Annotated in this window: 52 protein-coding genes and 2 tRNA genes (2 of these 54 only partly in view); 24 read left to right on the top strand and 30 right to left on the bottom strand. The window is 70.4% G+C overall.

Translation table 11 applies throughout. The annotated features are described in order from the left end of the window. Positions 1-366: the 5' portion of an aconitate hydratase AcnA gene (acnA, locus tag IH68_RS0126685; protein ID WP_030939771.1), read on the bottom strand. 2,352 nt of this gene lie to the left of the window's left edge; 366 of the gene's 2,718 nt are visible here — the first part of the coding sequence; the start codon lies at positions 364-366; its stop codon lies off the left edge, out of view. Positions 367-813: 447 nt separating this feature from the next. On the opposite strand from acnA, the gene IH68_RS0126680 reads away from it, so the two are divergent. Then, positions 814-2,343: a helix-turn-helix domain-containing protein gene (locus IH68_RS0126680; RefSeq protein ID WP_030939768.1), complete on the top strand. Its 1,530-nt coding sequence runs from the start codon at positions 814-816 to the stop codon at positions 2,341-2,343. Between the two features lie 9 nt (positions 2,344-2,352). On the opposite strand, the gene IH68_RS0126675 is transcribed toward IH68_RS0126680, so the two are convergent. Then, positions 2,353-3,075 carry a hypothetical protein gene (locus IH68_RS0126675; RefSeq protein ID WP_030939766.1) on the bottom strand — a complete coding sequence of 241 codons (723 nt, stop codon included), beginning with the start codon at positions 3,073-3,075 and terminating at the stop codon, positions 2,353-2,355. Positions 3,076-3,225: 150 nt separating this feature from the next. Between IH68_RS0126675 and boxC the strand changes: the two genes are divergently transcribed. Genes boxC through IH68_RS0126660 form a run of 3 tightly spaced genes read left to right on the top strand, consistent with a single transcriptional unit; the run spans position 3,226 to position 7,814 of the window. After that, positions 3,226-4,854, top strand: a complete 1,629-nt coding sequence (boxC, locus tag IH68_RS0126670) for a 2,3-epoxybenzoyl-CoA dihydrolase (RefSeq protein ID WP_030939764.1) — start codon at positions 3,226-3,228, stop codon at positions 4,852-4,854. A 4-nt stretch (positions 4,855-4,858) separates the two neighbouring features. Then, positions 4,859-6,280: a benzoyl-CoA 2,3-epoxidase subunit BoxB gene (gene boxB, locus IH68_RS0126665; protein ID WP_030939762.1), complete on the top strand. Its 1,422-nt coding sequence runs from the start codon at positions 4,859-4,861 to the stop codon at positions 6,278-6,280. Between the two features lie 10 nt (positions 6,281-6,290). Then, the gene (locus tag IH68_RS0126660; RefSeq protein WP_030939759.1) at positions 6,291-7,814 is read left to right on the top strand and encodes a benzoate-CoA ligase family protein; all 1,524 of its coding nucleotides are present in this window, start codon (positions 6,291-6,293) and stop codon (positions 7,812-7,814) included. A 120-nt stretch (positions 7,815-7,934) separates the two neighbouring features. Here IH68_RS0126660 and IH68_RS0126655 read toward each other — a convergent pair whose 3' ends face one another. Continuing rightward, positions 7,935-8,780 (bottom strand): PaaX family transcriptional regulator C-terminal domain-containing protein, encoded by an 846-nt coding sequence (locus IH68_RS0126655; RefSeq protein WP_030939758.1) that lies wholly within the window; start codon positions 8,778-8,780, stop codon positions 7,935-7,937. 94 nt (positions 8,781-8,874) lie between these two features. Continuing rightward, entirely contained in the window at positions 8,875-9,339 is a 465-nt protein-coding gene (locus IH68_RS0126650) for a DUF6299 family protein (RefSeq protein ID WP_030939756.1), read from the bottom strand. A 224-nt stretch (positions 9,340-9,563) separates the two neighbouring features. On the opposite strand from IH68_RS0126650, the gene IH68_RS0126645 reads away from it, so the two are divergent. Continuing rightward, positions 9,564-9,758, top strand: a complete 195-nt coding sequence (locus IH68_RS0126645; RefSeq protein ID WP_030939754.1) for a DUF5999 family protein — start codon at positions 9,564-9,566, stop codon at positions 9,756-9,758. A 7-nt stretch (positions 9,759-9,765) separates the two neighbouring features. Here the strand turns inward: IH68_RS0126645 and IH68_RS0126640 are convergent, their stop codons facing one another. Continuing rightward, positions 9,766-10,164 carry a RidA family protein gene (locus tag IH68_RS0126640; RefSeq protein WP_030939750.1) on the bottom strand — a complete coding sequence of 133 codons (399 nt, stop codon included), beginning with the start codon at positions 10,162-10,164 and terminating at the stop codon, positions 9,766-9,768. Then, positions 10,161-11,309 (bottom strand): acyl-CoA dehydrogenase family protein, encoded by a 1,149-nt coding sequence (locus IH68_RS0126635; RefSeq protein ID WP_030939748.1) that lies wholly within the window; start codon positions 11,307-11,309, stop codon positions 10,161-10,163. Before IH68_RS0126635 ends, IH68_RS0126640 begins: the two co-directional genes overlap by 4 nt. Before the next feature lie 125 nt (positions 11,310-11,434). Between IH68_RS0126635 and IH68_RS0126630 the strand changes: the two genes are divergently transcribed. Further along, positions 11,435-13,099 carry an AMP-binding protein gene (locus IH68_RS0126630; RefSeq protein ID WP_030939746.1) on the top strand — a complete coding sequence of 555 codons (1,665 nt, stop codon included), beginning with the start codon at positions 11,435-11,437 and terminating at the stop codon, positions 13,097-13,099. Positions 13,100-13,114: 15 nt separating this feature from the next. Further along, positions 13,115-13,927, top strand: coding sequence for a PaaX family transcriptional regulator C-terminal domain-containing protein (locus IH68_RS0126625; RefSeq protein ID WP_030939744.1), 813 nt, complete (start codon positions 13,115-13,117; stop codon positions 13,925-13,927). Between the two features lie 35 nt (positions 13,928-13,962). Here the strand turns inward: IH68_RS0126625 and IH68_RS0126620 are convergent, their stop codons facing one another. Beyond that, the gene (locus IH68_RS0126620; RefSeq protein ID WP_234341600.1) at positions 13,963-16,341 is read right to left on the bottom strand and encodes a bifunctional salicylyl-CoA 5-hydroxylase/oxidoreductase; all 2,379 of its coding nucleotides are present in this window, start codon (positions 16,339-16,341) and stop codon (positions 13,963-13,965) included. Further along, positions 16,338-17,165, bottom strand: a complete 828-nt coding sequence (locus IH68_RS0126615; protein WP_030939740.1) for an enoyl-CoA hydratase family protein — start codon at positions 17,163-17,165, stop codon at positions 16,338-16,340. The genes IH68_RS0126620 and IH68_RS0126615 overlap by 4 nt, the downstream gene beginning before the upstream one ends. Before the next feature lie 323 nt (positions 17,166-17,488). Between IH68_RS0126615 and IH68_RS0126610 the strand changes: the two genes are divergently transcribed. Then, on the top strand, positions 17,489-17,944 hold the full coding sequence (locus tag IH68_RS0126610; RefSeq protein ID WP_030939737.1) for an ATP-binding protein: 456 nt from the start codon (positions 17,489-17,491) through the stop codon (positions 17,942-17,944). Between the two features lie 15 nt (positions 17,945-17,959). Here the strand turns inward: IH68_RS0126610 and argF are convergent, their stop codons facing one another. Together argF and IH68_RS0126600 are read right to left on the bottom strand one after the other, a co-directional pair. After that, a complete protein-coding gene (gene argF, locus IH68_RS0126605; protein WP_030939736.1) occupies positions 17,960-18,967 on the bottom strand; it encodes an ornithine carbamoyltransferase in 1,008 nt (335 codons plus the stop codon). Between the two features lie 72 nt (positions 18,968-19,039). Further along, positions 19,040-20,263, bottom strand: a complete 1,224-nt coding sequence (locus IH68_RS0126600) for an arginine deiminase (protein ID WP_030939734.1) — start codon at positions 20,261-20,263, stop codon at positions 19,040-19,042. A 131-nt stretch (positions 20,264-20,394) separates the two neighbouring features. Between IH68_RS0126600 and IH68_RS0126595 the strand changes: the two genes are divergently transcribed. From IH68_RS0126595 to IH68_RS0126585, 3 genes are read left to right on the top strand one after another with little or no spacing between them, the layout of a single operon-like run. Further along, positions 20,395-21,531: an SPFH domain-containing protein gene (locus tag IH68_RS0126595; RefSeq protein WP_030939731.1), complete on the top strand. Its 1,137-nt coding sequence runs from the start codon at positions 20,395-20,397 to the stop codon at positions 21,529-21,531. Then, entirely contained in the window at positions 21,528-21,866 is a 339-nt protein-coding gene (locus IH68_RS0126590) for a hypothetical protein (protein ID WP_030939729.1), read from the top strand. Before IH68_RS0126595 ends, IH68_RS0126590 begins: the two co-directional genes overlap by 4 nt. After that, on the top strand, positions 21,863-22,765 hold the full coding sequence (locus IH68_RS0126585; RefSeq protein WP_030939728.1) for an NAD(+)/NADH kinase: 903 nt from the start codon (positions 21,863-21,865) through the stop codon (positions 22,763-22,765). The genes IH68_RS0126590 and IH68_RS0126585 overlap by 4 nt, the downstream gene beginning before the upstream one ends. Here IH68_RS0126585 and IH68_RS0126580 read toward each other — a convergent pair. From IH68_RS0126580 to IH68_RS0126560, 5 genes are all read right to left on the bottom strand, one after another. Beyond that, positions 22,745-23,239, bottom strand: a complete 495-nt coding sequence (locus IH68_RS0126580) for a hypothetical protein (RefSeq protein ID WP_030939726.1) — start codon at positions 23,237-23,239, stop codon at positions 22,745-22,747. The two genes, IH68_RS0126585 and IH68_RS0126580, sit on opposite strands and share 21 nt — an antisense overlap. Positions 23,240-23,242: 3 nt before the next feature. Continuing rightward, the gene (locus IH68_RS0126575; RefSeq protein WP_030939724.1) at positions 23,243-23,491 is read right to left on the bottom strand and encodes a hypothetical protein; all 249 of its coding nucleotides are present in this window, start codon (positions 23,489-23,491) and stop codon (positions 23,243-23,245) included. Positions 23,492-23,597: 106 nt separating this feature from the next. Beyond that, positions 23,598-26,156 (bottom strand): polynucleotide kinase-phosphatase, encoded by a 2,559-nt coding sequence (locus IH68_RS0126570; RefSeq protein ID WP_030939722.1) that lies wholly within the window; start codon positions 26,154-26,156, stop codon positions 23,598-23,600. After that, positions 26,153-27,625 (bottom strand): 3' terminal RNA ribose 2'-O-methyltransferase Hen1, encoded by a 1,473-nt coding sequence (locus IH68_RS0126565; RefSeq protein WP_030939720.1) that lies wholly within the window; start codon positions 27,623-27,625, stop codon positions 26,153-26,155. The genes IH68_RS0126570 and IH68_RS0126565 overlap by 4 nt, the downstream gene beginning before the upstream one ends. 355 nt (positions 27,626-27,980) lie before the next feature. Further along, positions 27,981-28,241, bottom strand: a complete 261-nt coding sequence (locus tag IH68_RS0126560; RefSeq protein WP_030939717.1) for a hypothetical protein — start codon at positions 28,239-28,241, stop codon at positions 27,981-27,983. Between the two features lie 465 nt (positions 28,242-28,706). Between IH68_RS0126560 and IH68_RS56495 the strand changes: the two genes are divergently transcribed. The 3 genes from IH68_RS56495 (at position 28,707) to IH68_RS0126540 (ending at position 32,701) form a co-directional block, all read left to right on the top strand. Further along, positions 28,707-28,847 (top strand): hypothetical protein, encoded by a 141-nt coding sequence (locus tag IH68_RS56495; protein ID WP_159403726.1) that lies wholly within the window; start codon positions 28,707-28,709, stop codon positions 28,845-28,847. 17 nt (positions 28,848-28,864) lie between these two features. Beyond that, positions 28,865-29,152 carry a hypothetical protein gene (locus IH68_RS0126545; RefSeq protein WP_030939715.1) on the top strand — a complete coding sequence of 96 codons (288 nt, stop codon included), beginning with the start codon at positions 28,865-28,867 and terminating at the stop codon, positions 29,150-29,152. A 237-nt stretch (positions 29,153-29,389) separates the two neighbouring features. Next, positions 29,390-32,701, top strand: coding sequence for an AfsR/SARP family transcriptional regulator (locus tag IH68_RS0126540; protein ID WP_267883742.1), 3,312 nt, complete (start codon positions 29,390-29,392; stop codon positions 32,699-32,701). Here the strand turns inward: IH68_RS0126540 and IH68_RS0126535 are convergent. From IH68_RS0126535 to IH68_RS50170, 3 genes are read right to left on the bottom strand one after another with little or no spacing between them, the layout of a single operon-like run. After that, on the bottom strand, positions 32,688-35,384 hold the full coding sequence (locus tag IH68_RS0126535) for a M56 family metallopeptidase (RefSeq protein ID WP_030939711.1): 2,697 nt from the start codon (positions 35,382-35,384) through the stop codon (positions 32,688-32,690). The genes IH68_RS0126540 and IH68_RS0126535 overlap by 14 nt on opposite strands. Beyond that, the gene (locus tag IH68_RS51875) at positions 35,381-35,899 is read right to left on the bottom strand and encodes a hypothetical protein (RefSeq protein WP_063763548.1); all 519 of its coding nucleotides are present in this window, start codon (positions 35,897-35,899) and stop codon (positions 35,381-35,383) included. The genes IH68_RS0126535 and IH68_RS51875 overlap by 4 nt, the downstream gene beginning before the upstream one ends. A gap of 15 nt (positions 35,900-35,914) precedes the next feature. Continuing rightward, positions 35,915-38,032 carry a serine/threonine-protein kinase gene (locus IH68_RS50170; protein ID WP_051833745.1) on the bottom strand — a complete coding sequence of 706 codons (2,118 nt, stop codon included), beginning with the start codon at positions 38,030-38,032 and terminating at the stop codon, positions 35,915-35,917. 438 nt (positions 38,033-38,470) lie between these two features. Between IH68_RS50170 and IH68_RS56490 the strand changes: the two genes are divergently transcribed. Next, on the top strand, positions 38,471-38,641 hold the full coding sequence (locus IH68_RS56490) for a hypothetical protein (RefSeq protein WP_159403725.1): 171 nt from the start codon (positions 38,471-38,473) through the stop codon (positions 38,639-38,641). Between the two features lie 81 nt (positions 38,642-38,722). Here IH68_RS56490 and IH68_RS0126515 read toward each other — a convergent pair whose 3' ends face one another. After that, positions 38,723-40,984, bottom strand: coding sequence for an NACHT domain-containing protein (locus IH68_RS0126515; protein WP_234341595.1), 2,262 nt, complete (start codon positions 40,982-40,984; stop codon positions 38,723-38,725). A 173-nt stretch (positions 40,985-41,157) separates the two neighbouring features. Between IH68_RS0126515 and IH68_RS0126510 the strand changes: the two genes are divergently transcribed. From IH68_RS0126510 to IH68_RS0126500, 3 genes are all read left to right on the top strand, one after another. Beyond that, entirely contained in the window at positions 41,158-42,246 is a 1,089-nt protein-coding gene (locus IH68_RS0126510) for a BTAD domain-containing putative transcriptional regulator (RefSeq protein ID WP_030939702.1), read from the top strand. Then, positions 42,243-42,902: a DUF6585 family protein gene (locus tag IH68_RS0126505; protein WP_030939700.1), complete on the top strand. Its 660-nt coding sequence runs from the start codon at positions 42,243-42,245 to the stop codon at positions 42,900-42,902. The genes IH68_RS0126510 and IH68_RS0126505 overlap by 4 nt, the downstream gene beginning before the upstream one ends. A 125-nt stretch (positions 42,903-43,027) precedes the next feature. After that, the gene (locus IH68_RS0126500; protein WP_030939698.1) at positions 43,028-43,255 is read left to right on the top strand and encodes a hypothetical protein; all 228 of its coding nucleotides are present in this window, start codon (positions 43,028-43,030) and stop codon (positions 43,253-43,255) included. Positions 43,256-43,450: 195 nt separating this feature from the next. Here IH68_RS0126500 and IH68_RS51870 read toward each other — a convergent pair whose 3' ends face one another. From IH68_RS51870 to IH68_RS51865, 3 genes are all read right to left on the bottom strand, one after another. Further along, on the bottom strand, positions 43,451-44,464 hold the full coding sequence (locus tag IH68_RS51870) for a hypothetical protein (RefSeq protein ID WP_030939695.1): 1,014 nt from the start codon (positions 44,462-44,464) through the stop codon (positions 43,451-43,453). Between the two features lie 287 nt (positions 44,465-44,751). After that, the gene (locus IH68_RS56485) at positions 44,752-44,898 is read right to left on the bottom strand and encodes a hypothetical protein (RefSeq protein ID WP_159403724.1); all 147 of its coding nucleotides are present in this window, start codon (positions 44,896-44,898) and stop codon (positions 44,752-44,754) included. Then, entirely contained in the window at positions 44,895-45,086 is a 192-nt protein-coding gene (locus tag IH68_RS51865) for a hypothetical protein (RefSeq protein WP_030939693.1), read from the bottom strand. The genes IH68_RS56485 and IH68_RS51865 overlap by 4 nt, the downstream gene beginning before the upstream one ends. Before the next feature lie 79 nt (positions 45,087-45,165). On the opposite strand from IH68_RS51865, the gene IH68_RS56480 reads away from it, so the two are divergent. Next, the gene (locus tag IH68_RS56480; RefSeq protein WP_159403723.1) at positions 45,166-45,318 is read left to right on the top strand and encodes a hypothetical protein; all 153 of its coding nucleotides are present in this window, start codon (positions 45,166-45,168) and stop codon (positions 45,316-45,318) included. 5 nt (positions 45,319-45,323) lie between these two features. On the opposite strand, the gene IH68_RS0126475 is transcribed toward IH68_RS56480, so the two are convergent. Both IH68_RS0126475 and IH68_RS0126470 read right to left on the bottom strand, forming a co-directional pair. Continuing rightward, positions 45,324-45,396: transfer RNA gene (locus IH68_RS0126475), tRNA-Pro, on the bottom strand. A gap of 247 nt (positions 45,397-45,643) precedes the next feature. Continuing rightward, positions 45,644-45,717 (bottom strand) — tRNA-Thr (locus IH68_RS0126470). Positions 45,718-45,771: 54 nt separating this feature from the next. Here IH68_RS0126470 and IH68_RS0126465 point away from each other — a divergent pair. Continuing rightward, positions 45,772-46,695 carry an LLM class F420-dependent oxidoreductase gene (locus tag IH68_RS0126465; RefSeq protein WP_030939691.1) on the top strand — a complete coding sequence of 308 codons (924 nt, stop codon included), beginning with the start codon at positions 45,772-45,774 and terminating at the stop codon, positions 46,693-46,695. Positions 46,696-47,183: 488 nt separating this feature from the next. On the opposite strand, the gene IH68_RS0126460 is transcribed toward IH68_RS0126465, so the two are convergent. Next, entirely contained in the window at positions 47,184-48,761 is a 1,578-nt protein-coding gene (locus tag IH68_RS0126460; RefSeq protein ID WP_267883741.1) for a recombinase family protein, read from the bottom strand. A 219-nt stretch (positions 48,762-48,980) separates the two neighbouring features. Here IH68_RS0126460 and IH68_RS57280 point away from each other — a divergent pair, with 219 nt between their 5' ends. Further along, on the top strand, positions 48,981-49,145 hold the full coding sequence (locus IH68_RS57280) for a hypothetical protein (protein ID WP_199931929.1): 165 nt from the start codon (positions 48,981-48,983) through the stop codon (positions 49,143-49,145). Between the two features lie 10 nt (positions 49,146-49,155). Here IH68_RS57280 and IH68_RS0126450 read toward each other — a convergent pair whose 3' ends face one another. From IH68_RS0126450 to IH68_RS0126435, 4 genes are all read right to left on the bottom strand, one after another. Next, positions 49,156-49,626 (bottom strand): DUF6099 family protein, encoded by a 471-nt coding sequence (locus IH68_RS0126450; RefSeq protein WP_030939686.1) that lies wholly within the window; start codon positions 49,624-49,626, stop codon positions 49,156-49,158. Positions 49,627-49,823: 197 nt separating this feature from the next. Continuing rightward, complete coding sequence (locus tag IH68_RS0126445; protein WP_030939683.1) at positions 49,824-50,150, bottom strand: nucleotide pyrophosphohydrolase; 327 nt, start codon at positions 50,148-50,150, stop codon at positions 49,824-49,826. Further along, positions 50,147-51,346, bottom strand: coding sequence for an AAA family ATPase (locus IH68_RS0126440; RefSeq protein ID WP_030939681.1), 1,200 nt, complete (start codon positions 51,344-51,346; stop codon positions 50,147-50,149). The genes IH68_RS0126445 and IH68_RS0126440 overlap by 4 nt, the downstream gene beginning before the upstream one ends. Positions 51,347-51,421: 75 nt before the next feature. Further along, positions 51,422-51,811 (bottom strand): cell division protein SepF, encoded by a 390-nt coding sequence (locus IH68_RS0126435; RefSeq protein ID WP_030939678.1) that lies wholly within the window; start codon positions 51,809-51,811, stop codon positions 51,422-51,424. Positions 51,812-52,046: 235 nt separating this feature from the next. Between IH68_RS0126435 and IH68_RS0126430 the strand changes: the two genes are divergently transcribed. Next, a complete protein-coding gene (locus IH68_RS0126430) occupies positions 52,047-53,810 on the top strand; it encodes a hypothetical protein (protein ID WP_420719009.1) in 1,764 nt (587 codons plus the stop codon). Positions 53,811-53,816: 6 nt separating this feature from the next. Here the strand turns inward: IH68_RS0126430 and IH68_RS0126425 are convergent, their stop codons facing one another. Continuing rightward, positions 53,817-54,332: a YceI family protein gene (locus tag IH68_RS0126425; RefSeq protein WP_030939676.1), complete on the bottom strand. Its 516-nt coding sequence runs from the start codon at positions 54,330-54,332 to the stop codon at positions 53,817-53,819. 135 nt (positions 54,333-54,467) lie between these two features. Here IH68_RS0126425 and IH68_RS0126420 point away from each other — a divergent pair, with 135 nt between their 5' ends. Both IH68_RS0126420 and IH68_RS0126415 read left to right on the top strand, forming a co-directional pair. Then, entirely contained in the window at positions 54,468-55,007 is a 540-nt protein-coding gene (locus IH68_RS0126420) for a MarR family winged helix-turn-helix transcriptional regulator (RefSeq protein WP_051833744.1), read from the top strand. A 67-nt stretch (positions 55,008-55,074) separates the two neighbouring features. Then, positions 55,075-56,389: the beginning of an FAD-binding and (Fe-S)-binding domain-containing protein gene (locus tag IH68_RS0126415; protein ID WP_030939668.1), read on the top strand. Its footprint extends 1,805 nt past the window's final position; 1,315 of the gene's 3,120 nt are visible here — the first part of the coding sequence; the start codon lies at positions 55,075-55,077; its stop codon lies off the right edge, out of view.

Genomic DNA, 56,389 nt, shown 5'->3' with positions numbered 1-56,389 from the left:
GATGACCAGCTCGGCCGGGGAGAGCGGGTTGACCTTCGCCGGGTCGCCGCCGAGCTCCTTGACGGCCTCACGCATGGTGGCGAGGTCGACGACACAGGGAACGCCGGTGAAGTCCTGCATGATCACGCGGGCGGGCGTGAACTGGATCTCCTGGCTGGGCTGCGCCTGGGAGTCCCAGCCGCCGAGGGCGCGGATGTGGTCGGCGGTGATGTTCGCGCCGTCCTCCGTGCGGAGCAGGTTCTCCAGCAGGACCTTGAGGCTGTACGGCAGTCGGGCCGAGCCCTCCACCTTGTCCAGCCGGAAGATCTCGTACGACTCGTCGCCCACCTGCAGCGTGCTGCGGGCGTCGAAGCTGTTCGCCGACACGACAGTCTCCTTCATTGATGTGCGCGTACTCACCACGATCCTGCCGCCACGGCATCTCGGCCGATCCGCTAAGGTAAGGCTAAGTTAGGTAGGCCTTACCGAGGATGGCGGCTGTGGTGCTCCTCGGCAGATATCTCGATGTCGAGATAACTCTAGTACATGGGGCCGGAATGGTCATGCCCGGCCTCGTCACAACCGCGCCCCGACGACTCCGCCCGCCCCGCTCGCACGACCGGGCCCGCTAGGCGATTATCTGGCGAAAAGGGATATTTGGCGCGAGCGCCCATCACTGCGTCAAGCCTGGGTACTCGACCCGCCACGGGGAAGCCCGTCCGGCCGAAGGGAGGCATTCGCCCACCGACCTCCCATGAGGCGACGTTGACGGTCCGTCACCCGAATGGACCCCCTTCACATGCCTCATCTCATATCTGAGATAACCTCAACCCCATGGCAGACGACTACCTCGTACGCATCGGCAAGCTCATCCGTGACGCCCGGCAACATCGGGGCTGGACACAGGCCCAGCTCGCGGAGGCGCTCGGCACCAGCCAGAGTGCCGTCAACCGCATCGAGCGCGGCAATCAGAACATCAGCCTTGAGATGATCGCCCGAATCGGTGAAGCCCTGGAGAGCGAGATCGTCTCGTTGGGCTATGCGGGGCCGATGCATCTGCGGGTGGTCGGCGGCCGTCGGCTGTCCGGCGCCATCGACGTCAAGACGAGCAAGAACGCGTGTGTCGCGCTGCTGTGCGCCTCCCTGCTCAACAAGGGCCGCACGGTGCTGCGCCGGGTGGCGCGGATCGAGGAGGTCTACCGGCTCCTCGAAGTGCTCAACTCCATCGGTGTGCGTACCCGCTGGATCAACGACGGTGTGGACCTGGAGATCGTGCCGCCCGCCGAGCTGGACATGGCGGCCATCGACGCCGACGCCGCCGTACGGACGCGGTCCATCATCATGTTCTTCGGTCCGCTGCTGCACCGCATGGACCACTTCAAGCTGCCGTACGCGGGCGGTTGCGACCTGGGCACGCGGACCATCGAACCGCACATGATCGCGCTGCGCCGGTTCGGTCTCGACATCACCGCCACCGAGGGGCAGTACCACGCCCTGGTGGACCGGACGGCGCGGCCCGACCGGCCGATCGTACTGACCGAGCGCGGGGACACCGTCACCGAGAACGCGCTGCTGGCCGCCGCCCGCCACGACGGTGTCAGCGTCATCCGCAACGCGTCCTCCAACTACATGGTCCAGGACCTGTGCTTCTTCCTGGAGGCGCTGGGCGTCAAGGTCGAGGGCATCGGTACGACGACCCTCACCGTGCACGGCGTGCCGCAGATCGACGTCGACGTCGACTACTTCCCCTCCGAGGACCCGGTCGAGGCGATGAGCCTGCTGGCGGCCGCGGTGGTGACGGAGTCGGAACTGACCGTGCGGCGCGTGCCGATCGAGTTCCTGGAGATCGAACTGGCGGTCCTGGAGGAGATGGGGCTCGACCACGACCGCACGCCCGAGTACTTCGCGGACAACGGCCGTACCCGGCTGGTGGACCTCACCGTGCGGCCCTCCAAGCTGGAGGCGCCGATCGACAAGATCCACCCGATGCCGTTCCCCGGCCTGAACATCGACAACGTCCCGTTCTTCGCCGCCATCGCCGCCGTGGCGCAGGGCAAGACCCTGATCCACGACTGGGTCTACGACAACCGCGCGATCTATCTGACGGACCTGAACCGCCTGGGCGGCCGCCTCCAACTCCTCGACCCGCACCGGGTACTGGTCGAGGGCCCGACCCGCTGGCGCGCCGCCGAGATGATGTGCCCGCCCGCACTGCGGCCCGCGGTGGTCGTCCTGCTGGCGATGATGGCGGCCGACGGCACGTCCGTGCTGCGCAACGTGTACGTCATCAACCGGGGTTACGAGGATCTGGCGGAGCGGCTGAACTCGGTGGGGGCGCAGATCGAGATCTTCCGGGACATCTGAGCCACCGCCTCACCCGTGGTACAGGACCCGCACGACGAGCGTGTCGGCCGGCAGGGCGTCGAGGTAGTCGTTGAAGTGGCGGCGCCGCTCGGCGTTCGCGACGTCCAGCCAGTGGCCGTCCAGGGTCAGCAGGGCGTTCGAGGGCAGGGCCTTGTCGGCGGCTGACCGTACGTACGCTTCGACGTCACCGGTCAGGCGGGCGACCGGGTTGCCGCCGATCAGCTCCTCAAGATCGGGGTTGTTGCCGAGCGCCACGATGACCGGCTGGGTGCGGTAGTCCTCCAGGAGCTGTGCCCGCGGGTAGCCCTCGGGGTCGGCGAAGTGCCTGGCCCAGAAATGGCTCGACGGCAGGGCGGGCGGATAGGCGGCGGAGAAGTCCTGCCACGCTTCGAACGCCCGCCGCGCCTGAGCAGCCGCCTGCGCACGCGGCGTTTCGAGATCCAGCAGCGCGCGTGGCCCGCCGTCGCACAGTGACGGCGGGACATTGCGCGGCGCTCCGGACAGGGCTTTGGCGCCCCGGATGAGGCGCGGGTCGTCCTCATGGCCGGGGACGACCAGGAACTCGCAGCCCCGGCCGTCGATCTGCCAGTAGTCCCACCAGGTCTCGACGTCCGGATCGCCCACTCCGGCGTCACGGTTGTAGTCGTAGGGCGCCATGGCCGCGCCGATGGCCTCGACGACGTCCCCCGGATCGCACGGGGGAACGCACACCGTCACTCGCTCTTTCGCCATGGCCCTTTCCTCGGTCTCTTCCCGACACTCACGATCACATCATCGTCGTTTCGGCCCCCTCTTTTTGTTCTACAGAACCTTGACGCACTGATGTTCTTCTGTAGACCATCGAGCTATCGGTACCCGCACCGGCGCGAGGAGGCGCTCGGCATGGTGGTGGTGTCCTTCGACCGGAGTCCCAAGACGTACCGGCACTGGAAACTGTGGACCGACGGGCCGGTCGCCTGGCTCGAACTGGACGTCGACGAGCAGGGCGGTCTGGTTCCGGGGTACGAGCTGAAGCTCAACTCCTACGACCTGGGCGTCGACATCGAGCTGTACGACGCGCTGCAGCGGCTGCGGTTCGAGCACCCCGAGGTGCGGGCGGTGGTGGTGACCAGCGCCAAGGAGAAGGTCTTCTGCGCCGGGGCGAACATCCGGATGCTCGCGGCCTCCCCGCACGCGTGGAAGGTGAACTTCTGCAAGTTCACGAACGAGACCCGCAATGGCATGGAGGATGCCTCCGAGTACTCGGGGCTCACCTTCATCGCCGCGGTCAACGGCCCTTGCGCGGGCGGCGGTTACGAGCTCGCGCTCGCGTGCGACCGGATCCTGCTGATCGACGACAACTCCTCGACGGTGGCGCTTCCCGAGGTGCCGCTCCTCGGGGTGCTGCCCGGCACGGGCGGGCTGACCCGGCTGACCGACAAGCGCCGGGTGCGCAAGGACCTGGCCGACGTCTTCGCCACCCGCAGTGACGGTGTGCGGGGCAAGACGGCGGTGGACTGGCGGCTGGTGGACGAGGTCGTGCCGCGGCGGGAGTTCCGTGCGGTCGTCGAGCAGCGGGCGAGGGAGGCGGCTGCCCGCAATCCCCGTCCGGCGGATGTTCAGGGGATCCGACTCGACCCGCTGGAAAGGGAGTTCAATGAGCAAGGGGTCTTCTATCGGTATGTGCGGGCCGAGTTCGACCGTCCCGCCGGGGTCGTCCACCTCACCGTACGAGGACCCGAAGACGACAGCGGGGACGGCTGGCTGCTCACCCTCACCCGCGAACTCGACGACGTGATCCTGCACCTGAGGACGAATGAGCCCGAGCCGGGCACCTGGGTACTGCGCACCGAGGGCGACCCCGCGCTCGTACTCGCGCATGAACAGCGGCTGTTGAGCACGAGGGACCACTGGCTGGCGAACGAGATCCTGCACTACTACAAGCGCACCCTGAAGCGGCTGGACGTCACCAGCCGCAGTCTCGTCGCGCTGATCGAGCCGGGCAGCTGCTTTGCGGGTCTGCTGCTGGAGCTCGCCCTGGCCTGCGATCTGCAGTACATGCTGGACGGACCGCCGATCGAGGACCCGGACAGCGGGAAGAGGGCGCAACTCGCCCTGTCCGAGGCCAACTTCGGGGTCTTCCCCATGGGCAACGGGCTGTCCCGGCTCCAGTCCCGGTTCTACGGCCGGGACGACCACCTCGACTGGCTGCGCCGGGAGGCCGGGCAGCCGCTGAGCGCCGCCCAGGCACGCGAACTGGGACTCGTCACCGACGCGCCCGACGACATCGACTGGGAGGACGAGGTCCGGCTCGTCCTGGAGCAGCGGGCGGCGCTGAGCCCGGACGCGCTGACCGGGATGGAGGCCAACCACCGGTTCGTCGGACCGGAAACCATGGAGACCAAGATCTTCGGTCGGCTCAGCGCATGGCAGAACTGGATCTTCGTACGCCCCAACGCCTCGGGTCCGGAAGGTGCGTTGCGCCGCTACGGCACCGGGCAGCGGGCGGTCTACGACCGGAAGCGAGTGTGACCCGATGCCCACGGACATCGACTACGACTCCAAGATCCCCAACAATGTCGGCCTCGCCGACGACCGCCGGCTGCAGCGCGCCCTGGAGGGCTGGCAGCCCAAGTTCCTCGGCTGGTGGGGCGAGATGGGCCCGGCGCTGGAGAACCACGGCGTCTATCTGCGGACGGCCGTGTCGGTCGGACGGGACGGCTGGGCGCACTTCGACCATGTCAACGTGCCCGACTACCGGTGGGGCATCTTCCTGGCGGAGCCCACCCCCGACCGGCGCGTGGCCTTCGGGGAGCACAAGGGCGAGCCGGTGTGGCAGCAGGTGCCCGGCGAGTACCGCGCCGATCTGCAGCGGCTGATCGTCGTCCAGGGCGACACCGAGCCCGCCTCGGTGGAGCAGCAGCGCCTGCTGGGGCTGAGCGCGCCGAGCCTGTACGACCTGCGCAACCTCTTCCAGGTCAACGTGGAGGAGGGGCGGCATCTGTGGGCGATGGTGTACCTCCTGCACGCCTACTTCGGGCGGGAGGGCCGTGACGAGGCGGAGGCGCTGCTGCACCGCAACTCCGGCAGCCCCGACTCGCCGCGCATTCTCGGCGCGTTCAACGAGGAGACCGCCGACTGGCTCGCCTTCTACATGTTCACGTACTTCACCGACCGGGACGGCAAGTACCAGCTCGGCTCGCTGAAGGAGAGCGCCTTCGATCCGCTGTCGCGGACCTGCACCTTCATGCTGAAGGAGGAGGCCCACCACATGATGGTCGGGACGACCGGCGTCGACCGGGTGGTCACCAGGAGCGCCCAACTCGCCCGCGAACACGACACGTCGGACATCGCCGCCTGCGGCGGCATCCCGCTCGACGTCGTCCAGAAGTACATCAACTTCCACTACACGGTGTCCCTGGACCTGTTCGGCAGCGAGACCTCCACCAACGCGGCGAACTACTACACCGCGGGGCTCAAGGGCCGCTGGCAGGAGGAGCGGCGCAAGGACGACCACCGGCTCACCGACGACGGCGTCCGGTTGGACAAGCCGGACGGCGACGCTTCCTGGGCGGTCGACGAGGTCCCGGCCCTGCTCGCCCTCAATCTCGACCTGCGCGACGAGTACATCGCCGACTGCAGGACCGGCGTCAACCGCTGGAACCGCATCCTCGACGAGCACGGCATCGACTTCCGGCTGCAGCTCCCGCACCCCGGCTTCAACCGCCACGTCGGCCTCGCCGCCGGACACCACATCACGCCCGACGGCACCATCGTCGACGAGAAGACCTGGGAGGCGAGCCGCGACCACTGGCTGCCGACCACCGAGGACCTGGCGTTCGTACGGTCGTTGATGCAGCCCGTGTACGAGCGCGGGAAGATCGCGAGCTGGGTGGCGCCGCCGGTGAACGGCATCAACGGCAAACCGTTCGACTACGAGTACGTACGACTGGTGTGAGGCGGCCCTGATGCCCGAGCTGTTCAACGCGGCGGACTGGCTGGTCGACCGGCAGGTGAGGGACGGGAACGGCGGCCGCACGGCCGTCGTCACGCCCACCCGGAGCCTGACCTACGAAGAGCTGTCCGGCGAGGTCCGGCGGGTGGCCGCCGGGCTGCGTGCCCTCGGGGTACGGCCCGAGGAGCGTGTCCTGTTCTGCATGGCGGACGACATCGAACTGTTCACCGGCATCCTCGCCGCCTTCCGCATCGGCGCGGTGGCCGTGCCCGCCTCGACCATGCTCACCGGCGGCGAACTGGGCAGGCTGATGGCGGACTGCCGTAGCCGAGTGGTGCTGGGGTCGGCGGAGTTCGCCGCCGTGGTGCGGTCGGCGGTGCAGGAGGCCCCGGAGGTCGAACGACTCGTACTGGGCGACGACTGGCAGCAGTTGCAGACCTCCGGCGCGGACGGCACGACGTACGCCACCTGGCCGGACTCCCCCGCCCTGTGGCTCTACACGTCCGGCACCACGGGCACGCCCAAGGCGGCGATGCACCGGCACGCCGACATCGCGTTCGTGGCGGAGAACTACGGGCGGCAGGTGCTGGGCATCGGCCCCGAGGACCGGTGTCTGTCGGTCGCCAAGCTGTTCTTCGCGTACGGCCTCGGCAACTCGATGTTCTTCCCGCTGGCCGCCGGCGGGACGGCCCTGCTGGAGCCTGCGCGGCCCTCGCCCGCGCTGTTCGCCAAGCGGGCGGCGGCCGACCGGGCCACCGTCCTGTTCGGCGTGCCCGGCTTCCTCGGCGCGCTGCTCGCGAGCCCCGACATTCCCGACGACGCCTTCGCGACCGTACGCGTGGGTGTCTCGGCCGGTGAGGCACTTCCGGCACGGATCCACCGGGGAATGCGGGAGCGGTTCGGCGTGGAGGTCCTGGACGGGATCGGGTCGACCGAACTGCTGCACATCTTCATCTCCAACCGGCAGGGGCGGGTCCACCCCGGTTCCTCCGGCGAACCTGTTCCGGGGTACGCCGTGGAGTTGCGGGACGTGGACGGCCGCGTCGTGGAGGGCGCGGACACGCCCGGCGAGCTGTATGTGCGCGGGGCGTCCGCCGCCACCGGCTACTGGTGCCGGGCCGAGACCAGCCGGCAGGTCTTCCTCGGCGAGTGGGTGCGCACCGGCGACACGTACGTCCGCAACGGCGACGGCACCTACACCTGCCTGGGGCGCACCAACGACCTGCTGAAAGCGGGCGGGATCTGGGTGTCGCCCGCCGAGGTCGAGGAGCGGCTGCTGGCCCATCCCGACGTGGCCGAGGCCGCAGTGGTCGGGGCGCGGGACGCGGACGGCCTGGACAAGCCGGTCGCGTGCGTGGTGCCGAGCGCCGGCCGCGAGGTCGACGGGGCTGCACTCATCGCCTGGTGCCGGGAAGGCCTGGCCGCCTTCAAGCGACCGCGTGCGGTCATCGCACTGCCCGAACTGCCCCGGACGCCCACGGGCAAGATCCGCCGCAATGTACTGAGGGAGATGATCCGGTCAGATGGTGGGGCGTGATCGGCGATCCCGTCTGCGGGTGCGTCGTGGCTGGTCGCGCCCACGCGGCGGAGCCGCACATTGATACTGCCCCGCGCCCCTTACAAGCCGCTGCCGAACTGTACCCGGCTTCACCACGTTCTAGCCCTCAAGCTCCTCCCACCGCCGTCGCGCTGCTGTGCTCCATTCCCCGTGCTTGCCATGGAACAGCTCCGTCGCCCTGGCGCCGCTCCACCCCGCGGGGAGCAGTTCCGGAGGGAGCCGCGGGTCCAGGAACGGGAAGCGGCGCCACTCGTGCACCAGCATGGTCAGGTCGTGCAGGACGGCGTCGCCGTCCGCCGGGTGCAGGCCGGTGAACTCGGCGATGAACGCCTCGTACCGCTCCTCCACCTCGCTCAGGTCCCAGGCACGGGCGACCATGGCGGCCTCGCTGCCCACGGCGCCGTAGGCCGCGGTGAAGGACATCGCGCCGTCGGCCAGTCCGAGTTCCTTCAGGACGCCCAGCGCCTCCGCCTCACGGTCGGTACGGGGCGTGATCCATACGCCGGGCTCCGGGGAGCCGAAGCCGGCCCAGCTGAGCCGGGTGCGGAGGCGGTGCCGCAGGTCGCGCTTGGACTCCGGCACGGAGACGAGGACCACCAGCCAGGTGCCGTCCCAGACGCGCTCCCCGCTGCCGAAGTCGTAGATGCGCTGCGCTCCCTCGGTCAGCAGCCGCCGCCCGGGAGGGGTGAGCGCCCAGCGCACCCGGCGGCCCACCCGCTCCGAGGCCAGCCAGCCCTCAGCGGCCGTGCGGGCGAGCGCCTGGCGGGCCGACTTCTCCTCGATCCCGAACAGTGCCAGGGTCTCGACCAGGGCGGACGTCCACACCGGGCGATCGCGGGGCAGGACGTACTCGCCGAGCAGGGTCATCAGCAGCGACCGGGCGCTCGTGTCACCGACCTCCCGGCGGCGGCTGACCACCGGCCGTGCGGATGCGTCCTTCGGCATGCCTACACAATATCTTGTCGTTGCGCGACCTATCCGTAGAGTGTCGAGCGTGTGCGCGCCGCCGGGCGGGTCCGGCGGCGCGAACTCGTGGTGGTCAGCCCTTGGCCAGGATGACCTCGTGCCGCTCGTCGGCGTGGATGCGGGGCAGCGGCAGGATGCCCTCGAAGCGGAGTTCCGCGACCGTGGCCTCCACGCTGACCTTGCCCGGGCCGATGGCCGGCGACGGTCTGCTGGTGTTCTCCCAGCGGTGTGTCACACCGTCGCACACGGCGACCGTGCCGCCGATGCCCTGGATCAGGGTCGAGGTGCCGTGGGTCGCGGAGGCCTTCGTGGTGCTCACGGAGGAGCTGACGAAGGCCGCGCCCGTGCTGTCCGTGCAGCGGTAGGTGCCGGAGAGGGTGACGGTGCCGTCCGCGGAGACGTGGCCCGTCGGGTCGACGGTCACCGTCTCCTCCAGCTCCACGGCCGCGGTCCTGTACGGGGCCGCGGTCACGGCGGGAGCGGCGAGCAGGAGCAGGGCAGCACCGGCGGCGAGAGCCAGGGCGGGTCGCTTGTTCATGGGAAACCTCCTGTAGGTGGGCTTCCACTGGTACCCGGCGGGCGTGCCCACGGCCGTGACCGTCACCCACTCGGTGGCGAGTCCGCCCCGACGGTCCTGGAACCGTCCTGGTGTTGTCCGCGTGTTGTCACGCTTCACGTCCGGCCGTTCCGATGAGTTCGGGACGGGAGGATGGTCTACCCATAGGGACCGGCGGACGGTCCCGACCGACGTGGAGGTGCGCCATGTGTTCCCACCAGACTTCGTGCCCTTCCTTCGACGAGCTCGCCGTGCACGTCGTCGCCGCCCACCCCGAGCAGGGCTGGAGCCTCCTGTGCGACGGCGCGATCGTGTTCGACGACAGCGGTGAGCTGACGCCCGACGGCAGGGCCGTCGCACCGCACCGGCTGCCGGCCGAGCGGCCGGCCGTCGCGGCGTGAGCCCCGCTCAGGGCAGTACCGCGAACCCGTCGAGCTCGATCATCGCCTCCTCGTCCCACAGGCGTACGACCTCCACGACCGCCATCGCCGGGTAGTCACGGCCCGCCAACTCCCGCCAGATACGCCCCAGTTCGGGGGCGTGGGTGCGGTAGGCGGCGACATCCGTGGCGTAGGCCGTGACGCGGGCGAGGTCCGCGGGAGTGCCGCCCGCCGCGCTCAGGGCCGCGAGGAGACTGGTGAGGGCCCGCTCGAACTGCTCGGGCAGGGTGTCGCCGACGACTTTCCCGTCGGCGTCCAGAGCGGTCTGGCCGGCCAGGAAGACGATCCGGGTGCCGGTGGCGACGACGGCGTGCGAGAAGCCGGTCGCCGGGGAGAGGTCGGGCGGATTGACGCGCTCCGTGCTCACCGTGGTTCCTCCGTTGCCTCCGCGTCGGCGTACAACTCCTTGGCGATGATGCCGCGTTGGACCTCGCTCGCGCCCTCGTAGATGCGGGGGGCGCGCACCTCGCGGTAGAGGTGTTCGAGGAGGTGGCCGCGGCGCAGGGCGCGGGCACCGTGCAGCTGGACGGCCTGGTCGACGACGTACTGCGCGGTCTCTGTGGCGAGCAGCTTCGCCATCGCCGCGCGCTTCGGGACACCGGGGGTGTTCTCGTCGTAGGCGGTCGCCGCCGCATACACCATGAGGCGGGCCGCCTCGGTGCGCAGCGCCATCTCGGCGACCTGGTGGGCGACGGTCTGCAGGTCCTTCAACTTGCCGCCGAACGCGTCCCGCCGGGACGTGTGGGCGAGGGTCGCATCCAGCGCCGCCTGCGCCATGCCGACGGCGAACGCGCCGACGCTGGGGCGGAAGAGGTTGAGGGTGCCCATCGCGACCCGGAAGCCCCGGTCGACCTCGCCGAGCACGTCGTCCGCGGTGACGGGAACGGCATCGAAGTCGAGGGCGCCGATGGGGTGCGGCGAGAGCATGTCGAGAGCCCTGCCGGTCAGGCCGGGACGGTCGGCGGGCACCAGGAAGGCGGTGACGCCGCGGGCGCCGGCGCCGGGGGTGGTGCGCGCGAAGACGGTGTAGAAGTCGGCCTCGGGGGCGTTGGAGATCCAGCACTTCTCCCCGGTGAGCCGCCAGCGGTCGGGGCCGTCGGAACCGGCGGTCAGCGACAGCGCCGCCGCATCCGACCCGGCCCCCGGCTCGCTCAGCGCGAACGCGGCGACCGCGCTCCCCTCGCTCACCCGGGGCAGCCAGCGCTCCCGCTGGGCCGGTGTGCCGTACGCATGGACCGGGTGGGCGCCCAGCCCCTGCAGCGCAAGGGCAGTCTCCGCCTCCGTGCAGGCGTACGCGAGCGACTCCCGCATCAGACAGAGGTCGAGGGCCCCCGAGGTGAACAGCCTCTCCAGGAGGCCGAGTTGGCCCAGTTCGGCGATCAGGGGGCGGTTGACGTGCCCCGGCTCGCTCTTCTCCGCCTTCTCCACGAGCGGGCGCAGCCGTTCGGCGGCGAGGGCGCGCAGCTCGGCACACCAGGCGGTTTGTACGGGATCGAGCGAGAATACGGGCATTGGCGGTCCCCTTTCTCGACATGACCCCTCGACGATATCGCGCACCGTTGACTGTCGTCACCAACACGATACGCTCGAAGCGCGAGCCCACCAGGACGCCCACAACGGCAAGGGGGCGCACCGCCATGAACGTCTCGGCCCACGTCGACACCTTCGCGCGCGACCACCTCCCGCCGCCCGAGGAGTGGCCGGAACTCCGGTTCGACCTGCCGGAGCTCCGTTACCCCGATCGGCTGAACTGCGCCGCCGAACTGCTGGACCACGCCGACCCCGGCCGCCCGGTGTTCCACACCCCTGCCGGGCCTTCGTGGACGTACGGCGACCTGCGTGCCCGCGTCGACCGCATCGCCCATGTCCTGACGGGGGACCTCGGCATCCTCCCCGGCAACCGCGTCCTGCTGCGCGGCCCGACCACGCCCTGGCTCGCGGCCTGCTGGCTGGCGGTGCTGAAGGCGGGCGGGGTGGCGGTCACCGTGCTGGCCCAGCAGCGGCCGCACGAGCTGGAAGTGATATGTGACATGGCACTGATCCGGCACGCCCTGTGCGACATACGCGCCGTCGACGACCTCGCCAAGGCCGAGATACCGGGCCTGCAGATCACGACGTACGGCGGCGACGCCCCCGACGACCTCCTGCACCGCACGGCGCCCGACACCCCGTACCCCACCGTCGCCACGGCGGCCGACGACGTCGCGCTGATCGCGTTCACGTCGGGCACGACCGGCCGCCCCAAGGGGTGCATGCACTTCCACCGGGATGTGCTCGCCATAGCCGACACCTTCGCCAAGCATGTCCTGCAGCCCCAGGCGGACGACGTCTTCGCGGGCAGCCCGCCGCTCGGCTTCACCTTCGGGCTCGGCGGTCTTGTCGTCTTCCCGATGCGGGTCGGCGCCAGCGCGCTGCTGCTCGAACAGGCCCATCCCCAGCAGTTGTTGGCGGCGGTCGCCGAGCACCGGGTCTCCGTGCTGTTCACCGCGCCGACGGCCTACCGGGCGATGCTCGACGAGCTCGACGCCCACGACACCTCGTCGCTGCGCCGCTGCGTCTCGGCCGGCGAGAACCTGCCCGCGGCCACCTGGCAGGCCTGGTACGAGCGGACCGGGCTGCGCATCATCAACGGCATCGGCGCCACCGAACTGCTGCACATCTTCATCTCCGCGGCCGACGAGCAGATCAGGCCCGGCACGACGGGCTTGCCCGTACCCGGCTGGCACGCGCGCGTGCAGGACGAGACCGGCCGGCCCGTCCCCGACGGGCAGCCGGGGCTGCTCGCCGTACGCGGGCCCGTCGGCTGCCACTACCTCACCGACCCGCGCCAGCGCGTCTACGTGCGCGACGGCTGGAACGTCACCGGTGACACATACGTTCGCGAAAGCGACGGCTACTTCCGCTATGTCGCCCGCGCCGACGACATGATCATCTCGGCCGGGTACAACATCGCGGGACCGGAGGTGGAGGACGCCCTGCTGCGCCACCCGGACGTGGTGGAGACGGCCGTCGTGGGACGGCCCGACGAGGCGCGCGGACAGGTCGTCGTGGCGTACGTCGTCCTCAAGGAGGGCGCCGAGCGGGACGCCGAACCCCTGCGCGCCTTCGTCAAGTCCGAGCTGGCGCCGTACAAGTGCCCACGCGAGATCGTCTTCCTGGACGCCCTGCCCCGCACGGCGACCGGCAAGCTGCAGCGCTTCAGACTGCGCACGGACCGTGACACCCGACCTGACGCCGAAGGAGCCGTCGCGGGTGTCATCGAAGGTGTCGTCGAACGGGACACCGAAAGTGACCAGCACTGATGCCGAAGACCTAAGATGATCAACGTGTCCGACCAGCATGCACCACGGTCTCTCATCGTCACGCTCTACGGCGCGTACGGCCGCTTCGCGCCGGGCCCCGTGCCCGTCGCCGAACTGATCCGGCTGCTTGCCGCGGTCGGCGTGGACGCGCCCTCCGTGCGCTCGTCGGTCTCCCGCCTCAAACGCCGCGGACTACTGCTGCCGGGCCGTACGGCGCAGGGCGCCGCCGGGTACGAACTGTCGCCGGACGCCCGCCAGTTGCTCGACGACGGCGACCGGCGCATCTACGCGACCGCCCCGCCCGAGGACGAGGGCTGGGTGCTCGCCGTGTTCTCCGTACCGGAGTCGGAGCGGCAGAAGCGGCACGTGCTGCGCTCCCGGCTGGCGGGGCTCGGGTTCGGCACGGCTACGCCCGGGGTGTGGATCGCCCCCGCCCGGCTGTACGAGGAGACCCGGCACACGCTGCAGCGGCTGCACCTCGACCCGTACGTGGACCTGTTCCGCGGCGAGCACCTCGGGTTCGCGGCGACCGAGGAGGCGGTCGCCCGCTGGTGGGACCTGGCCGCGATCGCCAAGGAGCACGAGGCGTTCCTCGACCGGCACGCGCCCGTGCTGCACGAGTGGGAGCACCGGGTGGACACCCCGCCCGAGGAGGCCTACCGCGACTACCTCCTCGCCCTCGACTCCTGGCGCCACCTCCCCTACACCGACCCCGGCCTGCCCGCCGGCCTCCTCCCCGAGGACTGGCCCGGCGTCCGCTCGGCCGCCGTCTTCCGGGAGCTGCATGCACGGCTGAGGGACGCGGGGGCCGAGTTCGCGGGCGTGTGACGGCGCGGCCGCAGGGAATCCGCGTCGGTATCTCCTCAAGTCCCCAGCGTCAGGCGGGGCTTGGGGGCATCCGTGCGGCCGGTCTGGGGGCGGCGGCTGCCCGCGCGGTACGGGGCCGGCCAGACGACACCGGGGCCGTCGTAGCCCTGCTCGGCCGCCGCGTGCAGGGTCCAGTGGGGGTCGTAGAGGTGGGGGCGGGCGAGGGCGCAGAGGTCCGTGCGGCCTGCCAGGATCAGGGAGTTGACGTCGTCCCAGGAGGAGATCGCTCCGACCGCGATCACCGGGAGGCCGGTGGTGTGGCGGATGCGGTCCGCGTACGGCGTCTGGTACGAGCGACCGAACTCCGGGTGGTCGTCGGCCACGACCTGCCCGGTCGACACGTCGATGGCGTCGACGCCGTGCGCGGCGAAGGCGCGGGCGATCTCGACGGCGTCCTCGGCCGTCGTGCCGCCCTCGGCCCAGTCGGTGGCCGAGATGCGGACGGTCATGGGCTTCTCCTCGGGCCAGACCCCGCGTACGGCGTCGAAGACCTCCAGTGGGAAGCGGAGTCGTTTCTCCAGCGAGCCGCCGTAGGCGTCGGTGCGGCGGTTGGTGAGCGGGGAGAGGAAGCCGGAGAGTAGATAGCCGTGGGCGCAGTGGAGTTCGAGGAGGTCGAAGCCCGCACGGGCGGCCCGCCAGGCGGCGGCCGTGAACTGCTCGCGGATGTCGGTGAGTTGGGCGCGGGTCAGCTCGCGCGGGGTCTGGCTGTCCGGCTTGTACGGCAGCGGGGAGGCGGCCACCAGGGGCCAGTTGCCGTCGGGCAGCGGTTCGTCCATGCCCTCCCACATCAGCTTGGTCGAGCCCTTGCGTCCGGAGTGGCCGAGCTGCACGCCGATCGCGGTGCCGGGCGACTGGGCGTGCACGAACTCGGTGATCCGTTTCCAGGAGTCCGCCTGCCGGCCGGTGTAGAGGCCGGTGCAGCCGGGGGTGATCCGGCCCTCCGCGCTGACGCACACCATCTCGGTCATCACCAGGCCGGCGCCGCCGAGGGCACGGGCGCCCAGGTGGACGAGGTGGAAGTCGCCGGGGATGCCGTCGACCGCCGAGTACATGTCCATGGGCGAGACCACGACCCGGTTGCGCAGGGTCAGACCGCGCAGCCGGAACGGGGTGAACATGGGCGGCGTACCGGGCGGACAGCCGAACTCTCGCTCCACCGCTCCGGTGAAGCGGGCGTCGCGCAGGCGCAGGTTGTCATGGGTGACGCGGCGGCTGCGGGTGAGCAGGTTGAAGGCGAACTGGCGGGGCGGCTGGTCGAGGTGGAGCCCCAGGTTCTCGAACCACTCCAGGCTGGCGCGGGCCGCGCGCTGGGTGGAGGCGACGACGGGCTTGCGCTCCGCCTCGTAGGCGGTCAACGCCTCGGCCAGTGTGGGCTGTTCCTCCAGACAGGCGGCGAGGGCGAGGGCGTCCTCGACGGCGAGCTTGGTGCCGGAGCCGATGGAGAAGTGGGCGGTGTGGGCGGCGTCGCCGAGCAGGACCACGTTGCCGTGGGACCAGCGCTCGTTGACGACCGTACGGAAGGTGGTCCACGCCGACTTGTTGGAGCGCAGCGGGCGGCCGCGGAGCGCCTCCGCGAAGATCTTGGCGCAGCGTTCGACGGACTCCGTCTCGTCGAGGTCCTCGAAACCGGCGGCACGCCACACGTCCTCGTGCATCTCGACGATCACCGTCGAGGCGTCGGGGGCGTATGGGTAGCCGTGCAGCTGCATCACGCCGTGTTCGGTCTCGGCGATCTCGAAGCGGAAGGCGTCGAAGGCGAAGTCGGCGGCGAGCCAGATGTAGCGGCAGTGGTGGGTGGCGACCTGGGGGCCGAACACATCGGCGTATGCCTCGCGGGTGCTGCTGTTGACTCCGTCGGCGGCGATGACCAGGTCGTATGCCTGTGCCAGCCAGTCGGGGTACGGGGCCTCGGAACGGAAGCGCAGGTCGACGCCCAGGCTTCGGCAGCGGTCGTGCAGTATCTCCAGGAGGCGTTTTCTGCCGAGTGCGGCGAAACCGTGTCCTGAGGAGGTCTGGCGGGTGCTTCGGTGGACGATGTCGATGTCGTCCCAGCGGATGAAGTCCTTCTGGAGGGCCTCGTAGACGACGGGGTCGGCGTGTTCGATGCCGCCGAGGGTTTCGTCGGAGAGGACTACTCCGAAGCCGAAGGTGTCGTCGGGGGCGTTGCGTTCCCAGAGGGTGACCTGCCGGTCGGGGGCGAGGCGTTTGAGGAGGGCGGCGGCGTACAGGCCACCGGGGCCGCCGCCGATGATCGCGACTCGTAGGGGGTGGCTGAGCTCCGTAGGCGAGTGCGAGTTCGTCGTGGCTGGTCGCGCCCGCGCGGCGGTAGCCGCAGATTCAACACAGCCCCGCGCCTCTAGGGGGGTCATGGTCATCGTCCCCTCCATTTGGGAGGGCGCTTTTCCTTGAACGACGCGTGGAACTCTGCGTAGTCCTCGCCGTTCATCAGGAGGGCCTGGGTGGAGGCGTCGAGTTCCACGGCGGCCGCCAGCGGCATGTCCAGCTCGGCCGTCAGTAGCGCCTTCGTCTGTGCGTACGCCAGGGCCGGGCCGTCGGCCAGGCGGCGGGCGAGCTCCTGCGCGGCTTCGTCCGCCCCGCCCTCGTCCGTCACTTCGCTGATCAGGCCGATGCGCTCCGCCTCGGGGGCGCGGACCGGTTCGCCGAGCATCAGGAGGCGGGTGGCGTGGCCCAGGCCGACGACCCTGGGCAGCAGATAGGCCGCACCCATGTCGCCGCCGGACAACCCGACCCGGGTGAACAGGAACGCGAAGCGAGCCGTCGGGTCCGCGACCCGGAAATCCGCCGCCAGGGCGAGGACCGCCCCCGCACCCGCCGCCACCCCGTGCACCGCCGCGATCACCGGGAACGGGCACTCCCGTATCGCCCGCACGGTCTGGCCGGTCATCCGGTTGAAGTCGAGGAGCTGGGCGGTGTCCATGGACAGGGTCGCGCCGATGATCTCGTCGACGTCGCCGCCCGAGCAGAAGCCGCGGCCCTCGCCGGCCAGCACCAGGGCCCGTACGGACCGCTCGCGGGAGAGCTCGGCGAGCAGGTCGCGCAGGTCGGCGTAGGCGCCGAAGGTGAGCGCGTTGAGTTTCTCGGGGCGGGCGAGGGTGACCGTGGCGACCCCGTCGGCGTGCTCCACGCGCAGATGCCGCCAGTCGGAGGTGCGGGCGGCGGAGCCGGTGAAGGGACTCATGACGTGCGGCCTCCTCGGGGGGCGGGCGCTGCCTCACTGAGCTCTACCCTTCGAAGCTATCACCCATCCGTGACTGTCGTCACGACGGCGCGATAGAACTCCTTCGGTGGAGTGCGGACATCACCGCGGATCCGACCCGGCGCGGTCACTTTCGTCACGGCTCGTCGACAGGGAGGCAACGGTGGGAGCGGCGCTGCGAGGCAAGCCGTTGCTACGGGTAAGCCGCCCGTCAGCGGGGCCGAAGGTCCCGCACGGTGCCCGTCGGGCGTGACGTCGGGCGGCGCCGTACCATTCGTAAAAGTTGAAAGCAGGACAGCCTGCTCATGAACGGACCCGCCTTGTACGACCGCCCCTCTGCCTCCGCCGCCTCCTGGCGCATCGCGCTGCCGCACTCCGCCGCGGCCGTGCCCGTGGCCCGTGCTCTCGTGCGCACGGCGCTGGCCGAGCTGGAGCACGGGGCCGACTGCGGCACCGCAGAACTGCTCACGGCGGAGCTGGTCGCGAACGCCGTGGAGCACACCGTCGGTGACTCCCCGATAGAGCTCGTGGTGGAGCTGCTGCCGAGCGGCTGCCAGGTCGAGGTGCACGACCCCGACCCGATGCCGCCCTTCGATCTCACCTGCCCGGGTGCTCAGCCGCCCGACCCCTGGCAGGAGCACGGGCGCGGGCTGCTGCTGATCCGCGCGCTCAGTTCGTCCTGCGGTCACCGGCCGACAGCGTCCGGCAAGGCCGTGTGGTTCCGTCTGCCGGTGGTGCCCCAGCAGCGGCGTTCCGCCTGAGTACGGTGCCTGGCGTCACGCCAGGGTCGCGACCAGGACCGCCTTGATGGTGTGCATACGGTTCTCGGCCTCGTCGAAGACCACGGAGTGCTCCGACTCGAACACCTCGTCGGTGACCTCCAGCTCCGTCAGACCGTGCCGCTCGTGGACCTCGCGGCCGACGCGCGTGCCGAGGTCGTGGAAGGCCGGCAGACAGTGCATGAACTTCACGTCGGGGTTGCCGGTGGCGCGCAGCACGTCCATGGTCACGGCATAGGGGCCGAGCAGCGCTATGCGCTCGTCCCAGACCTCCTTGGGCTCCCCCATCGACACCCAGACGTCGGTGGCGACGAAGTCGGCGCCGCGCACGCCCTCCTTCACGTCCTCGGTGAGAGTGACCTGGCCGCCGGAGGCGGCGGCGAGCTGCTGGGCCAACTCGACGATCGTCTCGTCCGGCCACAGCACCCGCGGCGCGACGATACGGACGTCCATGCCGAGCAGGGCGCCCGTCACCAGGTACGAGTTGCCCATGTTGTAGCGGGAGTCGCCGAGGTAGGCGAAGACCATCTCGCTGAGCGGCTTGTCGCTGTGCTCGGTCATGGTGAGCACGTCGGCGAGCATCTGGGTGGGGTGCCACTCGTCGGTGAGGCCGTTGTAGACGGGAACGCCGGCGTATGCGGCCAGCTCCTCGACGACACCCTGACCGTGCCCGCGATACTCGATCGCGTCGTACATCCGCCCCAGCACCCGCGCGGTGTCCTTCACTGACTCCTTGTGCCCGATCTGGGAGCCCGCGGGGTCGAGGTACGTCGTCGAGGCACCCTGGTCGGAGGCGGCGACCTCGAACGCGCAGCGCGTGCGCGTCGAGGTCTTCTCGAAGATCAGCGCGATGTTCCGGCCCCGCAGGTACTGGGTCTCGGTCCCGGCCTTCTTGGCGGCCTTCAGCTCGGCGGCCAGCTCGATCAGGCCGAGGAACTCCTGCTGGGAGAAGTCGAGCTCCTTGAGGAAGTGGCGGCCGGCGAGGGCGGTCGGGACTGTCGCCATGGGGGCGCTCCAGGAATGCGGGGACGTATACCGCTGGAAGTCTATACGATGAATTGCATTTCTATACGGCTCCTATACGGCATCCCGTTCGACCGGACAGCTCATACAGCGCGGGCCGCCCCTGCCCCGGCCCAGTTCGCTGCCGGGGATCTCGATGACCTCGATGCCCTGCTTGCGCAGATGCGTGTTGGTGGTGACGTTGCGTTCGTAGGCGACGACGACGCCCGGCTCGACGGCGAGGACGTTACAGCCGTCGTCCCACTGCTCGCGCTCGGCGGCGTGCACGTCCTGGGTGGCGGTCAGGACCCGGATCTCGCTCAGGCCGAGGGCGGCGGCGATCGCGCGGTGCATGTGCTCCGGCGGGTGGTCGGTGACCTTGAGTTCCTTGTCGCCGGCCCCCGGCTCGATCGTGTACGAGCGGAGCATGCCGAGGCCCGCGTACTGGGTGAAGGTGTCGCCGTCGACCATCGTCATCACGGTGTCGAGATGCATGAAGGCGCGCCGCTTCGGCATGTCGAGGGCCACGATCGTCTGCGCGGAGCCCGCCTCGAACAGCTTGTGCGCCAGCATCTCCACCGCCTGCGGGGTGGTCCGCTCGCTCATGCCGATCAGGACTGCGCCGTTGCCGATGACGAGGACGTCTCCGCCCTCGATGGTGGACGGGTAGTCGGCCTGGCCCTCGGACCAGACGCGGAACGTTTCGTCACGGAAGAGGGGGTGGTGGCGGTAGATCGCCTCGAAGTGGACCGTTTCGCGCTGCCGGGCCGGCCAGCGCATGGCGTTGACACAGACGCCGTCGTAGATCCAGGCGGAGGTGTCGCGGGTGAAGAGGTGATTGGGGAGCGGCGCGAGGAGGAAGTCGTCGAGGTCCATGACATGGAAGCGCACGGAGGTGGGCTCCGCGTGGGCGTCCAGGAACTCGCGTTTGGTCATGCCGCCGACCAGTGCCTCGGCCAGCTCCTGTGCGGGGAGGGTCTCGAAGGCGGCTCTGAGGTGGTCGGTGGCGAGGACGCCGTACTCCTTTTCGTCGAAGACCCGGTCCAGGACGAGCGTTCTGGCCGCCGGGATCTCCAGGGCCTCGGTGAGCAGGTCGCCGAAGAGGTGGACGGCGACCCCGCGGTCACGCAGGACGTCGGCGAAGCCGTCGTGCTCGGCGCGGGCCCGGCGGACCCAGAGCACGTCGTCGAAGAGGAGGGCGTCCTTGTTGCTGGGGGTGAGCCTTTTGAGCTCGAGATCCGGCCGGTGGAGTATGACGCGGCGCAGCCGCCCGGCCTCGGAGTCGACATGCATTCCCATGCCTCCATCCTGACCATCGGGGGGCCTCTTGACCCGCCGGTCGGCGGTTTCTTCGCCTTCTTGTTTTCGTCCTCTTGACGATAAAGGGTCGCGACGATTATCGTCGAACGGACGAGAACCGAGGGGGTTCGATGGCCGACATCACACGGCGTCTGGGCTGGCGCCATCTGCGCGGGGCACCGACGGCGCACATCCGGCACCACCGCGCCGGGAAGCTGCTGCACGACGGCCCGGGGCTCAGCTTCTGGTTCCGTGCGCTGACCGCGGCGCTCTCCGAAGTGCCGGTCGACGACCGGGAGTTGGCGATGACCTTCCATGCCCGTACGTCCGACTTCCAGGACGTGGCGGTGCAGGCGACCGTGACGTACCGGATCAGCGACCCGGGGCTCGCCGCGGCCCGGCTGGACTTCTCCGTCGACCCGGACACGGGGGTGTGGCGGGGTGCCCCGCTGGAACAGCTGGGCACGCTGCTGACGGAGACGGCACAGCAGCATGCGCTGGATGTCCTTGCCCGTACGTCACTGTCCTCGGCGCTGGTCGACGGCGTGGCGGCGGTGCGGGAGCGGGTCGCGGCGGGGCTCGGCGCCGAGCCGCGGCTGCCTGCGACCGGCATCGAGGTGGTCGCCGTCCGTGTGGTCGCGCTGCGTCCCGAGCCGGAGGTGGAGCGGGCCCTGCGCACACCGGCCCGCGAGCAGATCCAGCAGGAGGCCGACCGGGCGACGTACGAGCGGCGGGCCGTGGCCGTCGAGCGGGAGCGGGCGATCGCCGAGAACGAGCTGGCCAGCCAGATCGAACTCGCCCGCCGCGAGGAGCAGTTGGTCGAGCAGCGCGGTACGAACGCCCGGCGGGAGGCCGAGGAGCACGCGGCGGCGGATGCGGTACGGGCCGAGGCGGAGGCCGCGCGGACGGTGAAGCTGGCGGAGGCGGAGGCCACGCGGTCCGTGCAGCTCTCGGACGCCGAGGCGCGGCGTACCGAGCGGCTGGCGGAGGCGGAGGCGGCGCGGACGGTGCGGATGGCCGATGCCGAGGCGGCTCGGTCCGTCCGGCTCGCGCGGGCGGAGGCCGAAGGGGCACGTGAGGTGGGGGACGCGCGGGCTCAGACGCAGGCGGCCTGGCTGCGGGTGCATGCAGAGGTGGACGTGGCGACCCTGCACGCCCTCGCCGGAACCCGGCTGGCGGAGAACCTCCCGAACATCGACAGCGTGACCATCTCGCCGGACGTGCTGACGGGGTTGTTGGCCAAGCTGGGCGTGCAGGAGCGGGCATGAAGGCGGAATCCGGCCAGACCGGACTCCCCGACACGAAGGCGATCGGCCTGCCATCGGCCCGCCCGGCCGAACTCCGCAGCACCAGCCCCAACGCCAAGCAACCGCCGTCCCCCCTCGCACCGACGACAGCCGCTCGCCCGCCCCGCCAACAGAGAGCGAGCGCGCACGCGGCAGCCCGACAGACCGGACTCCCCGGAGCGAGGGAGGTCGGCCTGCCGTCCGCCGGCCCGGCCGAGCTCCGCGGCGCGGGACCGAGTGCCGGGCAGCCGCTGTCCGTCTTCGTACTGACGGGGGCGCTCGCCCGGTCCGTCCTCTTCGCGGAGCGCGCCGCGTGAGCCTCGCCCCGCGGGTCGTCCTCGTCCATCGCACCACGGAGTACGAGGAACTGGTGGCCCACCACGGTACGCACGGGCAGGCCGCCTTCTTCCTCTCCTCCAGGGGCCGGGACATCGCGGAGGTCGCCGAGCGGCACCGCCGCACCCGGCGTGCGCTCGCCGAGGTGACCTCCGCGATTCCGCTGACCTGGCGTCAGACATTGGTCGAACGGGGTGACTTGGACCGCTTCCTGTTCGCACCGGAGGACGTCGTGGTGGTCGTCGGGCAGGACGGGCTGGTGGCGAATGTCGCCAAGTACCTCGCGGGGCAGCCGGTGGTGGGCATCGACACGGACCCCGGGCGCAACCCGGGCGTCCTGGTGCGGCACCGGCCCGGGGACGCGGCGGCGCTGCTCCCGGCGGTCCGCACGAGCGCCGTGGACGAACTCACCATGGTCGAGGCCGTCGCCGACGACACACAGCGGATCGTCGCGCTCAACGAGATCTACCTGGGCGCCGCCGGACATCAGACGGCCAGGTACCGCCTGGGCCTCGAGGGCGACGGGGGTGTCGTCGAGGCCCAGGCTTCGTCCGGGGTGCTGGTGGGGACGGGGACCGGCGCGACCGGATGGATCCGGTCGGTGTGGCAGGAGCGGGGCGCCGCCCTGACCGCCCTGTCGCTGCCCCGCCCGACCGACGACCGGCTGCTGTGGTTCGTACGGGAGGCGTGGCCGTCACCGGCCACCGGGACATCGCTGGTCGCAGGCGAGCTCGCGGCCTCGGCCCGTCTCACTCTCACCGTCGAGTCCGAGCGGCTGATCGCCTTCGGGGACGGGATGGAGGGGGACGCGCTGCAGCTGACGTGGGGGCAGTCGGTGCGGGTGGGCGTGGCGGGGACGTCACTGCGCCTGGTCGGGTAGCGGGTGCTCCCGCACTCGCACCGGCGCCCACAGCGTCGCACCGGATGCCAGCGCGATCGCCGCTGCCGCGACCGGCACCGGTACGTTCCCCAGCGCCGCCGCCAGCGCCCCGCCGCCCAGCGCGCCGACCGGCACCGTCGCCAGGAGCGCCGCCTGGTTGAAGCCCGCGACGCGGCCCTGTATCCCGGCCGGCGCGATCAATTGCTGGAGGGAGGTGGCCAGGACCAGCAGACGGCGCAGGCGTACGCGGTCGACCAGCATTCCGGCGACGGGGCTCAGTACCGCGCCGGGCAGATAGGTCAGCGCGAGGATCACGGAGGCGGCGACCGGCCCGGCGTCCAGGACCGTCACGGCGAGCAGGGTCAGGGCGAGCGCGGTGATCTGGCGGCCGACGGAGCCTGCCGTCTGTTCCGCGCAGAGCAGGACGAAGGGGCGATGGCGTCGCAGGGGACTGGCCTCGGGCGGGGCGGTCACCCGTCAGATTCCGGTGCAGGGCACGGGCCAGCTCCGGAGACGGGGTGGCAGGGCGACCGCCCGGCCGTCGGCGAGCAGGGCCAGCCCTTCGTCCGCCAGCAGTTTCGCCGCTTGCAGCTGTCTGTCGCTCAACTCGGCGAGCGGTGTGGGTTCCTGAAGGATGTCGAAGGTGGCGAGCGGCCGTTTCTCCACGATGCGCGGCTGCCGGGTGGTTTTCTCTTCCTCCCGCACCACTACCTTCTTGATCTCCACGCCTGCCCCGCCCTCCCCTGACTCGCAAGGTTGTTCAAGTTGGGCGGGGCTATGTGTGTGACACAAGATTTCCATGGAGCTTGTGTGAACACGGCTCACGATTGGCTCAAAGCCGCGGGTCCACCGGCTCCGACTCCAGCGCCAGCACCCCGAACACGGCCTCGTGCACCCGCCACAGCGGCTCCCCCTCCGCCAGCCGGTCCAGGGCCTCCAGGCCCAGGGCGTACTCGCGGATCGCCAGCGACCGCTTGTGGTTCAGGAAGCGGCTGCGCAGCCGGACGAGGTTGTCGGGGCGCGTGTACTCCGGACCGTAGATGATCCGCAGGTACTCGCGGCCCCGGCACTTGATGCCGGGCTGCACGAGCCGTCCCTCCGCGCTGCGCACCAGCGCGCCGAGCGGCTTGACGACCATGCCCTCGCCGCCGCGGCCGGTCATCTCCAGCCACCAGTCGACGCCGGCCTGCACCGACTCCGGGTCACCGGTGTCGACGTAGAGCCGTCGGGTGGTCTGCAGCAGGCCGCTGCCGTCGTGCTCGACGAGCCGGTCGAGCAGGGTGAGCTGCTCGTCGTGCGGGAGCGCGGCGAGGCTGCGGCCCTGTACGGCCAGGATCTGGAAGGGGGCGAGTCGTACGCCGTCCAGCCCCTCCGTCGCCCAGCAGTAGCGGCGGTACGCCTCCGTGAACGCGGCCGCGTTCGAGGCGCGTTCACGCTGGCGGCCCAACAGGTCGGCCACGTCGACGCCCCGGGACGCGGCACCCTCCAGCGCGGCGAGCGCACCCGGGAACACCGCGCCGGAGGCGGCGCCGACGGCCGCGTACTGGGACCGCAGAAGCCCGGCGGCCTTCAGCGACCACGGCATCAGCTCGGCGTCCAGCAGGAGCCAGTCCGTCTCGAGCTCGTCCCAGAGACCGGCTTCGCCGACGGTCGTCCGTACCCGCCCGAGGATCTCCTCCGTCACCGACTCGTCGTCGAAGAACGGCCGTCCGGTACGGGTGTACAGCGCCCCCGTCGGACCCTCGACGCCGAACCGCTTGCGCGCCGCCTCCGCGTCCCGGCACACCAGGGCCACCGCCCGCGAGCCCATGTGCTTCTCCTCGCACACGACCCGCGCGACCCCGTCGGCCGCGTACTGCGCGAAGGCCTCGACCGGGTGCTCCAGGTAGCCGTCGACATGCGAGGTGGCCGTCGGCGCCATGGTCGGCGGGAGGTACGGCAGCAGCCGCGGGTCGACCGCGAAGCGGCTCATGACCTCCAGGGCCGCCGCCGCGTTCTCCTCACGGACGGACACCCGGCCCGCGTGCCGTGTCTCCACCACCCGGCGGCCGTGCACGTCGTTCAGGTCGAGCGGCCGGCCGTCGTGACCGCCGGGCGCCTCGGTGCGCAGCGGCTTGGTCGGCTCGTACCAGACCTGCTCGGCCGGTACGTCGACCAGCTCACGCTCCGGCCAGCGCAACGCGGTGAGCTTGCCGCCGAAGACGGCGCCGGTGTCCAGGCAGATGGTGTTGTTGAGCCAGGTGGCCTCGGGTACGGGTGTGTGGCCGTAGACGACCGCGGCCCGGCCCCGGTAGTCCTCCGCCCACGGGTAGCGCACGGGCAGCCCGAACTCGTCGGTCTCGCCGGTGGTGTCGCCGTACAGGGCGTGCGAGCGGACCCGGCCGGAGGTGCGGCCGTGGTACTTCTCGGGCAGACCGGCGTGGCAGACCACCAGCCGGCCGCCGTCGAGGACGTAGTGGCTGACCAGTCCGTCGATGAACTCCCGTACCCGAGCGCGGAACTCGTCGCTCTCGCCCTCCATCTGCTCGATGGTCTCGGCGAGGCCGTGGGTGTGCTGGACCTTGCGGCCCTTGAGATACCGCCCGTACTTGTTCTCGTGGTTGCCGGGTACGCACAGCGCGTTGCCGGACTCGACCATCGACATGACGCGGCGCAGCACGCCGGGGCTGTCCGGGCCGCGGTCGACGAGGTCGCCGACGAAGACGGCCGTACGGCCCTCGGCGTGGACGCCGTCGACGTAGCCCAGCTTGCCGAGCAGCGACTCCAGTTCGGAGGCGCAGCCGTGGATGTCGCCGATGATGTCGAAGGGGCCGGTGAGGTGGGTCAGGTCGTTGAAGCGCTTCTCGGTGACGACGGAGGCGTTCTCGATGTCCTCCACCCCGCGCAGGACGTGGACCTTGCGGAAGCCCTCGCGCTCCAAGCGCCTTATGGATCGGCGCAGTTCGCGGATGTGGCGCTGGATCACGCGGCGCGGCATGTCGGCCCGGTCGGTGCGGGCCGCGTTGCGCTCGGCGCACACCTCCTCCGGTACGTCCAGCACGATCGCGATGGGCAGCACGTCGTACTGCTTGGCCAGGTCGATCAGCTGACGGCGCGAGTCCTGCTGCACGCTGGTGGCGTCGACGACGGTGCGGCGGCCGGCCGCCAGGCGCTTGCCGGCGATGTAGTGCAGGACGTCGAAGGCGTCCTTCGTCGCGCTCTGGTCGTTCTCGTCGTCGGAGACCAGGCCCCGGCAGAAGTCGGAGGAGATCACCTCGGTCGGCTTGAAGTGCCGGCGGGCGAAGGTGGACTTGCCGGAGCCGGAGGCGCCGACGAGGACGACGAGGGAGAGGTCGGTGACGGGGAGGACCCGTCCCCTGCGCTCCACTGCCTTCTCTGTTGTCTCGGTCATGCTGCCTTCGCCTCCTTCTCGGTCGCGTTGCTGTTCATGGTGAAGACGGCCATCTGGGTGGGCGGTCCGACCTCCGGGTCGTCCGGCCCGACCGCCACGAACTCCACGCCGTAGCCGTGCCGTTCGGCCACCGTGTGCGCCCAGGTGCGGAACTCCTCGCGGGTCCATTCGAAGCGGTGGTCGCCGTGCCGGACGTGGCCTGCCGGGAGGGACTCCCAGCGGACGTTGTACTCGACGTTCGGGGTGGTCACGAGGACCGTGCGGGGGCGGGCCGCGCCGAACACCGCGTACTCCAGGGCGGGCAGCCGCGGCAGGTCGAGGTGCTCGACGACCTCGCTGAGCACGGCGGCGTCGTACCCCTTGAGCCGGTTGTCGGTGTAGGCGAGCGAGCCCTGGAAGAGCTTGACGCGCGAGGCCTGCCGCTCCCCCATGCGGTCCAGCTTGAGCCGCCGGGAGGCGATGGTCAGGGCGCGCATCGACACGTCGACGCCGACGATCTCGGTGAACCGCGGGTCCTTGAGCAGCGCCTGCACCAACTGGCCCTGTCCGCAGCCGAGATCGAGCACCCGGGCGGCACCGGACGCGCTGAGCGCGGCGATGATCGCGTCGCGCCGCTGGACGGCGAGCGGGGTCGGCTTCTCCTCCGTCTCGGTCTCCGCCCCGACGGCGTTGTCGATGTCCTCGACCTCGCTGTCGTCCGCCTCCGCGAGCCGCACCAGCTCCAGCCGCTCCATCGCCTCACGCGTCAGCGACCAGCGGCGCGAGAGATAACGGCTGGTGATCAGCTTCTGCTCCGGGTGGTCGGGCAGCCAGCCCTCACCGGCCCGCAGCAGCTTGTCGACCTCGTCGGACGCCACCCAGTAGTGCTTGGCGTCGTCGAGGACCGGCAGCAGGACGTAGAGGTGGCGCAGGGCCTCGGCGAGGGTGCGGTCCTCGCCCTCCAGGACGAGCCGCACGTACCGCGAGTCGCCCCACTCGGGGAACTCGGTGTCCAGTGCCACCGGTTCGACGGTGACCGTCCAGCCCAGCGGCTCGAAGAGATGTCTCACGAGCTCCGGGCCGCCGCGGGCGGGCAGCGCGGGCACCTCGATGCGCAGGGGCAGCGGCTGCGCGGCGCGCTCGGGGCGGGCGTTGCACACGCCTCTCATGGCGCTGGAGAAGACAGCGCTCAGCGCCACCGCGAGCAGCGAGGAGGCCGCGTACGGGCGGTCGTTGACGTACTGCGCGAGTGCCGCGTCGGGGGCACCGCCGCGTCCCTTGCCCTTCCCCCGCCGCACCAGCGCCACCGCGTCGACCTCCAGCAGCAGCGCCGCCGTGCAGCGCCGGGCATCGGCCTCGGGGTAGAGGACGTGCGCCGTGCCGTAGGAGGTGGAGAACGCCTGCGCCTTCTCCGGGTGCTTGTGCAGCAGGAAGCCGAGGTCGGTGGCGGGGCGTTCGGGTGTGCCGGTGGTGGTGATGGTCAGGAACATTATGAGGAAACCTCGAAACGGGTTCTGAGCTGCGACTAACCGCCGGGCCCTGCAGTGCGGTGCACATCGGGTGCACACCCGCAGGATGCTGATGAACCACAGCAATGGAAGATCGCGCCATTGTGATCACGGCTCCTGGACCCTTCTCAACACGGTAGCGACGCTGCGCTACGGTCAGTCGGCCACGGGAGCGCCGCTGGTTCGGCGCGCCCGTTGAACGTACATCGAATGCCTGGGACACACTCAGGATTTTTCGTTCGGTCACAGTCGCTCGGCACAGAGTCGGCCCGGTCGGCGAGCCGCAGACCGTACTTGTCCTCGGTGAGGGAGGGCGCGGGACGGGACGTCAGCCGTTTCAGTCCAGAAAGCTGCCCGGAATCCCGGCGATCGCGCTCGGCGCGTCAGCGCCGTACGCGACCACCATGGACTGGCCGATCGCCACGTCGGCCGGGTCGGCCCAGCCGGCCCAGGTGAGCCCGGCGTCCGGGCCCGGGATCGAGCGGAAGGGGTTGCACGAGCCCCAGGTGCCGAGTGCCTCTGCGAGGAGTTCCCCATTCCGGCGCAGCTGCGTCCTGCGCAGACCGGTGGGTCTGAGTTCGTAGGTGCGGTCGCCCACCAGGGCGGTACGGCTCCGGGCCTTGCGGCGCGGGTACCAGCCGTTGCGGTCGGTGAGCCGGGGCGCCGAGGCGCCATACGGTAGTTCGACAGGGGCACCTTGCGGCGCCGGGTGAAGAAGGTCACCGCGGAAGGCTGGGCCAACGGCGGTGGGAGTCAGGCACAAGCCCCGCACTCCCGCTACGGCCGCAAAGGATAGGCTTGCTGGTCATGGGCATGATCCGCAGGCTGCCGGGCGTGACGCCCGAGGACATCGAACGACTGCGTGGGCAGCGCCTCGCCGAGCATGCCGCGCGCGTCTCGGCGTTCCTCGCACCTGGCGAAACCCTCGTCGGCACCGCCCAGGCCCACCTGGTCGGCGCCCCCACACCCCCGTACCGGCTCATCCCCCGCCTGCCGCCACTCGCATCCGCGCCGGCCGAGCAGGCCGAGGCATCGGGCCTCCCGTGCCGCGGGCTGGGCGTACGTGGCTGCGCACCCCTTCCAGGCCGCCGGACAGGTCCTCACGGACGCGGTCGCCGATGCCCTGTGGTACGTGCCCGACAAGGTCATCGACCACCTGGTGTCGACCGGCGCGCCGACTGGTCGACCACCGCCGCGCGGCTAATTCTGCTGGCCCTCGCGGTGCGGCAACTGGACCGCTACAGCGGCGACTTCGTCGTAGCGGCGAAGGACCGCAGGGTCCTCGTCTTCGGCCGTGCGTACAAGAGTCGTGAGCCGCTGTATCCGCTGCTCCAGTACGCCCCCGGTGAGATTGCGTCCGTGCGGATCGTCCCCACCGAGAAAAGCGCGAAGGGCCGGGTGGAGCCGCACGTCGCCCTGGTCTTCCACGACGGGTTGTCGGTCACCGCGGCCCCGGACGCCATCGCGGGCACGCGTTTCGCCGAGTTGCTGTCGCATCCGACGGACTGAGCGGGGGCGGGACGCACGGGTGGCTGGGCGACGCAGGCGGACGGCAGCCCGGCCACGACACCAGCACGGCATGCGTCCAGTCCGGCTCCCCCGACCCGGCGAGGTCAGCACGCCCTTAAGCCGCTGCATGGAAGCCTTCGCACCGTAGCGCTCCCGCGAACCCCCTGTGGTTGTGCGGGTTGTGCGATGTTCCATCCCTCACCATGGCCGGGGTGCTGCAATGCTGATGGAATTCCGATGATCTACGGGGGTGGCGGCTTGGCTGTGGACGGGGGATCTCCTGAGCTGCTTCGATTCGAGGTTCTCGGGCCGTTACGGGCCTGGCGCGGCGCGGCGCCGGTGGAGCTGGGGCCGGTCAAACGGCAGGCCGTGCTGGCCGCGCTGCTGCTGAGCCGCGGGGTCGTGGTCAGTCATGAGAGGCTGCTCGACGCGGTGTGGGGCCCTGAGCCGCCCGCCGGCGGAGTGAGGGTGTTACCCACGCACGTCAACTCCCTTCGCAGGACGCTCGATCCGGACGGCACTCCGCCCGCGAAGTCGGTGATCCGCAGCGGCAAGGGCTGGTACCGCTTCGTTGTCGACGGCGTCGGGATCGACACGGCGGAGCTGGAGGAGAGGGGCCGTGCGGCGCTGCGCACCGCCGCGTCCGGAGATCTGACCGCCGCTGCGGACCAACTGGCGGACACAATTGGACTGTTCCGGGGCGAGCCGCTGGCCAACCTGCCGGGACCGTTCGCGCGGGCCGAGCGGCAGCGGCTGGAGGAACAGCGGCGGACGCTCCGGCTGGAGTGGCTCAAGTGCCTTGTCCTGCTGGGCCGGTTCGGCGATGCCCTCGACGGCCTCGGCGGGCCGTCCGCGTCGGTGGCCGACCTGTACGACGAGTCGCTGACGGCGTTGCGCATCCGGGCCCTGTACGCGCGTGGACGCCAGGCGGAGGCGCTCACGGCCTACGAGGACCTGCGCCTGCGCCTGCGCGACGAGCTCGGCGCCGATCCCGGTGAGGAACTGCGCCGGGTGCATGAGGCGTTGCTGCTCCAGGATGACGCCTTCCTGCTGCCGCCCACTCCGGCGCCCGCACCGCGAGAGGCCGCCGTCCCCGCCGAACTCCCGCACGACGCCCCGGGTTTCGCCGGACGTGCCGACGAACTCACCAGGCTCCACGCCCTGCTGACGCCCGAGCCGGAGCACGAGGGCTCGGCGAACACCGTCGTCATCTCCGCCATCGGCGGCGCCGCCGGCATCGGCAAGACGGCGCTGGCCGTGCACTGGGCCCACCAGGTCCGCGACCGCTTCCCGGACGGCCAGCTCTACGTCAACCTGCACGGCTTCGACCACGACCGCCGCCCCCTCGAACCGCGCGAGGCCCTCGAACTGCTGCTGACCGGCCTGGGCCTTGCCGCCTCGGAGATCCCCCCGGACCACGAGGCCCAGGCCCGCGTCTTCCGCACCCTGCTGGCCGGCCGGCGGGTCCTCGTCCTCCTGGACAACGCGGCCTCGGCCGATCAGGTGCGACCACTGCTCCCCGCCGCCCCTACCTGCTGCGTCCTCGTCACCAGCCGCAACCGCCTCGGCGGCCTCGTCGCCCGCGACGGCGCCCGCGCCCTGCCCCTGGACCTCCTCCAGCCGGACGCGGCCCGTGCCCTGCTCAGTGGGACCCTCGGCGCCCACCGGGTCGACGAGGACAAACCCGCGGTCGACGCACTGATCCGACTGTGCGGCAGCCTCCCTCTGGCCCTGCGCGTGGCCGCCGCGAGGCTGGCGGGTGATCCGGCGCTGCGGACGGCGGACCTCGTCGCAGAGATGGCTGAGGGCAACCGGCTGGACGCGCTGGAGCCGGACGACGACGTCGGCTCTCCGCTGCGTACGGCCTTCTCGGTGTCGTACGGTGCCCTGGCGCCCGGCGCGCGACGGCTCTTCCGGCTGCTCGGCCTGTTCCCGGGAGCGGATTTCACCGCCGAGGCCGCGGCGGCCTTCCTGGACACCCCGCTGTCGCAGGCCCGCCGGCTGCTCGGCGCGCTGGCCGCGGCGCATCTGATCGAGCCGGTGACGGCGGGCCGCTACCGGTTCCACGACCTCCTTCGCGAGTACGCCGGGGAGCGGGCGTTGGTGGAGGAGACGGCGGTGGAGCGCGAGGCAGCGCTGGAACGGCTGCTGCTCTGGTATCTGCACGCCGCTCGCGCCACTGCGGGGACCGGCCTGTTCCCGGAGTTACCCGGCGGCCTGCGGCCCGGCGAGCATCCGGGCCTACCGTCGGCCGCGGAGCGCGGACAATGGCTGGACGCGGAACGGGCGAACCTCCTCGCCGTCATCGACCACGCCGGCCGGAACGGCCCTCGCCCCGTGGCCTGGTACCTGACCTCCGCGCTGTTCAACCAGTTCTGGATTCATCTGTCCCGGACGACCTGGCAGACCATCGCGCAGACGGCGCTGGAGGCGGCCGAGGCCGAAGGCGACCTGTTCGGCCAGTCCGCAATGCACTCCAGCCTCTCGGCGCCCCGCTGGGACCGGGGGCATGTCCGCCAGGCGATGGAGCACGCCACCCGCGCGCTGGACATCAGCCGGGAGCTCGGCTGGGTGGCGGGCGAGGCGTCGGCTCTCGGCCTCAGGGCCTTCTCGAAGTGGAGCATGGCGCGCCTCGGCAGCGCGTACGACGACCTCACCACCGGGCTGCGCCTCTTCCGGGCGGTCGGCAATCCCCACTTCGACGGGTTCGGGCTGGTCGGCCTCGGTATGGCCTGCCGGGACCTGGGCAGGCTGCACGAGGCCGCCGGTCACCTGGAGAGTGCGCTCGACCTCGACGAGGAGCACACCCGCTGGGACGACGGCCCGGCCCTCCAGGTGCTGGGCGGGGTGTACTGGGAACTCGGCCGTCTCACCGACGGGCTCGACCTCCTGGGCCCGGCGGCCATCTCGGACAAGAGGGCCGGTTACCGCGACGGCCGCATGATGATGCTCAACATCCTCGCGAAGATCAGTGTCGAACTCGGCCGCCACGAGGAGGGGCTGGAACAGGCCGAGCGAACTCTGGCCATGGTCGGGGACACGAAGCGGTACTGGATCATGCCCGGCATCCTCAACACGGTCGCCGCCGCCCACCGGGGACTGGCGCGTCCGGACCGGGCCCTCAGGGCCGACCAGGAGGCCCTCGCCTTGGCCCGCGAGGCGGCCTTCAGCCGCGGCGAGGCCGACTCCCTCGTGAGCCTCGCCGTCACCCACCAGCACCTCGGCCGGCACGACGAGGCCCGCACCCACGCCGAACAGGCCCTGCGCCTGGCCCGCGCCCACTCCTTCCGCGTGGTGGAGGGCCAGGCCCTGACCGCCCTGGCCGGGACAGCCGAGTCCGAGCGGGACCACGCCACCGCTGCCGAACTCGCCGAGCAGGCGCTGACCGTCCATCGCGAGACCGGCCACCGCCTCGGCGAGGCCCGCACCCTCATGGCACTCGCCCGCATCCGGCGGAGAACCGACAGCACCGCCGCCGAACTGTTCAGCCGGCAGGCGCTGGCCGTCTTCGAGGACGTCGGAGTGCCCGAGGAGGTCACCCAGTCCTGAGTCTCATTCCGGCCGGCTTCGCCAGCTCGACCAGGTTGTCGAACAGGGCGGCCACTGGGTCCACTGGCGGATTCAACTCCGTGAGCACGGGGCGGAGTTCCTTCCAGTTGGTCACCGGGAGGGCGCCGAGACAGTCCTGCGCGGAGGTACGGCTGCTGGTCAGGACGCCGGACCAGACGGACTGCTCGGCGGAGGCGGGGATCGGGAAGTAGGCCTCGGCCCGGTCGATCGTGCGGAGCAGGTCCGTGCAGCCGCGTCTGATCGCCGTACCGTCGACGCTGCCGTCCCGATTGACGCTGCGGTCGATGTCCGCCAGCGCCCGTTCATAGTCGCCCATGAGATCCGCCCCGCCGAAGTACCCCCAGGCCCAGATCTGCATGCCGAGCCGCCGGCTCGACACCGGGTCCCTCTGAAGCCGTGTGATGAAGGGGTCGAAGCCGGCCCGGTCCGAGCGCCCGCCCGAAGCCCGCACGTCGGCGTAGGTGGCCGCGCAGAGGCTCGCCAGCACCCCGCAGGCCGCGACGGTGCCGATGAGGCGGAGGTCGCGCCGCCGCGGGGAGCGCTGGCGATCGAGAACGCGACGGCCGCGCAGGGAAAGCTTGACGGCGACGGCGACCGGGAGTGCCGCCGCCACGGTGGCCATCCCGGCGACCGCGAGGAGTTCGGGTAGGAAGAAGGTGAGTACCTGCCAGTCGCCGTCGGCGGCGATCTCGCATCCGGAGCGCACGATGTTCAGCGGCCCAACGCAGCCGTCGGTCCCGTTGACCACGAGCAGCACGGCCAGCCCGATCGCCATGGCGGAGCCCGCCGCGGCCGTCGTCGCCGCCGCGTCCCCGCGGCTCACCCACACGGCGGCCAGCGCGGCGCCGACGGCACCGCACAGGAGGATCGCGAAGAGCCAGCCGGTGTAGACGGTCACGCTCGGGACGAACGGCTGACGATCGTGCCAGATCCACACCTGGGCGCGGTGCGTGACAGCGATGACGCCGACACCCGCCGCGGCACCGAAGAGCAGACCGCACGCCGTACCGGCCGACCGCGGACGCCGGGCGAGACCGGCCAGCGGAACGATCCACAGGCCGGCCGTCAGCCACATGCCCCACCCGTGGCTCGCCAGAGACACGACGACCACCGTCAGGACCGCGATGACGTGCGAGGTGGTCGACGGCGTCAGTCTGTCCGCAGGCGCGAAGCCGTCGTTGAGGAACGCGAGCGCCGAGGACGCCGAGTAGGGCATGCCGCCGCTGAAGGTCGTGCCGACGGCCTGCCACGAGCCGTGCCACCAGGCGAACGCCAGGCACGTGACGGCGAGCGTCACCGCCCCGGCCGACGAGCGCCAGCCGGACGGCAGGCCGGCGAACAGCGCGGCACATCCGGCCGTCCACCACAGGACCGCCGCGGGCACGACGAGCAGCAACAGCAGCAGAAACGCCTCGGGGAACTCGGGCGCCCACTGGTTCCCCAGGAACTGACTGACGGCGAGCTCGCCCCCGAACTGGCCGGCCCCCAGCCAGAGCCCCGCACGCAGCCCGGACGGCCTGGCCCCGCCCCCTCGGTCGTGCACCACGCCGCGCCATACGGCGATGCCCCCCACGGCGGTGGCTAGCGCGGCAGCGGGCCACACACCGGGATCGGCCAGCCAGGCCGGCAGGTAGTTGTTCAGGCCGGGCGTGAAAGTGATCAGGTAGCCGAGGAGCTGAACCGACACACCGGTCAGGACCATGGGCAGCGCCCCGAGCGCGACGGGTGCGGAGGCGTCCGCCAGCGCGGCGACCCGTACTTCCCAGTCGGGATGGGTGAGCAGGAGGGAGACGACCTTACGGCGCACCGGACGCCGTCCCTGGTGTCGGGTCCAGTAGCGCGCGTCGGCGCCCTGCGCGACCGCGTCGAGGTCGGCGTGGATCTCCCGGCTGCGCAGCACATCGGCTGTGGTCAGATACATCAGTACGACCATGAAGGCGGCCAGGACCAGGTTGCGCGCCAGGCCGGGTGCCGGGTCGGCTGTGATCAGCTTCCAGCCGTTCACCGCGACGAACGGAAGCAGCACCCCAATCAGGAACACCCGCCAGACCGCGACCGTCAGATAGGCGATGTCGACGTCTCGGTTGCGAATGTGCGCGAACTCGTGCAGCAGCGTCGCCTCGAACGCGCTGCGGTCCTCGTGGAAGAGCTTCACGAGACCGAGGTCCAGCCGGACGGTGTAGCGCCCCGGCCGCCCGAAGACGACCGCATTCGCACCGAACAACGTCTTCGGATCCATCACGAAGCGAGGGGCCCGGCGCAACGCGCTCGTGGCCGCCAGCTCGGTCAACCACTCGACGACATCGGCCTGTTGCAACGCCACCACCCGGGCGCGTCGCCCTTTCCAGCGGGGAATCAGCACATACAGCAGGACGGCGAGAAGCATCACGACGAGCGTGGCGATCAGCGGAAGCCAGAGCAGCTTCCACCGGCCGACGTAGTGGTCCACGCAGGCGTGGTAGGCGGGCGTAGCCTGGGCCAGAACGTTGGCCGGGTCGTTGCGTTCGCCGTTGAAGCCCGCGGCCAGCGCACAGCCCCCCAGAGTGTTGCGCGGATCGGTCAGTAAGGAGAGCAGATTGGAGAGCATGGACAGCGTGCCGGCGACGAACAGGACGACGAGAAGGACGAAACGCTGCGTGGTTCCCGCGCCGGTCGCCCTCACTCATCGCCTCCGGTCGGCAACTCGCTCTGCCCGCCGTCCGGTTGGGCCAGCGCCAGCCGCCGGACCACCGCGTCGGCGATCCGCTCCCCGCGCTCGCTCGACAGCCGTGCTTGCTGGGCCGCGGCGAGCACGGTCTGCTCGACGGTCTCCAGTTGTTCGCGCGTGAGCGAGGGGGCGCTGACGGGCACCGGGTCCCGGCGGCGGCCGAACGGCCAGCGCCGCACCAGCCTCGTCCGCGTCTCCTGTTCGGCGGCCGAGACGATACGGCGCACCGCCTCGTCCACGGCGATCCAGAGGACGGGGGTGAGCAGCGCGCCGGCGACCTCCAGGCCGAAACCCAGGGGTTCGTCCCGGCGGGGGCGCTCGGTCAGCCGCTTCAGCGCCACCGCGTCGTTGAGCCCGCGGAGCGCGTCGGCCATCGGCAGTTCCTCGGGGGCGAGCTTCGCGACGACGGCGTTGACGATGTCGTCCCGCAAGGCCCCTGGATTCGGGGTGAGTTCCCCTGGTGACGTCATGCTGGGATCTTCCCCTCAGTCGAAGGACTTGAGTTCCTGCTGCGCCTTGGCGACCAGCCGGTCGACCTCGGCGCTGCTCAGCGGGTGGACGACGAGATCGATGTCGTCCGCGTAATCCCAGAAACTGCTGTGCCCTGTGGCGTTGGCTCGCTCCTGACTCCGGGCCGAGGCTGCGTCGTAGGCGGCGCCGGCATCCGGGTTGTCGCAGGTCAGCTCGCCGGTGAGGGTCTTTCCGGTCAGTTCGTAGGGCTGACGGCCGCTGGTGCAGCCGCCCACTTGCTGACCGCCGGTGGAGATCGATCCGACGGTGAGTTCGATGTAGACCGTGTCCAGGGCGTAGGCCTTGGGGGCGGTGTTGTACACCGGTCCGGAGAACGACACATGGACGTGGCAGCCGGAGGAGCTGCAACGGACGCCGCTGGCCCCACCGTTCTGCTGCAGTATCTGGACCGACCCGCCGGTCGTCGCGTCGGCGAGGTCCTTCGTGTTCTTGATGACAGTGGCGTACAGCGGCCCGGCGTCGGTGACGGGGGTGATGTCCATGCCCCGGGAGTCGGCCAGCGGCGTCTTGGCCTCCACGGAGCGCGGCAGTTGGCCGTCCGAGGTGTACCCCTTCACCGCGTCGTGCACGGTCTCCACGCCCGGTGGCTCCCAGCGCAGCACGCGGTAGGGCGCGCGCTGGGTGACGTAGATGTACCCGTTCACCGTGTCCGCCTTCCAGGCGGGAGTGCCGTGGACGGTGACCGCTGCCGCCTTCTTGTCGCCTTCCTCCGGCAGACGGGGCTTCTCGCCCAGCGCCTTCTTCAGGGTGGCGGCCAGCTTGGCCGGGGTCAGATACGGCTTGAGGGCGGGGGCGGTGTTCTTCGCGTCGTCGACCGGATCGTACGTCCAGCCGCGGGTGACGGGGTCGTTCTTGAAGCTGGTGTAGTCACGGCCGCCGATGGTCATGAAGGCCTGGTCGCTCTTCCCCGAGGCGTCCTTCTTGCTGCCCATGTTTCCGTGCTTCTCACCGGTGGCGGTGACCGTGACATCGAAGTAGGTGAAGTACGTCTTCTGGTCCTGGTACCGGACTCCCGGCGACTTCGCGAGCGCGGCCAGCGCCTGGTCGAACGGCGCCCGCACCTCGGCCGGTTCGTCGCTTCCGCCGTCCATGAGCAGCGCGGCGACGATGATCACGACGACCGCGCCCGCCACGGCCGCGAGTACTTTCCTGCGCCGGGTGTCGAGGTGTGCCCACCCGGGCCCACGGGTCGCGGGCCCCGTTCCGGCGCCGGGGAGGGGGCTGGTCATCACGGCGGCCGCGTCCGTCAGGGCCAGCACGCCCTGCTCCAGCCAGCCGGGCCCGTACGCGGCAGCGGCGGCGGTCTCCAGGTCGGCCGCGAAGGCCCGGGCGTCGGAGTACCGCTTGCTCGGGTCCTTGGACATGGCGCGCTCCAGCACCGGCCGCAGCGGCTCCGGTACGTCGTTCAGCGGCGGCGGGGCGGACTGGTGCAGCGCGCGCAGCCCGTCTGTGCTGTCGGCGCGGAACGGGGCGACACCAGTCAGGCATTCGAGGAGTGTGACGGCCGCGGCGTAGGTGTCCGAGGCCGGTGTCGCGGGGCGCCCGTGCCACAGTTCCGGCGCCCGGTAGGCCGCGGTGCCCTCGGCGGCGTCCTCACCGGCCGGCACGGGGATGCCGATGTTGATCAGCTTGCCCTGCCGCGCGGCGTCGACGAGGACGTTGTCCGGCTTGACGTCCCGGTGCACCACACCCCGTTCGTGCAGGACGGCGAGGCCCAGCAGCGAACCGCGCAGCAGTGCCAGCGCGGCCTCGGGCAGCGGGCGGCGCGCGGTCAGCAGCGCGCGCAGAGTGGGGCCGTCCACGGCCTCCATGACCAGAGCGACATCCTCGCCGTCCGGCGAGTCGAGCACCGCGTCGATCCGTACGACGTTTGGGGCCCGTACCCCGGTCACGAGGGCCGCTTCCCGCCGGATGCGCTCGACGACCGCGTGGTCGTCGGTGAGCTGCGCGCAAAGGTACTTGATCGCGACCAGATCACCGGTCCCGTCGTCGCGGGCAAGCATTGTCCGCCCCGTCGTTCCGACGCCCAACTGCCGGATCTCGGTGAACCCGGGCACCAACCAGTTCGTCATCGAACCCTCGCCTCCCCCTCGTGAGCGCGCTGTGAGGAGGAAGGTAAGAGGGGCCGATGTAATTACGATGAAATGGGTCTCCCCTGAGGCAGGAGTGATGCGTGCTCGCTGCGCGACACGGTGCCGTGCGGTGGGGACGGATGAACGACGAAGGCTGCGACCATCCATGATCACGTAGACATCACTCGCATGATCCGGAAGGTCGCGCCCGGATGCCAACCTGCCCGCCTCCCGCCAACCTGCCGGTCAATACGGACCCGCTGGTGAGGAGTTGTGCACACCCGAGCGCCTGCCCTCGCCGCTGGAGGCGGTCCGTGGCGTCGCCGTGTGGCGGCGCTTCCCCGCCGACACCATCCTCATCTCGCCTACGCAGTACTCGCACCGGTCCGACTGTCCTCATCTCACCGAGGAGTTGGTGAAGGGCACCCGGGTGTCCCGGTGGCTCGCTTCTGCAATCGCACCGACCTGGCCTGCGACGCCACGACGCCCGTGGCCGCCTGCAACTTCGCCCTCACCGACACGCACCGGCTCTACTCACGCGACGGAAACGTCATGACCCAGACCATTGCCGAGGACGGCGCCGACGGGGTCTTCTGGTGCGAGCCCTGACCCGGCCTACCTCGCGGGACGGCGCCAGGCATTGGGGAGAGGCGATGAAATCGCCGTGAGACCTCATCCGTTGAAACGCTGTCACTGTCTCTGACGGGGCGCTCGACCCGGCGTCGGGAATGTCTGGTGGGCCTGGGCGAGGTGGTGTTGCAGGCGCGCGTGGCGGAACTGGTAGACCGCGCCGGCCTGGCGCAACACACCGCGCCGGTAGGCATCGTCGAGGAATGTGATCACGGCCCAGGGGAGGCGTCCGGTCAACGGGAGCCAGATCCGGGTGAGGACGAGCCACTGGCCCCAGGCGGTCACAGCGACGGTGTAGGCGAGGGCGCAGCCGAGGCCGCTGACGAGCCCGGCCGCGCGCAGCCAGACGATCGGCCCCAGCGGCCCTTGCAGGAGGTCGACCACTATGTCGCCTCCAACCCCGACCACCGCCCCGAACACGGGTGCTCCCACCAGCAGTTGGGTGGTGGCCGCGCGGCGGTTCACGATCAGTAGGCGGCGCGGATTGACCGCGGACCTGATGTCGAGAGGAGTTTCCATCAGATCGAGGAGGTGGAAGGTGAACCCGACGGCACCGCCGAAGACCAGGCTGAACACGACCCCGTCGGCGAGCCCCAGGTGCAGCCCGGCCGACAGCCCGTCCTTGCGGTGGAACGCGTAGAACAAGCCGACCGCGAACCCGTAACCGAAACCGAAGACCACCCCTCCCAACAGCCCGATCAGGTGCCGCGGCCCTGTCTTCCCGTGCATGGTCACAGGCCTGCCGCGAATGCGCAGGCGCATGGCGGACGGCATCACCGGCATGTCCTTGACCGCGAACATGAGCCAGTACGCGATCCCGATCACGAGTGCGGAAAGCAGCCCGACGGCTGTCGCGTCCAGGAATGGGACAGGGAACGGAAGGCCGATGGCGAAGCCGACGGCGCAGTCGACGAGAGCCATGACCAGCCCTGCCGACACCGCGGTGACCAGCGTGCGCGTGGCGGGCCGCAGTCCGTTGCCGAGCCGCCACCAGGCGAGGTCGGGGGTCTTCTGCCGGGTCAGGTGGTGGGCGAGGTAGCCGAGCCAGTGGCGGGCGCGGTCGGGGTCGAACTCGCGCCGTGGCTCGTCGGCCGGACCCCGGGCGTGGGGACCGCGGTAGACGGCGGGGAGGAAGTTGTCGAGGAGATGGTCCTCCAGCTTCTCGGGGGTGTCGAAACGTTGGGTGTCGAGGAGGGAGGTGGGGTCGTGGTCGGGGGTGTCGCTGTAGACAGTGCGGGCCAGGGAGACCATCAGCGGGGTCTTCAGGACGGTGGCGAGGGGGGAGGAGGGCTGCTTGTGCAGTGCGGTCAGTACGGGGGTCCACGCGTTCTCGGCCGGGTGCGCGCCGCCGGTCTTGCGGGTGGTGAGGGGAAGGTAGTCGGCCAGGTCGCCGAGGGTGAGGTCGGTGAGCCGGATCGCGGCGGCGGCGGTCAGTACGTCGGTTTCGGCGACCGCGGCGGCGTATTCGTCGGGGCGGCTGGTGAGCAGCAGGGGATGGGGGAAGGCGTTGAGGGCTTCCAGGGCGGGGCGGCGCAGGCCGTCGGCGATCTCGTCGAAGCCGTCCAGGACGGGCAGGATGCGGTTGGACTCGACCAGTGCGGTGGCCAGGCTCTGCCCGCCGGGGCCCGGTGCGGCGTAGCCGGGGTGGTCCCGGGTCAGCTTGTCGGTCAGCCAGTCGCGCAGGGTGATCTCTGTGGGGTTCCAGGCACCGATGCTGAAGATCACCGGCACGGGATCCGCAGGGTCGCGTGAGGCCAGGTAGTCAAGGACGAAGCGCAGGGCCAGGATCGTTTTCCCCGAGCCGGGCTCGCCAAGGACCACCAGTCGCCCGGACGGGATGTCCCGAAAGACGGCGGCGATCTGCTCCAGCCGGCTGTCCAGGTCGAGGGGATCGGTACCGGCTTTTGCGGGCCGAAGGATGGTGGTCCAGTGGTCGGTCAGTGGCCCGGCGACCGTCTTCCAACGGACCTGCAGGGGGAAGGGGTCCTGGACCCGGCGTTGTTCTTCTTCGTGCCGCCAGCGGGCGGCCACCGACTGCGCGAGTTGCTCGGCCAGGTCTGCGTGCGGGGCGTGCGGGGCGGGCTGCCCCGGATCGAGCAGACCGGCGGCGATCATCAGCCCCGCCCGGTCCTCGGGCCCCAGCTCCAGAGCGTCGGCCAGCCGCTCCACCGTACTCAACCGGGGGTTGGGGCGCCTGCCGGTCTCCAGGCCCCGGATGGTACTCACACTCACCTCGGAGCGCTCCGCCAGTCTCTCCTGGCTCATCTCCTTGTTGCGCCGCTGCCGCCGTAACTCATCGCCGAACTCATTGGCCACAGTCACGGCCCCTCCCCTTCAGAAAACGCTTTCCGCAGGTGGAGGACTGTAGCGCGGCCACCGGTCACATATGACCGGCTGGATGACCTTCCCCAATCCCTCCACCTTCGCGACCTTCGAGGGCATCGACGGGATCGACCGGGCCAAGTACATCGAGGTCCGGAGAACGGGGAACCGCTATGCCTTCGACGACCGCAATCCAGAGCCGCCCGAGCCTCTCGGCCCTCACCGCTCAGGAACGCGAGGTGCTCTACGCGCTCGGATGCGGCCTGGGGGACGCCGAGATCGCCGACGTCCTCTCGCTGCCCGAGCCTGTGGTGGCCGGGCAACTGGGCCGCATCCTGGAGAAGCTGGGGTTGCGGGACCGTATCGCCGCCATTGTCCACGCCTTCGACTGCGGTCTGGTCGTGCCCGGACGGGGCCCGCGCCGGCAGGCGGTGGGCGAGGTGGTGTGGATCACCGCACGCTCAGGGGGCGGCCCGGCGTCCGAGCCGCGGCTTCGGATCTCTGTGCTGGGTCCGTTGCGGGCCTGGCTCGACGGGCGGCCCGTGGACCCCGGCCCGCTCCGGCAGCAGGCCGTGCTCGCGGCGCTGGCACTGAGCCCGGGCCGCTCGGTCAGCCGGCAGGAACTACTCGACGGCATCTGGGGAATGGAGTCGCCCTGCGCGAACGTCGTACCCGTCTATGTGTGCCGGCTGCGCAAGAGCCTGCGCCTCAGGGAGCGCCCGGACTCGGTGATCCGGACCGACCGCCACGGCTACGGACTGGTGCGCGGTGTGGTCGAGGTCGACGTGGCATCTGTGGAGGAATACGTCGCCGCGGCCGGGGCGGCCGAGCAGGCCGGTGACCTGCCCGAGGCGGTACGGCTGTGCGCGCAGGCGCTTGAACTGTTCCGGGGCGAGCCGCTGGCCGGACTGCCCGGCCCCTGGGCCGAGTTGGAGCAACTGAGGCTCGCCGAACGCAGGGTCACCCTGGCGCAACGGAAGGCGGACTGGCAGCTCAGGCTCGGCCGGGACGCCGACGCGATCGCCGAACTGTCCGCTCTGGCTCTGGCAGAGCCGCTGAACGAACCTGTCGCAGCCCTGCTGATGCACGCGCTGCAGCGCTGTGATCGGCGGGGCGAGGCGCTGGCCGTCTTCGACCGCACGGCCAGGCGACTCGCCGCCGATCTGGGGGTGGCCCCGGGCGAACCGCTGCTGCGGGCACGGTGGGCTGTCCTGCGCGGGAACGACGCGGACGCCGGTCACGGTCGGGCGGGGGCGGCATGAGTGGCGGGAGCGCACGGGAGCGAGCCGAACAGTTGGTGCTGGCGCGGATTTCCGAAGCCGCCGGCCGGGCACGCCTCGGCAGGCGCCGCGCCACCTATCCGGCGCCCACGGCGTCCAAGGGGCGGGTCACGTACCGCTTGGCGCGGGCCGGTGGCAGGGAGGGGACGGCCGCGGGCTCACGGCTGGACTTCTACGAGCATGGGATGACGGTCGCCGTCGACGGGCGGATCCACGCCATCCGCTACGACACGACAGTGGTGCGTCTGCGCAGGGTTCTGTCCTTGCAGGGCATCACCCGAGCCCTCGCGCTCGTCGACACCGACGGTGAGCGGATCTTGGTGCGCTGTGGCGACTTCGGCCACCCGCAGGTATGGGGGCCCAAGATCCGTCGGGCTGTCACCGCCGCCCAGGTGCCGCAGGCGCTGGACGCGCTGGCCAGGGGGGCGAGGCTCACTTTCGGCCCCGTATGGATCACTGCGGGCGAGATCGGTTCCCGAAAGACGTCCCTGCAATGGTCGCGGGTACAGCAGATCACGATCTTGAAGGGTGCCGTCGTGATCCGTGTCGCCGGGCGATGGCAGGTGCTGAGTTTCGCGGCCTCCGGGATCCCGAACCCCTTCGTCTTCCATGCCCTGACCGGGCTCCTGGCGGGCTGACAGCCGACGTGAGTCGCCTTGTTTCACCGCAATTTCATCGCCTGTGCCTACCGTCCCGTGGACGTGCCGGCAGCCCACGCAACCCACCCAGCACAACCGCTGGACACGACCAGAAGGAGACCGGCATGGCCGACAGCTACCGCTACCGGTGTGGCGAGTGCGGGTACCGCACCGCCTGGGGCAGCGAATCCCAGGGCGAGCAGACGATGGAGACCCACTACGCCCGAAGCCATCCGCACACCCTCACCGGAGGCGTGGTCGAGGTCCGCAAGGGATCTTCCGGGGGATGCTCCGGCTGCCTGATCGCCCTGGGGGTCGTCTTCCTACTCCTGCTGCTCGCTTCCCGGCACTGAACAACCAGACAACGGCCATGACATGGAGGACCGCGTGCCACCGTTCAACTCGGCTTCAGCGAACCGGGATTGAGGTATGACGGCAGGCAAGGGGCAGCCTTTGGGTTCGTACAGGGTGATCTGCTTGTCGTAGCCTCCGTCGTCGCGTAGGGACTGGACGGTCACGGCGGTGGGCTTGCTGCCCGAGGTGATCTGCTAGGAGATCTGGACGTCCGGGTTCTGCGTCCCAGAGGAGTGGGACGGCGTCCAGCCCTTGATCAGGCGGCCGAAGGCGTCGAACTGGCTTCGGGTGCCGTGGCTGTTGGTGTCGGTGCGCGTCAGGACCAGGCCGCGCCCGGGGTCGAGCGTGGTGGTCACGGTGTGACCGAGGCCGTCTATGACCTTCATCGACGTGACCGGGCCGCCCTCGTCGCCGGGGGTGTATTCGGTCCTGGAGACGAGATCGCCCTTGGCGTTGGTGATGGTGCGGATGCGGCCGAACGGGTCGTAGGTGTTCAGGGCGCTGCGGATCCAGCCGGGGCCGGCAGCGTCGTTGGTCTGTTCGGTGGTGACCAGCCCGGCCGTGGGGGTGTCGCCCCAGGCCTTGTTGTCGTACGTGTCCCGCACGGCGGAGATCAGCTGATCCTTGGTGGCGGTTGCCGCACCGTCGCAGGAAGTGGCGGTGGTGCGGACCTGCTTGGGAAGGCCGATGATATTGGCGTCGTCGTTGTTCGCGTAGTCCGTCTTGGCGCAGGTGTAGTTGCTGTGTTTCTCGGCCCCGCTGCTGTCGGGCTGGACGACGGAGGTCTCGACGGCGAGCGGCAGGCCGTGGTCGGTGTCCATGCTCACGGTCTCGGTGCGCACAGACCGCCAGCGGGAGCCGACCCGTTGGATCGCGTCGCTGCGCTTCGTCCAGACGCGGTGGGCGAGGAGCGGGTCCAGCCCGCCGTCCCGGGTGCGCGAGGCGGTCTGTCGGGAGTCCGGGAAGGTGAGGGTGCGCTTGACTGGGTCGGTGCTGCCGGTGCTGTTGTCGTAGGTGAGTGTCTCGGCGGCCAGGCCCGCGAACTCCGGTCTGTCCTCGCCCAGTTCAATCGTGCCTACGGAGTCCTTCAGGGTGCCTCCTGCGCCGCGGAAGTAGCGGGTGACCGACTTGGACTGCGTCTGTGGAACGTCCGGGCCCGACGTGGCGTCGCCCTTGAGGGTGGTGACCTTCTGGTAGCCGCGCCACACACTGTAGGTGCGCAGATCCGGCTTGCTGAACTCGTCGTCGTCCTTGCCCCAGGCCGCGTTGTCGTAGCCGTAGGACGTGTTGACGTCCCTGCCGTCAGAGGAAACCTTGTCGTGCTGGCGGACCGAGGAGACGACGTACTTGTTGAACCACGCGATGGCGGGCTTCTTCTCGTCCCCGTCGGGGGAGCAAGGGGACAGGGAAGCAGGTGCCGTGGTTGTCCTCGGGGGCGACCGACGGTTCGGTCTTGCAGCCGCCGGCGTAGGACACCTCGATGTCCTCGCCCGCCTCAGTGGTGATCGTGCCGATGCGGGGCCGGGTGAAGCCGGGGGCGAGGGTCGCCGCTGTAACGGGGGACGAGGTTGGGCAGGTGCTTGTCGGCCAGGTAGTCACCGAGTGGGTCGCCCACATCGACGGTGTACGCGGAGAAGGTCACCGGGGCATCTTGGAGCCCTTGGTGTCGCCGGGCTCGTAGGCGTAGTGCGTGATGGAGTTCAGCCACAGGCTCGGGGAGGTGTTGTACCAGTCACGGGGGAAGGACTGGTACAGGTCGTACCGGTCGACGCTGGCCAGACCGCTCACTCCGGGACGTGCGGCTTCGGTGGTGACGGCGTCCAGGCGCATCCGGGTCGGGGCCGGCCGGCCGACGACAACCCACCATCAGCGCGCCATGGAAGGCGCACCGTCTGAGGAGTGTGCGGCCATGGCGCGTGAGCCAGTTCAGGACGTCTCCGTCCCCTACTTTGATATCAGGATCGGCACCTTCCGCGTCACCGCGGACCGGATCCCTGCGCGCTTGCTGACCTTGCTGTCGAGCGTCGGAACCGGCGCCGCCGCATGGTTCTGGAGCCGGTGAGCACGTCGGGGCGGGAGGATTCGAACCTCCGACTATCCGCTCCCAGAGCGGGTGCTCTGACCGCTGAACTACGTCCCGAACGGCGTGCAGTCTCACGCCAGTTGCTCCATACTCGTGTGTAGCTCCACCTCCGATTTTGACGGGGGCCGGGCCGGACCTTGCCCGCTACGGGTGGGTGGTCCGAGCTGGATCCCCCCTGAGAGGAGGTGGAGAGGTGGAGCTTTTGGCCTTCGCATTGGCGATGGTGCTTCTGCTCGTCGTAGCAGTTCGCAACTAGCCCACCACGGGCGGCGTGTTCATTGAGCATGCCGCCCACACTCTTTTGAGCCCCCGGCGCGACTCGAACGCGCGACTTCCGTCTTACGAGGACGGCGCTCTAGCCAACTGAGCGACGGAGGCAAAACCCTGGACGTCGCCCGACGGACTCGGGGCTCTCACATGCATGATTGGTACATGGATCTTCGAGTTTTCACTGAACCCCAGCAAGGTGCGACGTACGAGACGCTCCTCCGTGTCGCGAAGACCGCTGAAGAGCTGCACTATGGGGCGTTCTTTCGGTCGGACCACTACCTCCACATGGGCAACGTCGACGGCCTCCCCGGTCCTACGGACGCCTGGATCACGCTTGCAGGCATTGCCCGCGAAACGAGCCGCATCCGTCTGGGGACGCTGATGACCGCCGGTACCTTCCGCCTCCCCGGCGTCCTGGCGATTCAGGTTGCGCAGGTTGATCAGATGTCCGGTGGTCGGGTGGAGCTTGGTCTCGGGGCTGGGTGGTACGAGGAGGAGCACAAGGCGTACGGCATCCCGTTCCCGAAGGAGAAGATTGGCCGTCTGGAGGAGCAGCTCGCCGTGGTGACGGGGTTGTGGAGCACTCCCGTCGGGCAGCGCTTCGGCTTCGACGGTAAGTACTACCAGCTTCAGGACTCCCCGGCGCTGCCGAAGCCGACACAAGACAAGGTGCCCGTCCTCATCGGTGGCCATGGTGCGAAGCGGACGCCAGCACTGGCAGCGCAGTACGCCGACGAGTTCAACATGCCGTTCGCCTCGGTCGAGGACAGTGAGCGTCAGTTCGGCCGCGTTCGCTCCGCCGCGGAGGAGCGCGGCCGAAAGGGTGACGACCTCGTCTACTCCAACGCCCTCGTCGTGTGCGTCGGGAAGACCGACGCCGACGTGAAGCGTCGGGCGGGCGTCATCGGGCGAGAGGCCGACGAGTTGAAGCTAAATGGTCTCGCCGGGTCGCCGGCAGAGGTGGTGGAGAAGCTGGAGCAGTACAAGGCTGTCGGCTCGCAGCGTGTGTATCTCCAGCTCCTGGACCTTGACGACCTGGATCAACTGGAGTTGATCGCTGCGGAGGTCATGCCGCACGTAGCTTGATCCCGTCATCCGCCTCTGAGCGTCGACGGGAAGTCTTGGACGGCCGGACCGCTACGACCGCGCTTCAACCCGTAGGAGAGAGCGGGGAGCGCGGGAGCAGTGCCGGCCGTCGAGGAGGGAAGCGGACCGCCCGCCATTCGCGACGGCCGCACGTCCTCCCCTCCTACTATTGTTATGTCGTAAGTGTGACGCGGTATTGATCTTGAAGCGTCCTCTGGTGGGGCTGACGCAAACTGCCAAACTGACCCCCTTTTTCACTTCCCTCTAACGCGCGTTAAGGAGAGTTGGGAATAGGGGGTTAGTTTGGCTAGTTGGGCCCCAGAACGGCACTTGTGGCGACACTCTGCGACGAAACGAGCCTTCACGCTCACGCCATGGAGTTGCCCACAGGATCCTGTGGGCAACGTGGAGGCCGCCCGTCGACGTCGAGTCGGACGCGGGAGGCCGACGAGGACGGTCGCCGGGCCCGCACGAACCCCGAGTGACACCTAAGCCGTTACTGACTCGTTATCCTCCTCGGCAGGCTTCGGCTTCGCCCAATCCACCTCGATGCGTCCGTCCGCCCGTTCGAGCGACGTCCCGCGCCGCGTGGTCGCCGGGTTGACCGTCACGGCGTCCACGAAGAGGGAGAGGAAGGAACGCTTCGTCTCGACGTCCCACCGGTCCCAGAGTCCTCCGGGAGCAAAGGGGTCACCGTCGTCGGTGTCAGCAAACCACTCTTCGAGGGGGAGGCGGGTTGCGGTCGTTGCGGCAGCCTTCAGCTCGTCGATACGCACCAAGCACCGCGCTTCGTGCTGCTGATACTTCAGGATCGTGTCCTTGAAGGCCTGGCGTCCCGTGGTGCCCTCGTAGAGTCCGTCACTGCGATCACGGTAGAGCTCCTCCATGCTCTTCTGCACGTGGGCGAGCTGCGCCTCCTGCTCCGCCAACTCTGCAGCCGCTTCGGGATCAGTGCCCTGGACGGCGAACCGCTCGGCTGCAGCCGTGAGGATGGCGACGTCATCCGGGTCGTCGGGGTCGAGGTTGGCGACCTTCGCCCACAACCGGCCGGCGACGATGGCGTTGGCCAGATCCATGCCGATGCGTAGTACATGCTTCGGAGCGTCGCCCACGCTTCGGTTGAGGTTGCAGACATAGGTCTCATCTGCGTTGGCGACCGTCATGCCAGACGTGCAGATGCCACACCGGAGAGCGCCCCAGGACCCGAGGAACGTCATGGTCCCCGCGCGGTCCATCCTTCGTGTCCGCTTGCGGCCGTCGAGGATGGCTTGGAGGTCGTACCACCGCTTCGGAGTGATGAAGCCCTCGTGCGGGCGCACAGGTTGACCCTCCTCGTCGCGGAGGATCGTCCTCACTCGCGTCTTCGGGTCGACGGGACCGATTGCGAACCCGGCAAGTCTCGGGTCCCGGAGGATTCGTCGGACCACAGTGGGTGACCATTCGTTGTCCGCGTCATCGCCGGAACTGCCCTTGCGACGCTTTCGAGAAGCCTCCCGGCGGGCTTTCGCTGCTTCGTCGTCGAGGCTGCTGAGTGGAGTCGGAGCGCCGCACTCGGTCAGTTCGTTGGCGACTGCGTTCTCCTTCAGCCCCGATTCCACGGCCTCAATCATGTGCATCACGTTGTCAGCCGGAGTCGACTCGGGACCGACTTCCTTGCCGCTCGTGACTCCAGGCTTCAGCTTGCGGATCGTCACGCCATCGACGTTGACGGGCTCTGCGTCGAATCCGTAGGGAATGGGACCGGAGGAATGGGAGCCCTTTGACTTCAGCTCCGCGAACGCGTCTCGGATGAACTTGGATTTGTTCTTGGACTCCTGGTGAGCCAGGCCGGCAATCAAGGCGAAGAAAGCGACGCCGAACGGGTTGTCATCGGACGTGTTAATAAACGGCTCTTGCGTCGAAACGAGAGCAACACCGTGCTTCGCCAACTCCTGTTGGATCTTCAGTGCCTCCGCGGCCCCCTGGCGCGTGAGGCGGGACAGCATGTAGATCACCACGACGTCGAACTTGCGCGCCCTAGCGTCCTCCATGAGGCGCTCGAAGCCAGGCCCCCATCCTGCACGCAACGGTGCCGGTCAACCCCACCGGTCCCACCGGGCACTCCCGTCCACGGTCGGGTGAAAATCCGTCATCGGCGGGCGGGTACCCACCCGCGCCAGTGACCCGTTCTGGTGGTGATCGTTGGCTCGTGCGGAGCCGGACCGCCCGGCGCCCGCGCCGGCGGTCGTCGCCGGGGTGTCACCCGTGCGGCCTCCCCGAGGGGGCCCGGGGCCGAGGAGGCCGTCATGTCCGAAGAGTCCGTGCCGCAGCAGGGCGGGGGCCCCGGCCAGCCGAAGGGCTTGCTGCAGCAGATGGAGGAGCTGATGGCGGCGCTGAACGCGGACCTGTCGGCCCTGGACGCGGATCTGCAGTCTGCGGGGCGGGGCGTGGAGGAGAGCGAGGCGGGCTGAGACCCCGGCTCTAACCTGCCTCCCTCTCGGGTAACACCTCCTCCCGGTCCGCGAGTCTGCGCAGCATCTCCCGCACCCGGTCCCTGGACTCGTCCGCCGCGTCGATGGCCTCCATGCACTGCCAGTAGGTGCTCTCGTCGTCCGCGGCGCAGGCGAGTCCCACCAGGGCGATGCCCACCTCGCCCAGGAGGCCGCCGAGACAGAGAAGGGCCTGGCGGGCGTCGCCCAGGTCGGTGAGCTGGGCCGCGCGCAGGTCCTCGGTGGCGAGGTGCGGGGTGTCGAGGACGCCGCAGCCGCGGCCCGCCAGCTCCGTCAACCCCAGTGCCTCGCCGCGCAGTTCGGGCGGGCCGGAGACCGCGAGGCGGCTGCCTATCGCCTGCGCCAGGGCCTGCGCCTGCCACACCTCGGTCATGGTCTCCGGAGCGTCGCCGCTCCCTGCAAGGGCACGTCTGCTCGTCACGATGAGCCGCACAGCGTCCATGCCGCTGCCCCCGTCTGTCTGGACGCGCTGCCCGCGCGTCCGCCCGAACTCCGTTGTCAACTACCCAGAGTGAGGGTGTGCGGGACGAAAAGCCAGAGGAAGACCGAAATCTGTGGACAACAAATCGATTTCAGGCTGGTTTTTGACTCCGGAGAGTGAAAGTGGACTGAACCACTCCCGGCGGCTGCCGTGCCCGGCTACGGCGCCGGGAACCTCCGCTCGTTGCGGTCGATCTTCGCGTCCAGCGCCGCGAGCGGGTCGATGTCCAGTACGTCGCACAGCTGCAGCAAGTAGGCGAGCACGTCCGCGACTTCGTCCGTCACGCGGTGCGCGGTGTCCGGGTCGTCCATGACCCGGGCCGACTCCTCCGGCGTCAACCACTGGAAGATCTCGACCAGTTCGGAGGCCTCCACGCTGAGCGCGGCGACGAGGTTCTTGGGGGTGTGGTACGGCCGCCAGTTGCGGGCGGCGGCGAAATCGGCCAGCCTGCGCTGCAGTTTTGCCACGTCGAGATGATCGGTCACGGCTCCAGGTGTACCACCGTGACGGGCTCCGGTCCGTCCACCCCGGCGGCCCACGAGGCGTCGCTGACCGCGGCCACGACGCGGATGTGGCCGCGGTCGGCCGTCCGCAGGGCCAGCCGCAGCAGTTCCCGTCGCTGCCGTGGGTCGAGTGAGCGGTCGAAGCCGTCGGCGAGGACGGTGAGGGTCTGCATGGCCGCGGGCACCTCCCCTGCGGTGTCCACCTCCAGGACGCCCGGCCCGGTCAGCAGGACCAGCGCGAGGGCGAGATATCGCAACTCGCCGTCGCCCAGGCGCCGCAGAGCTGTCCGGAAACCGTCGCCGCGGTCGAGCAGGGCCTGGACGGTCCCGTCGCCCAGCGGCTCGGCGAGCACGTCGGCCACCGGCCCCGCACATCCGGCGCGCACCGCGTCGACGAGCTGGGCGTGCCGTCGTGCGCACTCGGCGCGGGTGCGCCACAGGACGTCGGCGAGGTTGTCGCAGTCGCCGAGAAGCAGTCCGGAGCCGAGCGGGGCGGGGGCCCGCATCCGGCCGGGGCGCGGATCGCAGGCGAAGACGGACCGCAGGGCGACCACCATCTGTTCGGCGGCGGCGAGCACGCGGCGCTGTCCGTGGGTCTTGCCGGCCACGCGCAGCGGCAGCAGTGCGGTGCCGAGCCGGTCGTCGGGCAGCGGCGCCCGCGTCACCGGTGCCGAACCCGCGGTGTGCCAGGCGGCCTGCACGGTGCGGCGGGAGGGGTCGCGCAGGGCGGTCTCCAGGAGCACCAACCCGCCCGCGGTCAACCGCTCGCCCACGATGCGCAGTTCGGGCTCGGCCTGCACGGCGACGTCGAGCCGGACCGGTCCCTCGGGCCCGTCGGCCGTACAGCCGATACGGAATCCGCGCCGCCGCTGCGCATCGGGCCGCGCCCGCTGCGGCACGCAGTCGGCCGCGTCGGGAAACACCTCCCCGACCTCGGCGCCCCCACCGAGCCGGGCCAGCGCCTCGTACGCCCGCAGCGCGCTCGTCTTCCCGCAGCCGCTGCCCCCGGCGAAGAGGGTGACCGGCCCCAGCGCGAACCCGGCCCGCCGGTGCCCGGCGAAGGCGGACAGCCGCAGTTCGGTGACACAGGGCCGTTCCGGGCGCGGGCGGTCCGCGACGGTACGGATCGGGAACGGCGTAGCGGGGTTCGCCTCGGGCGGCACGGATGACACGGTCATGTCCGGACCGTAGGGCCCGGCCCGGAAGGCGAACCGTTACGGCGTCGGGAGCTTCCTACGATCGGGGGACCAGGGTCAGGAGCCGGACACTCCGGCGCTCTCCACCAGGTCGGTGACCTCGGTGTCCGCCGGGGCCAGCAGGAAGACGTTGCGGTCGACGCGGTGCATGCCGCTCCCGAGGCCGAAGACGACTCCGGTGCTGAAGTCGAGCACACGCTTGGCCACTTCGTTCTCCGCACCGCTCAGGTCGAGCAGGACGGGGACGCCGGCCATCAGGGTCTCGGCGACCTCGCGGGCGTCGGCGAAGACGTTGACCCTGAGGACCACGAAACGGCGACGGGCCTCCGTCAGGGCTTCCGGGTGCGCGCGGTGGTCCACCGCGGACGGCCAGGCGTCGCGTCCCCGCAGCGGCACGACCTGGGCGAGCCCTTCCCACTGTTCATCGGTGACGTCGTGGCTGTTCACCGGCTCCCCCCGAACTGACTCGCACTGATTGCCTGCACCGGCCAATTCTTACGCCACGTCACCCGTTCGGCCCAACTGCGACACGGTCCGCGACCGTCACAACCGTTCCGGCGGCGACGAGCAGCGGTCAGGTATGGACCGGTTCCTTCCCGAACGGGGCTTCTTACCCGCCTCACACCGGACTCTTCACCTCCGGCCATGCCCTGCTCACCGGGCGCGACTAGCGTCTCCTGACGTGCACTTGGCAGAAACACAGCTGGTGACACCCGGCCGGCGGACGCAGTCGGCGGTGTCCGCCGTACCGGAACCTCCCGCGCAATGGCACCGCGTCCTGACGCTCCTGGCGAACATCAGCCTGTTCATCGGCACACGCACGATCTGGGCCCAGGCGGCCAGTCACCGGCCACCGGTGGCCGCAGTCATCTCCGTTTGCTACGCCTCGATCCTGGTGTGCGGGGTGCTGGCGCTCGTCGTGGGCCGGGCCCGGTCGCTCGCGCGGCTCGACGCGGCCGTGCTGGTCACCGCCGTGGTCCTCGCCCTGTGCGCGTGGGCCATGAACCACGGCGGCTCGGACGAGGCGGTGCTGACCACTCAGGCCGCGAAGGAGCTGGTCGCGGGTCACCAGGTCTACGGTCATGCGTGGCCCTGGCTCTTCCAGAAGGGCATCGCCCTCACCACGACCTTCGACGGCGGCTACGACTTCACCTACGGCTATCCCCCGCTCGCCCCGCTGCTCACCGCGCCCCTGCTGTGGATCGGCCACGGCGGTGCCCCGGCGACGGCGGTGAGCACGGGCGCGCTGATCGTCGGCACGGTGGTGCTGTGGCGGATGCTGCCGGTGCAGTGGCGGTCGGCGGCGACCATGGCGTGCCTCGGCTTCGGGTTTCTGCCGACGTACGGCCGTGAGGGCTACCCGGCGATCACCGCGCTGGCCCTGCTGATCCCCGTGGTGGTGCGCTGGCCGCGGATCGGGCAGGGCGGGCGGCTCGGGGCGGCGGGTGTGGCGCGGGCCGCCTGTCTGGGTGCCGCGTGCGCCACACAGCAACTGCCCTGGTTCCTGGCGCCGTTCCTGCTGGCCGGGATCTACGCGGTGCGCCGCGGTGAGCTGGGCGGGCGGGCCGCGGCGCTGGTGGTGGCGCGGATCGCCGGGGTCGCCGCGACCGTGTGGCTGCTGATCAACACGTATTTCATCGTGAGCGAGCCGGGCACCTGGATCAGTGGCATCGCGCTGCCGCTGATCCAGGGGGCGACGCTGCACGGGCAGGGCCTCGTGGGCGTCTCCCTGTACTACACGAACGGCAGCGACCGGGTCGACTGGTACGGGCACGCGAGCATGCTGCTGGCCGCGGCCCTGCTCGGGCTGCTGATCCTGTTCATGCGCCGGCTGGGTCCGGCGGCGACCGTCCTGCCCTGGTGCGCGTTCTTTGTGGCGACCCGCTCCCAGGACGGCTACTACCTGATGATGACGCCGCTGTGGCTGGCGACCGCCATCACCGCGCCCCCGTCCGAGTTCGCGCGGGCCTGGCAGCCGCGCCCACGTCTGCTGACCGGCCGGTACCGGCGTCCGGCGCTGGTCGCGACGGCCGCGCTACTGGTCGCCCCGGCGCTGGTGAGCGCCGTCGTGGCGGTCACCGGGAAGCCGCCGCTCAGGATGGAGATCGCCTCCGTGCGCCGGACGGCGGCGGACGCGAACGTCCTCACCCGGCTGACCCTGCGGGTCACCAACACGGACGACAGCGCACTGGAACCGCACTTCATGCTCAGCGTCGGCCAGGGCCTGAACCAGTACTGGACGATCCTCAAGGGACCGGCCACCCTGCCCGCCCACGCCACGGCCGGCTATGTGATCCGGCCGCCGGTACAGGGGAAGTTCCCCCTGCCGGGGCCGCACGCCAGGCTTCGGCTACGGGTCTTCACACCCACACCGCAGACGCTGTCCAGCATGGACCTCCACCTGCGGGTGGGCGGGACCGGCGGGCGGGCCGACCGGTCCGGCTGACGGGCGTCAGGCCGCCGTACGCACGAAGCGGAGCGTGGCGGCGACCGTGGTCAGGCCGCGGATCATGCCCAGCTGGTTCCAGCCCAGGCCGAACTCGGCGCGGTCCACGGTGAACTCGGTGTCCAGCGTGAGCGCGTCGGCGTCCGCGCCGGCCAGGCGGGCGGTGAGGGTCTGCGGACGGCTGATGCCGCGCACGGTCAGCTGACCGGAGACCTCGACGGTGTCGCCGGCGCCCGCCTTCGCACTGCGGACGGCGAAGGTGATCTCGGGGTGGTTCGCGGTGTCGAAGAAGTCGGCCGAGCGCAGGTGCTCGTCCCGCTTCTTGTTCTTGGTGTCGAGGGTGGCGGCGTCCAGGGTCAGGGTGCCGGTGGCGGAACCGTCGGGCTGCACCTCGCCCTGTCCGCCGACGGCGGCGAAGGCGCCCTTGACGGTGACGAGGCCCCACATCGTCTTGTGGCGCAGGGCGACGGTGGAAGCGGCGGCGTCGAGCTGCCAGACACCGGTTTCGACGGCGACGGTCATGATCTTCTCCAGTGAGCGGTGAGCCGGATCCGGGGGAATCAAGTGATTCAAATTTGGATGACTACGACCGTAGACCATTATCCAAATCTGGACAACCCTTCGGTCCAAATTTGAACAACGGGTAGACTCGACACCATGGCCGACCCCGAGGAGCACCCCACCGACCTGCCCGAATGCCCCTCCGCGCAGGGTGGCGGACTGCTGCCCAGGGAGCTGCGGGCCTGGATGGTGATGCTGGGGGCAGTGGGTGCTGTGGAGCAGGAACTGCGGTCGGTCGTGAAGGAGCGCCTCGACGTCTCGCACGACGAGTTCCTGATCCTGTGCCTGCTCGCCGAGCAGCCCCGGACGGGTCTGCGCATGACGCGGATCGCGGAACTCCTCGGCCGTCCCAAAACCCGGCTCACCTACCAGATCGCCTGTCTCCAGCACGCCGGTCTTGTCACCCGCAAGTCGGTCTGCGGCGACAAGCGGGGCATCGAGGTGGCCCTCACCGACAAGGCCCGCCGCGTCCTGGAGGAGGCCTCCGGCGCCCTGGCCTCGACGGTCACCCGGGCCCTGACCCACGTCATGGGCCCGGACCAGCACGAGGCGATGTGCGGTCTGCTGCCCGAGCTGGCCAAGGCGGCCGAACTCGCCAAGGAGGCGGCGCTCGCCAAGGAGTCCGAGGAGCCGTAGCGCGCGGGGTGACCCGCACGCTCCTGGGTACTCGGCGGTCCCGCGCAGGCGATCGCAGGAGGGCTCCATGGGCGCACTGGACCTGCCCGAACCCGTCGTCCGCAGCGGAGCCGCGCCGCCGGTCGACACGGCGGGGCTGGAGGCCGCGCTGCGTGACCGGGTCGACGGCGAAGTCCGCTTCGATGCCGGGAGCCGGGCCGCGTACTCCACCGACGCCTCCAACTTCCGGCAGACCCCGATCGGCGTCGTCGTGCCCCGCACCCCGGAGGCGGCCGCGGAGGCGGTGGCCGTCGCCCGCGAGCACGACGCGCCCGTGCTGTCGCGCGGCGGCGGGACCAGCCTGGCCGGGCAGTGCACCAACGCGGGCGTGGTGATCGACTGGTCGAAGTACTGCCACCGCCTCGAGTCCGTGGACCCGGACGCCCGCACCTGCATCGTTCAGCCGGGCATCGTCCTCGACGAACTGAACCGGCAGCTCGCGCCGACCGGCCTGCGTTACGGCCCCGAGCCCGCCACTCATATGAACTGCACCATCGGCGGCATGATCGGCAACAACTCCTGCGGCGCCACCGCCCAGGCGACCGGCAAGGTCGTGGACAACATCGCCCGTCTGGAGGTGCTGCTCCACGACGGCACCCGCTTCTGGTGCGGGGAGACGAGCGACGAGGAGTACGCCGGGATCGAGCGGCACGGGGACCTGCGGGCCACTCTCTACCGGCAGTTGCGCGCCCTGCGGGACCGGTACGGCGAAGAGATCCGCCGCCGCTACCCGGACATCCCGCGCCGGGTCTCCGGCTACAACCTGGACTCCTTGCTGCCCGAGCACGGCTTCGATGTTGCGGGGCTGCTGGTCGGCAGCGAGTCGACGCTGGTCACCGTCCTGCGGGCAGAGCTGGAGCTGGTGCCCGTGGTCAAGGAACGGACGCTGGTCGTGCTCGGGTTCCCGGAGATCGCCGTGGCCGCCGACGCCGTCCCGGCGATCCTGCCGTACGAGCCGATGGCGCTGGAGGGCGTCGACGCGCGGCTCATCAAGGACGAGCGGATCAAGCACCTCAATCCGAAGGCCCGCGCCCAGATGCCCGAAGGCAACGCCTTCTTGATGGTGCAGTTCGGCGGGGACACCCTCCAGGAGTCCGACGAGCGGGCACACCGGATGCTCGACGGCCTGCACGAGTCCGAGCACGACGCCGAGGTCGCCTTCCTCGACGACCCCGCCCACGAGGAGGAGCTGTGGCAGGTGCGCGAGTCCGGCCTCGGCGCCACCGCGCACATCCCGGGCAAGCCCGACACCTTCGAGGGCTGGGAGGACTCGGCGGTGGCACCGGAGCGGCTGGGCGACTATCTGCGCCGACTGCGCCGCCTCTACGACGAGTTCGGGTATC

The sequence above is a fragment of the Streptomyces sp. NRRL S-646 genome (assembly GCF_000720765.1).
Classification (GTDB): domain Bacteria; phylum Actinomycetota; class Actinomycetes; order Streptomycetales; family Streptomycetaceae; genus Streptomyces.
This window is presented reverse-complemented; position numbering and strand designations above follow the sequence as displayed.

Bases quoted from the DNA above. Each gene is read 5' to 3' on its own strand.
- IH68_RS0126570 (WP_030939722.1), bottom strand. From the start codon at position 26,156: ATGACCGAGACAACAGAGAAGGCAGTGGAGCGCAGGGGACGGGTCCTC.
- IH68_RS0126465 (WP_030939691.1), top strand. From the start codon at position 45,772: ATGGATCTTCGAGTTTTCACTGAACCCCAGCAAGGTGCGACGTACGAG.
- IH68_RS0126645 (WP_030939754.1), top strand. From the start codon at position 9,564: ATGTGTTCCCACCAGACTTCGTGCCCTTCCTTCGACGAGCTCGCCGTG.
- IH68_RS0126440 (WP_030939681.1), bottom strand. From the start codon at position 51,346: ATGACCGTGTCATCCGTGCCGCCCGAGGCGAACCCCGCTACGCCGTTC.
- IH68_RS0126590 (WP_030939729.1), top strand. From the start codon at position 21,528: ATGAAGGCGGAATCCGGCCAGACCGGACTCCCCGACACGAAGGCGATC.
- boxC (WP_030939764.1), top strand. From the start codon at position 3,226: ATGGTGGTGGTGTCCTTCGACCGGAGTCCCAAGACGTACCGGCACTGG.
- IH68_RS0126650 (WP_030939756.1), bottom strand. From the start codon at position 9,339: ATGAACAAGCGACCCGCCCTGGCTCTCGCCGCCGGTGCTGCCCTGCTC.
- boxB (WP_030939762.1), top strand. From the start codon at position 4,859: ATGCCCACGGACATCGACTACGACTCCAAGATCCCCAACAATGTCGGC.
- IH68_RS0126655 (WP_030939758.1), bottom strand. From the start codon at position 8,780: ATGCCGAAGGACGCATCCGCACGGCCGGTGGTCAGCCGCCGCCGGGAG.
- IH68_RS0126510 (WP_030939702.1), top strand. From the start codon at position 41,158: ATGCCTTCGACGACCGCAATCCAGAGCCGCCCGAGCCTCTCGGCCCTC.
- IH68_RS0126680 (WP_030939768.1), top strand. From the start codon at position 814: ATGGCAGACGACTACCTCGTACGCATCGGCAAGCTCATCCGTGACGCC.
- IH68_RS0126565 (WP_030939720.1), bottom strand. From the start codon at position 27,625: ATGTTCCTGACCATCACCACCACCGGCACACCCGAACGCCCCGCCACC.
- IH68_RS0126675 (WP_030939766.1), bottom strand. From the start codon at position 3,075: ATGGCGAAAGAGCGAGTGACGGTGTGCGTTCCCCCGTGCGATCCGGGG.
- IH68_RS51865 (WP_030939693.1), bottom strand. From the start codon at position 45,086: ATGCGCCTGGACGCCGTCACCACCGAAGCCGCACGTCCCGGAGTGAGC.
- IH68_RS0126615 (WP_030939740.1), bottom strand. From the start codon at position 17,165: ATGAGTCCCTTCACCGGCTCCGCCGCCCGCACCTCCGACTGGCGGCAT.
- IH68_RS0126500 (WP_030939698.1), top strand. From the start codon at position 43,028: ATGGCCGACAGCTACCGCTACCGGTGTGGCGAGTGCGGGTACCGCACC.
- argF (WP_030939736.1), bottom strand. From the start codon at position 18,967: ATGGCGACAGTCCCGACCGCCCTCGCCGGCCGCCACTTCCTCAAGGAG.
- IH68_RS0126625 (WP_030939744.1), top strand. From the start codon at position 13,115: ATGATCAACGTGTCCGACCAGCATGCACCACGGTCTCTCATCGTCACG.
- IH68_RS51875 (WP_063763548.1), bottom strand. From the start codon at position 35,899: ATGACGTCACCAGGGGAACTCACCCCGAATCCAGGGGCCTTGCGGGAC.
- IH68_RS0126660 (WP_030939759.1), top strand. From the start codon at position 6,291: ATGCCCGAGCTGTTCAACGCGGCGGACTGGCTGGTCGACCGGCAGGTG.
- IH68_RS0126505 (WP_030939700.1), top strand. From the start codon at position 42,243: ATGAGTGGCGGGAGCGCACGGGAGCGAGCCGAACAGTTGGTGCTGGCG.
- IH68_RS0126595 (WP_030939731.1), top strand. From the start codon at position 20,395: ATGGCCGACATCACACGGCGTCTGGGCTGGCGCCATCTGCGCGGGGCA.
- IH68_RS0126450 (WP_030939686.1), bottom strand. From the start codon at position 49,626: ATGGACGCTGTGCGGCTCATCGTGACGAGCAGACGTGCCCTTGCAGGG.
- IH68_RS0126425 (WP_030939676.1), bottom strand. From the start codon at position 54,332: ATGACCGTCGCCGTCGAAACCGGTGTCTGGCAGCTCGACGCCGCCGCT.
- IH68_RS0126540 (WP_267883742.1), top strand. From the start codon at position 29,390: ATGATCTACGGGGGTGGCGGCTTGGCTGTGGACGGGGGATCTCCTGAG.
- IH68_RS0126635 (WP_030939748.1), bottom strand. From the start codon at position 11,309: ATGCCCGTATTCTCGCTCGATCCCGTACAAACCGCCTGGTGTGCCGAG.
- IH68_RS56480 (WP_159403723.1), top strand. From the start codon at position 45,166: ATGGCGCGTGAGCCAGTTCAGGACGTCTCCGTCCCCTACTTTGATATC.
- IH68_RS0126420 (WP_051833744.1), top strand. From the start codon at position 54,468: ATGGCCGACCCCGAGGAGCACCCCACCGACCTGCCCGAATGCCCCTCC.
- IH68_RS0126630 (WP_030939746.1), top strand. From the start codon at position 11,435: ATGAACGTCTCGGCCCACGTCGACACCTTCGCGCGCGACCACCTCCCG.
- IH68_RS57280 (WP_199931929.1), top strand. From the start codon at position 48,981: ATGTCCGAAGAGTCCGTGCCGCAGCAGGGCGGGGGCCCCGGCCAGCCG.
- IH68_RS0126600 (WP_030939734.1), bottom strand. From the start codon at position 20,263: ATGGGAATGCATGTCGACTCCGAGGCCGGGCGGCTGCGCCGCGTCATA.
- IH68_RS50170 (WP_051833745.1), bottom strand. From the start codon at position 38,032: ATGACGAACTGGTTGGTGCCCGGGTTCACCGAGATCCGGCAGTTGGGC.
- IH68_RS0126610 (WP_030939737.1), top strand. From the start codon at position 17,489: ATGAACGGACCCGCCTTGTACGACCGCCCCTCTGCCTCCGCCGCCTCC.
- IH68_RS0126620 (WP_234341600.1), bottom strand. From the start codon at position 16,341: ATGACCATGACCCCCCTAGAGGCGCGGGGCTGTGTTGAATCTGCGGCT.